At 48.7% G+C, this 57,671-nt stretch carries 53 protein-coding genes and 1 pseudogene (2 of these 54 cut by a window edge); 10 read left to right on the top strand and 44 right to left on the bottom strand.

The genetic code is table 11. The features are described 5' to 3' along the window. From DQG23_RS31145 to DQG23_RS31125, 5 genes are all read right to left on the bottom strand, one after another. A protein-coding gene (locus DQG23_RS31145) for an ABC transporter substrate-binding protein (protein WP_113034938.1) crosses the window boundary here: on the bottom strand, window positions 1-716 show its 5' portion. 673 nt of this gene lie to the left of the window's left edge; the window shows 716 of its 1,389 coding nt (coding positions 1-716); the start codon lies at window positions 714-716; the stop codon falls past the left edge of the window. A gap of 156 nt (window positions 717-872) precedes the next feature. Beyond that, the gene (locus DQG23_RS31140; RefSeq protein WP_113034937.1) at window positions 873-2,489 is read right to left on the bottom strand and encodes a response regulator; all 1,617 of its coding nucleotides are present in this window, start codon (window positions 2,487-2,489) and stop codon (window positions 873-875) included. Continuing rightward, complete coding sequence (locus DQG23_RS31135; RefSeq protein ID WP_113034936.1) at window positions 2,482-4,269, bottom strand: sensor histidine kinase; 1,788 nt, start codon at window positions 4,267-4,269, stop codon at window positions 2,482-2,484. The genes DQG23_RS31140 and DQG23_RS31135 overlap by 8 nt, the downstream gene beginning before the upstream one ends. Beyond that, on the bottom strand, window positions 4,259-4,585 hold the full coding sequence (locus DQG23_RS31130) for a hypothetical protein (protein ID WP_113034935.1): 327 nt from the start codon (window positions 4,583-4,585) through the stop codon (window positions 4,259-4,261). The genes DQG23_RS31135 and DQG23_RS31130 overlap by 11 nt, the downstream gene beginning before the upstream one ends. Window positions 4,586-5,177: 592 nt before the next feature. Beyond that, a complete protein-coding gene (locus tag DQG23_RS31125) occupies window positions 5,178-5,981 on the bottom strand; it encodes a sugar phosphate isomerase/epimerase family protein (RefSeq protein WP_113034934.1) in 804 nt (267 codons plus the stop codon). Between the two features lie 533 nt (window positions 5,982-6,514). Here DQG23_RS31125 and DQG23_RS31120 point away from each other — a divergent pair. Next, a complete protein-coding gene (locus DQG23_RS31120) occupies window positions 6,515-7,258 on the top strand; it encodes a phytanoyl-CoA dioxygenase family protein (RefSeq protein ID WP_113034933.1) in 744 nt (247 codons plus the stop codon). Window positions 7,259-7,286: 28 nt separating this feature from the next. Further along, window positions 7,287-8,150 (top strand): AraC family transcriptional regulator, encoded by an 864-nt coding sequence (locus tag DQG23_RS31115; protein WP_113034932.1) that lies wholly within the window; start codon window positions 7,287-7,289, stop codon window positions 8,148-8,150. 503 nt (window positions 8,151-8,653) lie between these two features. Here DQG23_RS31115 and DQG23_RS31110 read toward each other — a convergent pair. The 8 genes from DQG23_RS31110 to DQG23_RS31070 all read right to left on the bottom strand — a co-directional run bounded on the left by DQG23_RS31110 (window position 8,654) and on the right by DQG23_RS31070 (window position 17,222). Next, a complete protein-coding gene (locus DQG23_RS31110) occupies window positions 8,654-8,986 on the bottom strand; it encodes a DUF2834 domain-containing protein (RefSeq protein ID WP_113034931.1) in 333 nt (110 codons plus the stop codon). Between the two features lie 553 nt (window positions 8,987-9,539). After that, complete coding sequence (locus tag DQG23_RS31100) at window positions 9,540-10,163, bottom strand: hypothetical protein (protein WP_113034929.1); 624 nt, start codon at window positions 10,161-10,163, stop codon at window positions 9,540-9,542. A gap of 365 nt (window positions 10,164-10,528) precedes the next feature. Beyond that, a complete protein-coding gene (locus tag DQG23_RS31095) occupies window positions 10,529-10,909 on the bottom strand; it encodes a polysaccharide deacetylase family protein (protein WP_113034928.1) in 381 nt (126 codons plus the stop codon). A 53-nt stretch (window positions 10,910-10,962) separates the two neighbouring features. Further along, a complete protein-coding gene (locus DQG23_RS31090) occupies window positions 10,963-12,204 on the bottom strand; it encodes an MFS transporter (protein ID WP_113034927.1) in 1,242 nt (413 codons plus the stop codon). A 184-nt stretch (window positions 12,205-12,388) separates the two neighbouring features. Then, window positions 12,389-13,393, bottom strand: a complete 1,005-nt coding sequence (locus DQG23_RS31085; RefSeq protein WP_113034926.1) for an ROK family protein — start codon at window positions 13,391-13,393, stop codon at window positions 12,389-12,391. Window positions 13,394-13,697: 304 nt separating this feature from the next. After that, window positions 13,698-15,413: an RNA polymerase sigma factor gene (locus DQG23_RS31080; protein WP_113034925.1), complete on the bottom strand. Its 1,716-nt coding sequence runs from the start codon at window positions 15,411-15,413 to the stop codon at window positions 13,698-13,700. A gap of 310 nt (window positions 15,414-15,723) precedes the next feature. Continuing rightward, on the bottom strand, window positions 15,724-16,278 hold the full coding sequence (locus tag DQG23_RS31075) for a GyrI-like domain-containing protein (RefSeq protein ID WP_238178126.1): 555 nt from the start codon (window positions 16,276-16,278) through the stop codon (window positions 15,724-15,726). Window positions 16,279-16,403: 125 nt separating this feature from the next. After that, window positions 16,404-17,222 (bottom strand): aminoglycoside phosphotransferase family protein, encoded by an 819-nt coding sequence (locus DQG23_RS31070; RefSeq protein ID WP_113034924.1) that lies wholly within the window; start codon window positions 17,220-17,222, stop codon window positions 16,404-16,406. Between the two features lie 336 nt (window positions 17,223-17,558). Here DQG23_RS31070 and DQG23_RS31065 point away from each other — a divergent pair, with 336 nt between their 5' ends. The 3 genes from DQG23_RS31065 to DQG23_RS31055 all read left to right on the top strand — a co-directional run bounded on the left by DQG23_RS31065 (window position 17,559) and on the right by DQG23_RS31055 (window position 19,608). Continuing rightward, a complete protein-coding gene (locus tag DQG23_RS31065) occupies window positions 17,559-18,062 on the top strand; it encodes an RNA polymerase sigma factor (RefSeq protein ID WP_113034923.1) in 504 nt (167 codons plus the stop codon). After that, a complete protein-coding gene (locus DQG23_RS31060; RefSeq protein WP_113034922.1) occupies window positions 18,055-19,098 on the top strand; it encodes a DUF4179 domain-containing protein in 1,044 nt (347 codons plus the stop codon). The genes DQG23_RS31065 and DQG23_RS31060 overlap by 8 nt, the downstream gene beginning before the upstream one ends. A 177-nt stretch (window positions 19,099-19,275) precedes the next feature. Then, window positions 19,276-19,608, top strand: coding sequence for a DUF1904 family protein (locus DQG23_RS31055; protein ID WP_113034921.1), 333 nt, complete (start codon window positions 19,276-19,278; stop codon window positions 19,606-19,608). 162 nt (window positions 19,609-19,770) lie between these two features. Here the strand turns inward: DQG23_RS31055 and DQG23_RS31050 are convergent, their stop codons facing one another. From DQG23_RS31050 to DQG23_RS30990, 13 genes and pseudogenes are all read right to left on the bottom strand, one after another. Then, window positions 19,771-20,295 carry a hypothetical protein gene (locus DQG23_RS31050; protein WP_113034920.1) on the bottom strand — a complete coding sequence of 175 codons (525 nt, stop codon included), beginning with the start codon at window positions 20,293-20,295 and terminating at the stop codon, window positions 19,771-19,773. Window positions 20,296-20,506: 211 nt separating this feature from the next. Beyond that, window positions 20,507-20,639: pseudogene (locus DQG23_RS43195) on the bottom strand (YkvA family protein); the annotation flags it as partial. A gap of 112 nt (window positions 20,640-20,751) precedes the next feature. Further along, complete coding sequence (locus tag DQG23_RS31040; RefSeq protein WP_113034918.1) at window positions 20,752-21,696, bottom strand: NHL repeat-containing protein; 945 nt, start codon at window positions 21,694-21,696, stop codon at window positions 20,752-20,754. Between the two features lie 150 nt (window positions 21,697-21,846). After that, window positions 21,847-22,698 (bottom strand): AraC family transcriptional regulator, encoded by an 852-nt coding sequence (locus DQG23_RS31035; protein ID WP_113034917.1) that lies wholly within the window; start codon window positions 22,696-22,698, stop codon window positions 21,847-21,849. A 14-nt stretch (window positions 22,699-22,712) separates the two neighbouring features. Beyond that, a complete protein-coding gene (locus DQG23_RS31030) occupies window positions 22,713-22,952 on the bottom strand; it encodes a YuzB family protein (protein ID WP_113034916.1) in 240 nt (79 codons plus the stop codon). Between the two features lie 36 nt (window positions 22,953-22,988). Further along, window positions 22,989-23,756, bottom strand: a complete 768-nt coding sequence (locus DQG23_RS31025) for a phytanoyl-CoA dioxygenase family protein (RefSeq protein WP_113034915.1) — start codon at window positions 23,754-23,756, stop codon at window positions 22,989-22,991. A 574-nt stretch (window positions 23,757-24,330) separates the two neighbouring features. After that, window positions 24,331-25,101, bottom strand: coding sequence for an ABC transporter permease (locus DQG23_RS31020; RefSeq protein WP_113034914.1), 771 nt, complete (start codon window positions 25,099-25,101; stop codon window positions 24,331-24,333). Then, on the bottom strand, window positions 25,102-25,860 hold the full coding sequence (locus DQG23_RS31015) for an ABC transporter ATP-binding protein (protein WP_113034913.1): 759 nt from the start codon (window positions 25,858-25,860) through the stop codon (window positions 25,102-25,104). A 15-nt stretch (window positions 25,861-25,875) separates the two neighbouring features. Next, complete coding sequence (locus tag DQG23_RS31010; RefSeq protein WP_113034912.1) at window positions 25,876-26,226, bottom strand: DUF1048 domain-containing protein; 351 nt, start codon at window positions 26,224-26,226, stop codon at window positions 25,876-25,878. A gap of 12 nt (window positions 26,227-26,238) precedes the next feature. Beyond that, on the bottom strand, window positions 26,239-26,586 hold the full coding sequence (locus DQG23_RS31005; protein WP_113034911.1) for a DUF1048 domain-containing protein: 348 nt from the start codon (window positions 26,584-26,586) through the stop codon (window positions 26,239-26,241). Then, a complete protein-coding gene (locus tag DQG23_RS31000) occupies window positions 26,586-26,891 on the bottom strand; it encodes a PadR family transcriptional regulator (protein ID WP_269321934.1) in 306 nt (101 codons plus the stop codon). The genes DQG23_RS31005 and DQG23_RS31000 overlap by 1 nt, the downstream gene beginning before the upstream one ends. A 228-nt stretch (window positions 26,892-27,119) precedes the next feature. Beyond that, entirely contained in the window at window positions 27,120-27,833 is a 714-nt protein-coding gene (locus tag DQG23_RS30995; RefSeq protein ID WP_113034910.1) for a class I SAM-dependent methyltransferase, read from the bottom strand. A gap of 277 nt (window positions 27,834-28,110) precedes the next feature. Next, a complete protein-coding gene (locus tag DQG23_RS30990; RefSeq protein WP_113034909.1) occupies window positions 28,111-29,535 on the bottom strand; it encodes a PQQ-dependent sugar dehydrogenase in 1,425 nt (474 codons plus the stop codon). Window positions 29,536-30,061: 526 nt separating this feature from the next. Between DQG23_RS30990 and DQG23_RS30985 the strand changes: the two genes are divergently transcribed. Next, a complete protein-coding gene (locus DQG23_RS30985) occupies window positions 30,062-30,301 on the top strand; it encodes a hypothetical protein (RefSeq protein ID WP_113034908.1) in 240 nt (79 codons plus the stop codon). A 57-nt stretch (window positions 30,302-30,358) separates the two neighbouring features. Next, a complete protein-coding gene (locus tag DQG23_RS30980) occupies window positions 30,359-31,780 on the top strand; it encodes an MDR family MFS transporter (protein WP_113034907.1) in 1,422 nt (473 codons plus the stop codon). Between the two features lie 9 nt (window positions 31,781-31,789). On the opposite strand, the gene DQG23_RS30975 is transcribed toward DQG23_RS30980, so the two are convergent. The 6 genes from DQG23_RS30975 to DQG23_RS30950 form a co-directional block, all read right to left on the bottom strand. Continuing rightward, entirely contained in the window at window positions 31,790-33,649 is a 1,860-nt protein-coding gene (locus DQG23_RS30975; protein ID WP_113034906.1) for a right-handed parallel beta-helix repeat-containing protein, read from the bottom strand. Window positions 33,650-33,730: 81 nt separating this feature from the next. Then, complete coding sequence (locus DQG23_RS30970; protein WP_113034905.1) at window positions 33,731-35,233, bottom strand: ABC transporter substrate-binding protein; 1,503 nt, start codon at window positions 35,231-35,233, stop codon at window positions 33,731-33,733. A gap of 99 nt (window positions 35,234-35,332) precedes the next feature. Continuing rightward, the gene (locus DQG23_RS30965; RefSeq protein WP_113034904.1) at window positions 35,333-36,574 is read right to left on the bottom strand and encodes a sialidase family protein; all 1,242 of its coding nucleotides are present in this window, start codon (window positions 36,572-36,574) and stop codon (window positions 35,333-35,335) included. 1 nt (window position 36,575) lies between these two features. Then, a complete protein-coding gene (locus tag DQG23_RS30960; RefSeq protein ID WP_113034903.1) occupies window positions 36,576-38,273 on the bottom strand; it encodes a type 2 periplasmic-binding domain-containing protein in 1,698 nt (565 codons plus the stop codon). 165 nt (window positions 38,274-38,438) lie between these two features. After that, complete coding sequence (locus DQG23_RS30955; RefSeq protein WP_113034902.1) at window positions 38,439-40,814, bottom strand: helix-turn-helix domain-containing protein; 2,376 nt, start codon at window positions 40,812-40,814, stop codon at window positions 38,439-38,441. Between the two features lie 417 nt (window positions 40,815-41,231). Then, window positions 41,232-44,801 carry a glycoside hydrolase family 44 protein gene (locus tag DQG23_RS30950; protein WP_113034901.1) on the bottom strand — a complete coding sequence of 1,190 codons (3,570 nt, stop codon included), beginning with the start codon at window positions 44,799-44,801 and terminating at the stop codon, window positions 41,232-41,234. 149 nt (window positions 44,802-44,950) lie between these two features. On the opposite strand from DQG23_RS30950, the gene DQG23_RS42340 reads away from it, so the two are divergent. Next, on the top strand, window positions 44,951-45,103 hold the full coding sequence (locus DQG23_RS42340; protein ID WP_158560786.1) for a hypothetical protein: 153 nt from the start codon (window positions 44,951-44,953) through the stop codon (window positions 45,101-45,103). Here DQG23_RS42340 and DQG23_RS30945 read toward each other — a convergent pair. From DQG23_RS30945 to DQG23_RS30930, 4 genes are read right to left on the bottom strand one after another with little or no spacing between them, the layout of a single operon-like run. Continuing rightward, window positions 45,100-45,588 carry an NUDIX hydrolase gene (locus DQG23_RS30945; RefSeq protein ID WP_113034900.1) on the bottom strand — a complete coding sequence of 163 codons (489 nt, stop codon included), beginning with the start codon at window positions 45,586-45,588 and terminating at the stop codon, window positions 45,100-45,102. The two genes, DQG23_RS42340 and DQG23_RS30945, sit on opposite strands and share 4 nt — an antisense overlap. Window positions 45,589-45,628: 40 nt before the next feature. Continuing rightward, window positions 45,629-46,297 carry a DUF2625 family protein gene (locus DQG23_RS30940; protein ID WP_113034899.1) on the bottom strand — a complete coding sequence of 223 codons (669 nt, stop codon included), beginning with the start codon at window positions 46,295-46,297 and terminating at the stop codon, window positions 45,629-45,631. 39 nt (window positions 46,298-46,336) lie between these two features. Continuing rightward, window positions 46,337-46,849 carry a shikimate kinase gene (locus tag DQG23_RS30935; protein WP_238178125.1) on the bottom strand — a complete coding sequence of 171 codons (513 nt, stop codon included), beginning with the start codon at window positions 46,847-46,849 and terminating at the stop codon, window positions 46,337-46,339. A gap of 33 nt (window positions 46,850-46,882) precedes the next feature. Next, complete coding sequence (locus DQG23_RS30930) at window positions 46,883-47,506, bottom strand: zinc dependent phospholipase C family protein (protein WP_113034898.1); 624 nt, start codon at window positions 47,504-47,506, stop codon at window positions 46,883-46,885. A gap of 241 nt (window positions 47,507-47,747) precedes the next feature. Here DQG23_RS30930 and DQG23_RS30925 point away from each other — a divergent pair, with 241 nt between their 5' ends. Together DQG23_RS30925 and DQG23_RS30920 are read left to right on the top strand one after the other, a co-directional pair. Beyond that, window positions 47,748-48,239: a hypothetical protein gene (locus DQG23_RS30925; protein WP_113034897.1), complete on the top strand. Its 492-nt coding sequence runs from the start codon at window positions 47,748-47,750 to the stop codon at window positions 48,237-48,239. Window positions 48,240-48,315: 76 nt separating this feature from the next. After that, window positions 48,316-49,080 (top strand): glucose 1-dehydrogenase, encoded by a 765-nt coding sequence (locus DQG23_RS30920; RefSeq protein WP_113034896.1) that lies wholly within the window; start codon window positions 48,316-48,318, stop codon window positions 49,078-49,080. Window positions 49,081-49,185: 105 nt separating this feature from the next. On the opposite strand, the gene DQG23_RS30915 is transcribed toward DQG23_RS30920, so the two are convergent. From DQG23_RS30915 to DQG23_RS30880, 8 genes are all read right to left on the bottom strand, one after another. Continuing rightward, entirely contained in the window at window positions 49,186-50,541 is a 1,356-nt protein-coding gene (locus DQG23_RS30915; RefSeq protein WP_113034895.1) for an ABC transporter substrate-binding protein, read from the bottom strand. 37 nt (window positions 50,542-50,578) lie between these two features. Beyond that, window positions 50,579-51,724, bottom strand: a complete 1,146-nt coding sequence (locus tag DQG23_RS30910) for an efflux RND transporter periplasmic adaptor subunit (protein ID WP_113034894.1) — start codon at window positions 51,722-51,724, stop codon at window positions 50,579-50,581. Window positions 51,725-51,731: 7 nt separating this feature from the next. After that, window positions 51,732-52,598, bottom strand: coding sequence for a carbohydrate ABC transporter permease (locus DQG23_RS30905; RefSeq protein WP_113034893.1), 867 nt, complete (start codon window positions 52,596-52,598; stop codon window positions 51,732-51,734). 31 nt (window positions 52,599-52,629) lie between these two features. Continuing rightward, complete coding sequence (locus DQG23_RS30900) at window positions 52,630-53,505, bottom strand: carbohydrate ABC transporter permease (protein WP_238178124.1); 876 nt, start codon at window positions 53,503-53,505, stop codon at window positions 52,630-52,632. Between the two features lie 277 nt (window positions 53,506-53,782). Beyond that, entirely contained in the window at window positions 53,783-55,252 is a 1,470-nt protein-coding gene (locus tag DQG23_RS30895) for a sensor histidine kinase (protein WP_113034892.1), read from the bottom strand. Further along, window positions 55,245-55,907, bottom strand: coding sequence for a response regulator transcription factor (locus DQG23_RS30890; protein WP_113034891.1), 663 nt, complete (start codon window positions 55,905-55,907; stop codon window positions 55,245-55,247). Before DQG23_RS30890 ends, DQG23_RS30895 begins: the two co-directional genes overlap by 8 nt. Before the next feature lie 19 nt (window positions 55,908-55,926). Further along, on the bottom strand, window positions 55,927-57,219 hold the full coding sequence (locus DQG23_RS30885) for a molybdopterin-dependent oxidoreductase (protein ID WP_113034890.1): 1,293 nt from the start codon (window positions 57,217-57,219) through the stop codon (window positions 55,927-55,929). A gap of 43 nt (window positions 57,220-57,262) precedes the next feature. Then, on the bottom strand, window positions 57,263-57,671 hold the 3' portion of the coding sequence (locus tag DQG23_RS30880) for a histidine phosphatase family protein (RefSeq protein WP_113034889.1). The gene runs 179 nt beyond the window's last position; 409 of the gene's 588 nt are visible here — the last part of the coding sequence; the start codon falls outside the window, past its right edge; its stop codon occupies window positions 57,263-57,265.

The following is a 57,671-nucleotide window of genomic DNA, read 5'->3' as shown; positions in this document are numbered from 1 at the left end:
TCGAACCGACCTGTTTTAAAATCGAAGCCGAAGCCGCCATAGCCGTTCAGCTCGGCGATAGCGCGCGCCGAACGGTCGAAGGCGCTTGCCGGGCTCTTGAAGTTGAGGGCGAATCCGTAAGCTCCGTCCGCTTTGCCGACAGCCGTAAGCTTCTTCGCCGTTTCAACCATTTCCTGCAGCGTGCTCGGCGGATTTTTGATGCCGGCCTTCTCGAACAGATCAACGTTATATACAAGCCGCATCGTGTAGCCGTAGTTCGGAAAACTGTACATTTTGCCGTCAAACAGGTTCAGATCTTTCAGCGGCGTGAACTTGTTTTTAAACTCGGCGTTAAAATAATCGTCGAGTGGCTCCAGATAGCCTTTTTTGTAGAACGTTTGGATCGTGTTCTCCTTGACGCGAAAAATGTCCGGCGACTGCGAGGATGCAAAAGCGAGATCGATCGCCTGATTGTACTCTTCCGTCTTGACCACATAATTGATTTCAATCCCGGGGTTTTCGGCTTGAAACTTGGCGATTTTTTCTCGTGTGTAATCGGCGTCTGTACGATCAACCGACCAGAACTCCAGCTTCACCTTATCTTCCGAACCCTTTTTATTTGCGGACGCGTCCGGGCTTGCGCCGTCGGTGCCGCCTGTGCCACCACTGCTGTTGCAAGCGGCCAGCGCCAACGACATCAGAACGGCGAGTCCCGTATACCCGATCTTTTTCCTCATGCGAAAATCCTCCCTTTTGTTCGTTACCCGCGCTGCGGTAACATCATGCGGGCCCACTGAAGTATTTGCTACTTGCTCTTCCAGTATGAAGCCTGGGACACCGACAGTACATGCGGCACGACCAACATCCAGGGTAACAAAACGGTGAAGTTTCGCTTACGACCCGTCCTTGCCCAAGTACCCCTGCCTGAATTCCGACGGCGTCATGCCGGTCACCTTCTTGAACACTTCGCTAAAGTATCGCCGGTGCTCGTAGCTGAGCGCATCGGCGATTTCCTGCACCTGATAGTCTTCGATCAGCATCTGCTTGGCCCGTTTGATCCGCTCTTGCGTGATGAACTTTTGTACGGTCATGCCGACGATTTTCTTGAACACGTTGGAGAAGTAACCGGCGCTGAGGTTAGCCTGTTTGGCGCACTGTTCGACGGTAAGCGGCTGCTTGAGATTGTCCCGGATGTACTGCATCGACTGCCGGACGATTTGTTCCGACTCGCTCGTACGCTGCATTTCGATCCACTTGCAGCCCTTGCGGCAAATGTCGTCGAGCAACTGCCGCAGCTCTTGCATCGTCGGCTCCTCCGCCTTGTTCTCGCGAATGCGCCGCTCCAATCCCCGAACTTGCTCATAAGGCAGCTTCTCCAGCAGCACCCGCAGCATCATAAACGCCAGCTCGTAACAAACGCTGATCATATAATCGGGCTTTGGCGTCCCGGCGAACAAATCGTTTAGCAGTTGCGTAAGCAGCCCCGAGCTTCTTTCGAGGTTCCCCGCACGCAATGCGAACAGCAGCTCCTGAGCGGCTGCGGGCGCGAAACGCGGAGGCTCCTTATCGGCGCCGGCGATATGAGCGAAGCTGAACGCCCCGTTGCCTCCGGTGTAGAAATGGTAGGAAAAGGCGTGCAACGCTTGCTCGTACGAATCCGGAAGCTGGCTTATATCGTCCGCAATCAAGCCGATGCCGATCGAGATGGTGAAGCGGGTATACTGCGCGATATGAGCGCAGCAGCGGTCGGCGATGCGGCTGGCCAGCTCTGGATCGTCACAATTGAGGATACAGACGTGGCGATTGGCACTCTCCCGGAATACAACGCCTTTCGTAAATGTGCCAATCGTTTCCTTGAGAATGTTTTGCATGGCAAACCGGATCAGTTCCACTTCATGGGTCGGCAGCGCCGCGTAGTTACCATCGAAACGATCGATTTCCACAACCATCGCCACGAGCTGCACGGGTTCCAGCGGAATTTGAAAATACCGCCAACGATTCTCGGCCTGCTCGGCGTTTGTTCGGTGATGAACGAGCGTATTTAAATATTCCTGGCGCATGAGCGGCATGCTTTCCTTCAGCCGTTTCTCCATTTCGTGGACTTCGATCAGGCTGCGCCGATCCTCTTCCCACGCCTCCTTCGCTTTCAGCACCACTTTGACTATTTCCGCGCGCGAGAACGGCTTCTTCAAAAAATCGAACGCACCAAGCCGAATGGCTTGTTGTGCATAGGCAAAATCGGTAAAGCCGCTCAAAATAACGACTTTGCAGTGCGGAGCCAGCTTCATGATGTGAGCAGTCATCTCCAGACCGTCCATTCTCGGCATCCGAATGTCCGTCAATACGATATCCGGGCGCGTCTCCTCCACGAGCCGCAGGCCGTCAACACCGCTTCCGGCCGTACCTGCAATCTCGATCCCGTATGACGTCCAATCGATCCGGCTCGTAATCATCTCGACGACGCTGCTGATATCGTCGATCACGCATAGTCGAATTAGCCGCTCAGTCATCTGCGCCTCCTCCTTCCGTTACCGGCAGCCGCAGCACGACTTCCGCGCCGCAGCCCGGTTCGCTGTATAGATCCATCCGCGCTTGTTCGCCATAATACAATTGCAGCCGATGCGCAATGTTGCTTAGAGCATAGCCTTTATTACTTGTGGCGGCATGACGCATGTTGCGATAAACCTCCTCGATGTCCATGCCGCAGCCGTTGTCCTTGACCGAAAGGACGAGCTGCGCTACCTCCACATGGATGGCGATTTCGATGTGCCCGCCGTTTTCGATGTTTTGAAAGCCATGGATAATCGCGTTCTCGACAAGAGGCTGCAGCAAAATTTTCAGTACGATCGATGACAGGTTGACCCCGCTGCCGATATCGAGGCGGTAATCGAATAGCGTGTCGTAGCATTTATGCTGGATTGCCAAATACATCTTCATGTGGGTAATTTCATCTTCCAGCGTAACCCAATCGCGACCGTTGCTAAGTCCGAGTTGGAACATGTGGGCCAGCGAAAGAATCATGTCGTTCACATCGTCGTTCGCCCCAAGCTCCGATTTGCAATAAATCGTGTTCAACGTGTTATAGAGGAAGTGCGGATCCATCTGGGCGGTCAACGCTTTGATTTCCGCCTTCCGCTTTTCCATTTCCCCGTCCGTGACGTCCTGGATCAATCGTTTGATTTCGTCCAGCATGCGATTGAAGCGTAATCCGACCTGGGCAACCTCATCCCGGTAAGGGCTGGCATAGCGCGCGTTCAAGTCGTTACGCTCCACCCGCTTCATCAGCTCCTGCAGCTTGTATAGCGGCTTGAGCAACAGTCTCGTCAGCCCGTTCGACACGAAAAGGGAGAGCAGCAGGCAGCCGAACAGCGCGTACAGCGTCGATCGTTTGATGCCGTTGACTTGGGCGAGCAGACGCTCCTTGGACTGGACGCCAATTAAAATCCAGTTCCCTCCCACTTCTAGACGCGCATAGTTGATGAGCGATTCGTTGCCATTCAGCGGATAAAAAAAGTAGCCGGTTTGGTCACTGTAAAGCCTTTCAAGGAAGGAAGATCGCCACTTGGCGTCGGTAGCCGCATAAAGAGGCGAGCGAACGATTTCCTGCCCTTCCTCGTTGATGAACATATAGCTCAGTCCGGTCTCGGTTGTATCCTGGTTGTCCGCAATCAAGCGTAACAAATCGTTTTCCTTGACATTGACAATGATGTAGACGTTATAATCTTGATTCGGTATTTCCCCGATTGTGCTCAGCACGAGCGATATGACCTGCTCCCGATTTGAGAAGAAAGCGTCCTCATGGCGCGGCACCCAGAAAGGCCGTTTCTCGTTTTTGGCCTGCTGGTACAAGTCGCTTTCGTAGAACGACTGATTCGTGAGGCGAATCGAAGTCGTCGGATAAAAGTCGCCGATAGGGGTGGCGATCAGAATCGATTGGATGTAGCTGTCGTAGAAACTGAATTGCGAGAACACCTTCTGCAACAAGGTCAAATGCTGGTAATACCGGCTCGTATTCGCCGAAGCGACATCGTCCATCATTTCTTTGAACGGATCGCTCATTGTCAGCGACATCATCGAGACAGTAATGTTGCGCAGGCGCTGATCGACGACCTGGGCCGTCTTGTTGATCGTATCTTCACTGAGCCGGAAGGCGTTTTTTTGCACGACCTTGGCGGCGATTAAGTACGAGATCGTCCCATTCGCGCTTACTGCCAGTGTGATGAGCAGAACAATCGTAAGCCAGACCCGGCTCCGAAACGACAATCCGTAGAACCATGCTTTAATTCGCATCGCCAACGACCTGCTCCACCGCCGCACTCAGCAGCGCTTTGATATGATTTTGTTCGTCGCCGGCAAGATCAGGCACGTGGCCTTGATTGGCGCAGCCGTTGAAAGCGACCTTCTTCAGCTCGATCAAAAGTTGTATGTTATATTCCTCCCCAAGCGGCACCAGTCGTCGATAGGCAGAACGAAACTGTATCCAATACGCCTCGAGCTGTTCGTGCGTCGGTCTGTTCGGCTCCATGCGCAGCCGTTCGTCGCGTACGACGTTCGTTTCGTTTTTCTCGATGAACACGCGCGGCGCCGCAATCGCAATTCTCATCATCGTTTACCGCCCCTCACGATAGATATGCACGCAAATGCTTAAGGCACTACTATCGACCTGCGCAGCGATTCCGCACCATGCCTCACATGACATTGCCTTTGCAGCCAGACTGTGAACATGGCTAAGTGTGGTTCGGGCTTGCTCCGGCACTCGTCTAGAATTGCGCCCACATTCTCAACTCTAATAGTATAGCTTATATGGACAAGTTGTAGTAGCAAATAGAGGCGTCAAGATATGCGTCCTATCCGACACCCTGTCCGCCTAACGGTAGAAGGTTAGCGTAAAATAGTCCCCACCTGGTGATCAGATGGGGACTGGAATGCGTTATTTCGTTGTTGTAAACACGCGGCACGTTTAGGGAATTGAAGGCGGCCAGTGAAGCAGCGCATCAACCTCCGAATCTCGTGGATCGGACAATTACGGCAGCCTCGGCTTGATCGCGCGCGCGCTTCGTTTGTTGTCGATCTCCAATCGTCCGTTCAGCAGGTACGTCTGCAGCCTATCCCAGTCATATTTGGCGGATGATATGATCCCTGAGAGTTGCGCGACTTATGGTTTCGAAATTTTCAAAAACAGCATGTGAGGGAGTGCATCATTCGAACACGTCTTTATATTTTTCGAAAAAGAACTGGTTCATCCACTTATTTACATCCCAAACATCCGTAACGGGCTGGTTTGTAAACGGCAGTGTATGCATATAACCCGGTGGGCCAAATTCCGGTGTAAACGTCATGATTGAATAGCCATCCGACGCGCGTCGCTTGCATATTTCCAACCACCAATTGACGAACGATCTGACTTCTCTGGAATATTCCGGCGCCCGCGGATCAGCGACTTGAGGCCCTTCCGCGTATCCAACACGCCCGTGAATGTGAATAGCACGATCAAGCGCAATCGACATATGGTCTGATTGATCCTGGAGCAGCGATTCGCATACGCAGCACCAATGGCTAAAGTCTGCTGTAATTTTCAGCTCGGGAAATTGGTGCAGTAGCTTCGAGGTTGCCCATGGCGTAAACATCGCCCTTCCCCTATGCGTTTCATGAGCAACCGGAATAGAAATTGCCTCCTCGACGGCAAGTGCTTTCTCAAAAAAGCGCAGTTGATCCTCGTAGGACATGCTATCCTTTGCGCTGTGCGAAACAATCTTTACCGGATTAAATTCCGCTGCTTGTCTAGCAAGCGATTCGAATGATGAAATATGGTCATCCCGTGTGACGACCTGTGCAATAAATGCGAGATTGTATCGCTCAAGGAGTTCGCGGAAAAGTTTATATTTGTCTTGGGATGGGAGCGTGAATTCGACTCCACCGTACCCGGCCTCCGCAATTTTTTCTAATTTTTCTTCCAATGTTCCAGTCATGTCCCATAAAGATTTAAAGCTGAGCAATTGCATTTTACTAGCCTCCTTCCTTTATAAGTTGACGAACGTATTGCCGGCAATCTTCCGGGTGATTGCGTTCATCATGTATACGTCCGAATCATGATAGATGAAGTCTCCGTTAGTATAACTGCCCGTCAATGGGTATTCTCATCTTTTCTTTCGATTTTATTGGCTTATCTTCAGATGCGATGATCCTGCGCGCCAAAAAAAAGAAAATATGATCGCCGACTCCAGTGGTTCAGCGGAATGTTTATGGAATTCAATCAGTTCTCCCTGCCATATCTCACCGGGATGACGCCTACGGAATATACACGGTCGGTTCAAGCGAGATCCGAACAGCAGCGCTTGCATTTTGGAGCCCCAAATTTGTAGAAATATGACAGGGAGCTACTCCACCTCGTTCATCAATTGGCATCGGATTTTACACTTTCATCGACAACCATCTGAAGATACGCTTAGTATTCCGTATGGAAAGATGAGCGTCTGCCTCACCCGATTTGCTACAGTAGAGTTGTACCTACAATCGATTGGTGGAGGCGATGTTCATGCAAAACAAAGAAAGCTTGCTATCTCCGGAAGACACGGCCTATTATAATCATAACGGTTATTATCTGTACAAAAAGCCGCTTTTTTCTGAACAAAAGTTGAATATCTTGACCAACATTTTCGAGGAGCACCTGGAGCTGAAGGGTGCAAAACTGTCGGATGAGCTGGATACTCCTCACTTCCGCGACGAACGTCTGTTGGAATTTTTGCTCGCAGATGAAGTGCTGGATCTAGTAGAACCGATCATCGGTCCAAACATCGGCTTGTGGTCGAGCCATTTCATCAGCAAAGAACCGGTGGTGGGACGCGCAACTCCATGGCACGAAGACTCCGCCTACTGGAAAGGCCGCGTGAGCAGCTTCGATCGCATCGTGACGGTCTGGCTGGCCATTGACCGCAGCAATCAGGAGAACGGCTGCATGCGCGTCATCCCCGGCACTCATAACAATGGGTTTTCCGAGTACGAGGACGTGGACAAAAGCACGAACTTGTTCCGGTCGCAAGTGAAAAATATCGACGATTCGCAAGCCGTCTACTTTGAACTGGAGCGGGGCGAATGCTCGCTGCACGACAGCCGGATCATCCATGGCGCAAAGGCCAATACGAGCCCTCACCGCAGGTGCGGCTATACGATGCGTTATTTCTCTACGGAAACGCAAGTCATTCCGGAGCGTAATCAAAATCACAAGGTATGGCTTGCCAGAGGGCGGGATATAGCGGGAAGCCAGTTCGAGAACGTATAGACGCCTGTGAGCGGAAAGGAATGAACCGATGAAGCGAGAGAACGGAATTCAGCCTAGACGACTGTTGAATGAGCAGTATATGGAGCTTAACCGATCGTTCAACATATTTGTACAGCGGCTGACGAAGCCGTCTCCGCTTCATTGGCACGAGTTTTACGAAATGTGCGTCATCACGGGAGGAACAGGATCGAACGTCTTGAACGGAGTGGCCCATCCGCTGGAGAGAGGCAGTCTATTTCTGCTTACCCCGGCGGATTTCCACGAAGTATATCCGGATCCGGATTCCGTTCTGCACGTGTACAACGTGATCTTCTCGGAAGAGATGCTGGTTGGCGAGCTGCGCGAATTGCTGCTTTACGGTAATGCAAGCCGGATGATCCGTCTGGAGGAAGATGCGCTTCTACGGGTGGAGCAGGAATATAAGATTATCGACCGGGAAGTGAGGGAACCGAAAACCGCCCAACGGCTAATGGTAAAAGGTGCATTGGAACGCATACTGATCGAACTGCTGCGCCAGCGGGAGATCAGCTCGGCCGATCGGAACTTATTGGCGGTAGAGGCTTCGGCATCGGGTCACGTCGCTATTGCGAACGCCCTTCCCTTCATTCATCATCACTTTCGAGAACCGCTGCGTTTGCAGGATGCCGCCAGAGAGGCCAGTCTCGCTCCCGGATACTTTAGCACGTGCTTCCGGCAGACGACTGGGCTTACATTCCAGCATTACCTGCAAAACTTGCGGATTGAATTCGGGGCTGCACTGCTGCTTGCCTCTGATCGTCCGGTAACCGATATTTGCTACGCTTCCGGCTTCCGCACCTTGACCCACTTCGAGCGGGTGTTCAAAAGCAAATACGGCTGCTCCCCCCGACAGTACCAGCAGCAAGGTCGGTAGCTGCGAAAGTGCATGGCCCGCACCATCCCTAACAGCCGATTACTCGATTCATCTTATATACCCCAGTTAAAAATAATTTTTTCGAGGTATCTAATCTTACTTTATGAGAACCATATTCCGATCAACGCCTTCCGCTGGACGCCGATCAAAAAGCCGGAGCCGCTTCATTATCATTCTAGCCTGGAAATCGGCATAGCCTGCTTCAAGTTCACCAAACTTGTTGCATTAGTAGATAGCTCTTTCATACTTGCAATCTCATGAAGACGCCTTCTTGCCCTACTTTTTTGGCCCTTTCTTCGCCAAATGCCCCACTCCCTGCTTATAATCTCTTACTTAAAACCAAACCACCATTTTTCGCTATCTATCAACTTAATATTGCTATGCTGACCGTAACTTCAATAAGTTGTCCATCACCGGTGGTCCGCTGAATCACTCATGCGAAAAAGAGGCAGCCGATCGTCGTGGCCGGCTGCCTTTGTGTCTATATTGAACTAGCGTACCCGTTAGCTCAAGCGCTCTTGTAATTTCTTCTCGATGTGTATTTCACGAAGTAATAAAAATAAAGGAAGGCCTAATGAAACACCTACTACAAGAGTACCTATAATCGGCAACCATAACGACCTCATACCATTTCTTTTGCCTTCGAAGAGAATGAACCCAATAAGTACAATTGCTGATACCAAAACATCCATCCATGCAAATGATCCAATGCGCGTTTGGGTTATTTCTTCTACTAATTGAGACATATCCAGGCCATTTTGAATGATCCATGGAAGAAATTGCGAATACGGCAACACAACTCCCAAAATCGCTAATATTCCATAAAAGTATTTCAACGAAAAGCCCTCCCCAACTACTCCAAATATAGAATAATCCCTTTATGTACTTCTCATATCCAATCTATTTTCCTTTATTTGCAACTAAATTATACTGCCGGTTAGTTGAGAAACGGCAGCCGATCGTTCTGGCCGGCTGCCGTCATATATGTATTGAGCTCTTGTACCCGTTAGCGGAATAGCGCGAATAAGGTACTCGTTACTATTCATTTCACTAGTGAAAAAATGATTTCTGAACGCGTCCTTAACACTATTTTCCCAATAGTCGTCAAAGTGTAAAAGTGTATCATCTAGATCAAACAAAACCAATTTAATTGGATACATAATGCTCTCCCATCCATTATGTGATGATAAAGTAATTATACTCTACGGAACCCTGACTCAGGCATTATAGTTCTACTCCTTTCCCTTTTTCAAAGTACAACCGAACATCTTCCTGAATATTTTTTTCGGCATCTCAAAAGTACTGTCACTCACTATCCTGCCCGTTGAGAAACGGCAGCCAATCGTTCTGGCCGGCTGCCGTTATGTTTCTATTGCGCTTATGTTCTTGTTAGCTTAATTCTAAGAGAATTCGTTTTGCATAAGAATCCCAGTCTGCTTCATCTGTATTAATCTCTAAAGTTGGAATTAACGATTGTTTAGCACACATACGAAGCTTTTCCTGATCCTCTAAAAACTTCTGACATGCTTCTGTTACCGTGCGGTGGTTTTCCATCACATACGATTTCCAAGCTGCGCTTCGACTTTCAATATATCTAGCCTCTACAGCATCTGGGGATAGGGTTAAGAGTACACAATGTGCATTCAGCCTTGATAGACGTTTTTCCAGCATTTCAATTTCTACAGAATTTATAAAGGCCGCTCGATGATTTACATTGAACCTCTCCAAAAGATAAAATATACCGTTTGATGGTTTCGTATGACCGAGTAAATGAATCCATTCAAATTGTTGCTCAAGATAATCAACATGATGGTTTAAAAGCTGAATATGTTCATCCTTGTCCATGGATCTTAAGGCACCCTGGTATGAATGCAATACTTGCGAGTAGTGTTCACTTATTGCAATTATCGTCTTTTCACCATTGCGTGGTTGGCAATGTAATCTTTTTATTGCAGAAAATACTGACGTTTTTCCTGCGGTAGACAACCCTTCAATAATTACTCCTCGAATCATATTTCACCTCTTCATCTTGTGTCCGTATCCTCGCAACAAGAACGCCGGTAAATCACGCGGTAGCCTTTCTCGTTTTGGATCTTTTTGTATTCAAACTCCAAACTATTTTTTCCGCTATAATTGAAACATTCGGTAACTGGTTAAATTATCCTCCCCTTGATCGGAAAGCTAGTCATTCAGGATAGTTAGTTAGGAGCACGAGCCCGATCCAGAGACTATGATCAAGCCCGCATAACATGCGCACAAGGCGTCGAAATAATCGGCGGCTTTTCTAATGATTCAACTATCATTAATTTGCGTTAAATATGAACGAAAGAACCTAGCCGTTGGCTAGGTTCTTTTCAGATCCTCTTTCACTATTTTGATTATGATTCGGACATTTGTAAGAGTTCATTAACCGTTACAAGCTGATAACCTTCTTCTGTTAATTCCTTGGTCAAAATTCGAACGGCTTCGATGGTTTGGGAACGGTCCCCGAAGCCGTCATGAAAGAGAAGGATGCTAACTAATTGAGTCATATAAGGATGGGAGTAAGAATGGTTCCCAATTTCATGTTTCCTGACATGGACATCCAGAGCGGTCTCGGGATAAAGTTCGATTTGTTTACCCGTCATGAAAAACGTAGCGTGACCGGAAACCGCTTCGAAAATATCTAACAATTGCGGAGTATAGATCGGATTAGGACCATCGTCGAAAGTAAAAGCAATCGCTTTTTGTGATGTTGTAACGCGACGAATGATTTCCATACTTTCAGCCACCTGCTCTCAACCAATTTGATTCTCAAAATGATTTGAAAATCTCAACTATCCTCTCCCGTCTGATCGTCCGTTGCGTTTACTCGTTTATTCAAAGCGAAGTTTACTTTCTCAGCACTTATCAACATGAAAATAAGGAAAGCAAGCACAACAAAGGGGAACAATGCTACGTTCGTCTGTATTGCGACTACGCCGAATAACGGGGGAAGGAATGTGGTCCCCGTATATGCTACAGCCATCTGGTATCCCATGAGCCTCCCGGAATTTTCCCTTCCAAATCGGATCGGCGTTTCGTGAAGAAGCCCAGGGAAGATGGGGGCGAGTCCGAGTCCAACCAGAATGAACCCAATCAGTAACAGCGGGTTGGGCAGCGGGAGCAAAAGGACGATCCCGCCTGCAATGGCAACAAGTTGACCGAACCGGATTAATGCACGATTGTGGACTTTTAGCGTAATAAAGCCGGTAATCAGCCTTCCCATTGTAATTCCTCCATAATACAAAGATATCCATACGGCAGCCGTCTCTGCAGTAATATGTCTTGCGCCTACCAGATAGCTGGCCCCCCATAGCCCTACCGTTGCTTCGACCCCGCAATAAAACAAGAAGGTGATGAGTGTAGGTTTGACGCCTTTGATACGGAACACGCCCACTTTGTTGCTCTCGTCCTTCTGCGGCAGAACGGATTCGGCACGTTCTTGCTGCAGTCCATTTCGTGACTGCTCAAGCTCACGACTCGCAGCGATTCGCTTCCATAACGGGAGCGTAACAAACAAAATAATGACAAGCACGAACTGGATCATGGAGACTGCAGCATAACCGCCTCTCCATGAATTATGGTTGGCAATATAAAAGGACATGATAATTGGTCCGGCTGTTGCCCCTACACCCCAGAAACAGTGCAGCCAATTCATATGATGGGCCTTATAATTTTCAGCTACATAATGATTCAGCGCCGAGTCTATGGCACCTGCGCCAAGACCAAGAGGAATAGCTAGCAGGATAAGCCAGATCATCGAGGGGGCCGCAGCGAATCCAAGCAGCGCCGCTGCAGTCAGAAAGCAGCTAATTAAGGTAACTCCCCCGGTGCTCAAGCGTTGTATGATTCTACCGCTTGCCAGACTGGAGACGATGGTTCCTCCGGCCACGACCATGGACAAGATCCCTGCGGAGCCCAAAGAAGCGCCAATGTCGTCGTACATCACGGGCCAGGCCGATCCGAGCAAAGAATCTGGAATTCCAAGGCTAATAAATGCAAGATAAATAATGATCAAGAATACGTTTGCCATCGTAATTCTCCTTATAAAACGAATGAATGGATTACGCTGTTTCATTAAGCCTAATTTTTCCCGAACCATAATAAACTAACTTTATAAAGTATATTTATTTAGTATGCAGACTCAGCTTTTCTTTGTCAAGATACAAGTAACAACGAAAAGAGAATCCCCCTGAAACGAATCAAGGGTTCGCCGGTTATTTCAATTGGATCAGGGATGGTTCTAATTCTTTGAGTGTTAGCCATCTCATGCCTGCTTCAAAGTCCTGCTGAAATGTATCTTGTAAGATCACCTCAGGATACGAGGGCTGGGGATGACGAAGCTGATAAGATTCCCATGCGGGGTTCCAGGTGTCTGCTTCCAACAGATTCTGATAGATCACAATTTTATCTGGAGCCAGAACGGCAATGACGCTTTGCAGAATTAGGCATACCGATTCTACGAACGTCTCCTCGCCCATCTCATCATACCAATCGAGGTCCATAGGAAGAAACTTGATTTCTCCCGCCATGCCGTTTTTTCCTTTAACAATTTTGCCGTCTAGAACAATCCCCATGCCAGGCGGATATTTCGTTGGAAAATAAATGCCAAGTACACATAACTCGTCATTCAAATCCTGCATTGCACAATATCCGCTTATTGCGGCATTAATATCATTCTCCACCATAACCGGCAAGCCGAATCGCGATTCCATTTCTTCAATCATACGAACGCCCATCAGTTCCTTATGACTGCTGACCTTAATTTCCCCATTTACAGCTTGCCCGGGAATGCCTATCCCAATCACTTTTATGGAGGGATATAGTGTGAGGAAACGACTAATAATCTCAAAGAAGTGATGACGATCAAAAACAGGCCATAAGTATTCTTCTTGTAATAAAATATGGTTTTCCAAATTCACGACCGTTGCAGAAACAAAAACTTGTCCTTGTTTCTCTTTTATGTAAACGACGATTGCGAGGCTGAAATTATAATTATAGCGATAAACCAGCGCGGGTCTTCCGCCGTTGGATGGAACGGTCTCATCTTCAAAGATCTCCCCCAGGCTTTGGAGTTCCTTCACAAGGGAATTCACCGTGACGACACTCAGTTCGGTCAGTGCGGCCAGCTGTGGTTTGGTTGCCGTTTCAACGCGCTTCATCACTTGGCGCAAATTGTATAAATTGATTTCTTTCATTAAATTAGCGTTTGCTTTTTTCATAAGCCCTCCACTTTATACACACCAAATATTCAGCTCATGTAACAATTTTACACAGAAAGCTTCCAGTTTTCATCTTTCCTTTCTCAACCGAGGAATACAATAACGAATTTTCTCACATTTAAAATTATTTTAATGATACACCGACTCTCCACTATCCTGCCCAATCGCGTAATAAAGCTACCGATCCCTCGGCGGCTTCGAATTGAGCATAACTGCCTGTTAGGCGAACAAGGCAGCCGGTCATTCTGACCGGCCGCCTACTCACTGTTGCAGAGCGAAATTCCGTTCCAAAACAGCGGAAAGCTTACTGCAGCAACACGTGCATCTGATTTAGCAGCCCGACGGCTTGACGCTCCGTCTCAGCCACCTGCTGTAGCACCGAAATTGCATCCTCTCTGCTTTCAATTGAATTCGGGTCACCGCCAGACGGAAATGGGAATCGCGAGGTTAGCTTGCCAAGCCGGGCAGCGATAAGTTCGTAACACTGTGCCGCCTCACTGCTCAACTCTCTCATACGTGCATCAGTTGCATTACCGGTGCTCCAATCGCCGGCAAGCTCCCGGAGAAAATCGGCGGCCAATCTGCGAGCATCCTGCACGACCGCAAAGTTATACGCGTTACCAAACGGATCGATATGGCCTTCGCGAAAAGCTTCCACCCACGTTTCGTATGCGTGCAGACCGCAGACACCTCGATCATCCTCTAACTTTTCGCCCTCATAATGCGCCAAAATCATGACCAGAGCATCACGCAGCATCGTCCGCAAATCCTTTTGTTCCCGCTCTCTAATCGTCAAGACGAATAGTTCATCCAGCGTGCTCCGGCCCAAACGGTCGTACGGCAGTTTGTCATCTTGGACGCACTCCATCACATGCAACATACGTGACTCGTCATTGTAGCCATAAACGACCCCGAATTCAGGGATAAAGGAGTCCCAGACGAGCGCAGGAATCCCTTTGTCTACCGAGCGTTGAGCAAGGGCAAGCGCCCTCGGGATGGACGACTGCAGCGACGATTGTGTCTGACGCATACTTTCTACATAGTCGCACGACCAACCGAGATTCCGCAGTCCGAGGGGTAGTAGTTTTGAGAACGAATAGGCTGTCGCTCCCCCGATATTTACGCCGTCACGAATAACCGAGATCCGAAACGCGTGTCCTGTCAGTCCCATTACCATCGGCAGCGTCGGTCGCTGCTCCGTATACCCGAGCATGCGATACATTGCCCATCCCACTGAAGTCCAAGAACCTGCCTCTCCTTTTGCGTAAAACCAGTCCGAAGTTGGTAATATGTTCGTTTTCATTGTGCCTGCATCCTTCCGATCGTTCATATAGTGGTCGATGACGATACGGTGTCGCTCCTGCATCACTTTTTTGCGCGAGCGGGAAATGACTTGATATACGTTGGTTTGGGACATGCTGAACAGCTTGGCAATCTCCTGCGGCGACAACTGACCGAAAAAATGAGCCTCGAATATTTGTCGTTCACGCTTGTTCAAGCCGTTCATTGCACTTTGGATCATCTCATTCAGTTGCATGCGAACGAGCCGTTCTTCCGGATTGACATGATTATAGTTCTCGTCGCCAAATGAGCGGGATAAGAAGCACAACACGGCATCGATGTTCGACCAGTTGCCGTTAGGGTACCTCCCCTCCGGATGTGAGCGGCACAGGCCGGTGAACGGCACTTCTTTCGTGCCTCTGCTCCTTAGGCGGCTATACGCCTGGTTGCGGACAATCCGATGTAACCACGGCAAAAAGCGTTCAATGTCAACAAGCGAACCAAGATGTAAAAATGCACGAATGAGCGCTTCCTGCACGATGTCTTCCGCTGCGAACGGCTCTTGGGTGAATGATTGCGCGTAGCCATACATACTTCTGCGATGGCGGCGAACCAGTTCGCCGAAAGCTTCCCGATCCCCCAATTGCGCACGTGCCACAAGCACGCCGTCCTCCAGTTGTTCCAACGTTTCCGGCTGTTCCGACTCTTTTTGATCATTTTCGGATGTGATGAGCTTCATACAACACCTCGTGTAAAGTCGACCTTATAAACTGACGCAGCACTGAGTGATTTTCTGACAACGGAATCTAAATAATTAAACTGCCCTTTTGTTGAAAAGAGTTGAGCGGTTGCCGCGGCATCCTGCTCAACTCTTGTTCCTCGTTAGCTTAAGCTGTACTTGACTCAATAACAAAGACCGGACCATTCCATTTCTCATTTTGCAGGAATTTCTTGTAATAATCAAACAATCCTGCCCGATAGCGTAACGAGGCTGCCGATTTTACTCGGCAGCCTCGATGTCTTGGACGTTAAGCTCTAGTTCCCATAGTTCAGGAATTGATTTGTTTAAGCTCAATATACGAGTCAAACTCACTATCCTCATCTTCACCTTTAAAACGGTGATCGTATACTTCCACCGTTACAATGTTGCTCTCCTCAAAATTATTTGCTTTAATCCAGTTCATTAGCTTATCGAAGGTTTCACCAATCTTACTGAGTGGCCCTTTATGAGTAAGCAGGACGTACTTGCCTTTGGGAATTTCGAATGAAAACATTCCATCTGGAACGTCCTTTAACTCATCAACCTCTACACATGCTAGATAGCCAAAATCATTTAATTTCATTGCTCCTATTGTTTCCAATTCATTTTTCCTGCCACGTATCTCATGAATTCTTGAGAAAAAAGATGGCCAAACCTCAGCAATGTTCACATGTTCTTTACCGATATTCCCTAGTCCAACAACTCTACGTGCTTCAATCTCCAGGATTTTAGGTAGCAAGTTTTCGGTTTCCATATCTACAATCCCTCCTTTAATTACTCTTAGTGATTGGGGGAAAATCACGGGTTTATAGTTTTCCGAATTTTTAGGGAAAGCATCACCCAAAAATACCATCTCCTTTATTTCAGATTATAACTTCATTTTTTGATGTCATTATGTATATTTTTATCAAAATATTATCGTTCTGGCCGGCCGCCGTCATGTATTTATTGCTATCGTACTCAGTCAACTCAATATTGGATTTCTATCCAATCTTCGAAATGATCTTTTACAAATCGAATCTCATTCTCATAGCGGGCCAACTGCCCCTCATCAATCATTTTTTGAAAGGCTTGGTTTCCGTTGACAGCAAAATTTTTCATCGTCTCGCACAGTACAATCAACCGTTCAATAATCCATTCTATTAGATTGTTAGGGACGGGAACTCCATAAGATTCAAAAAATAGGTGAATTCTCCGTCTGCGCTCTACAGCATGTTTTTCACGCTGATAGGGTACTACTTCCATTTTTCCCGAAGAAAAGTCAGGCGCGAAATCGCCAAGCGGTATCGATGTGTAAAGGGTGTACGCAATGTCCCACATACGCGGACCTGGGCCTGCCATGTCAAAATCAATCAGCGCCACAGGTTCCCCCTTTTGAAAGACAACATTATACAACGCTGCGTCATTGTGACAGATCACTTCGTGTTCGGCATCGTCGGCATAGCTAAGTTGCCATTTGTACTCCGTATTGGGAGTGAACGCTATAGTATTATCATGGAAATGACGCAAAAGGCGTGCCAAACCCACAAGCGTTTCGTCCGACCACATGTACGGTTCAAGTTCCGGATAATCGTTTCCAGCAACTTCTCCAGAAATAAATGTCAATATTTCACGACCGGAGTCATCGATTCCGAGAAATCTCGGTGCTCCCTCAAAGCCTTGTTTTTCTAAATGTTTGAGTAGTTCATGAACACTCGGACTCCAATAACCTATTGGGCGGCGAACAGTGTTCGCCATACGGACTACGTGATTTACATTACCGCCTTTTAACACTTCTTCCTGAGTCATAAGATTTCATTCCTCCCTTTTCAGTTCGTTATCTATTGCCGATTTTGCCTGTTAATTATGGAGGATACTCACCTTATATTAACAAAATGTTATAAGTCATAGCTTACAGAGAACAATTATAACTAAACTGCCCGTTCGTATTAGCCTGATCAATGTCGTCCTGCCTTCCCAACCTTCAAAGCGGGAAATAGAACAACAATCCCTCTATATAGGGATAGCCTTTTGTAAATAAACAACCGTTTCCCGACTGTATTCCCGATACTATTTTATAAAAAGAAAAACGGATAATGGGATTTTTTCAAGTCACCAATCGTGTTATATGCAGGAGGCGAAAAAATGGAGAACAATTCTTTATTGCGTACGGATAAAGAATTGGCAGAACTATATCAACGGCATGCAGATCTAGTTTACAGACTATGCTATATATATTTGAAAAATCCCGTTGATGCAGAAGACGCTGTTCAATCTGTATTTCTAAAACTGATCAAAACTCAAATGGTTTTCAATGACCGCGAGCATGAAAAAGCGTGGTTGACGGTAACAACCAGAAACTACTGTAAAGACGTTCTTAAAAATTGGTGGAAAACCCGCCGCGTGGCTTTAGATGCTTTACCGGAAGTTCCCTCTTGGAATGGTGATGAGCCCCCAGGGAAAGTGCTTGCAAGACTGCTTTCACTTCCCGAAAAATACAAAACCGTTTTATATCTTTACTATTTCGAGGAGTACTCGGTAAAAGAAATTTCAGAGATGTTAGGAAACAAAGAAAGTACGATCCAAACGCAACTAGCCAGAGGCCGTAAACGCCTTAAAATTGACTTGGGAGGGCATTGTTTTGAGTGATAAACATATCAATCAGCTATTTGAAGCTTTTACGCCAAAAAATAAGCAAAAGGAAAAAATATTCCGTAAAATTCTAGAGAAAAACAAGAATGAAACTACGGGGCTCAAAAAATTCACCCCACTGAAACGCTTAAGACCTGCAGTACTCGCTGCCGTCCTGATGGTTTGTTTAACTACAACAGCTGTTGCTGCCGCATTTCTAGAATTAGATGAAGTTTTTTTGAAATTTCTTAAACCGGTAAGTTATGAGCAGGCACAATATTTGTCAAATGGCGCTTATGTGGTTGACAAGCAAGTGGTAAATGAGAGTGGATCGCTTACCATTAAACAAGTGATCGGCGACAGCAATCTAATCTATATTTTAATGGACTTTACTGCTCCGGAAGGCACTGTTTTAAATGCAGCGCGATATCGTTTTATGGATCCCAATATTAGTACAGAAGATCATGGGGTTCGTAGTACCGGATTCAAGGTGCTGGATGATGGAAATCCTAACGACAATAAAATTAGTCTAGTCATGAATATCATGACAGAAAATTCAGTGGCAGGCCAAACAGCACATTTCAAATTCAAAGATTTACAAGCAGCTGATCCGTTGCCGGGAATTTTTCAAACGGTCATACCGGGTTCTTGGGAAACAACTTTTAAGCTGGATTTCAAGGAATACTCTAAAATATATAATGTTAATCAAAGCATTGCCATGTTTGATTATAAGGCAGTTATAAAATCGATCTCCGTTTCGCCAATTTCAATTACATTAAAGATTGAAAGCAGTTCATCAAAAGAGATTAGCGAAGCCTCTGAAGCCGCCAGTAAACTAAAGCAAACCAGTGAAAATGAATATTTGGATAGATACCCTATCACGATAAAATATAAAGATGGCACCTCAGAAACGACCAGCACTTTTAACGGAATGAGTGTTGCGGATCGTATAGCTAATCAAATACTTACGATCAAAACGTTTGAAAATGTGATAAATGATAAGGAAATCGCATCTATCGTATTTCTCGGCGCGGAAATTCCAATTGAAAACTGAATCCCCATGGGATCCTGCTCGTTACTTCAACAAAAGAAGGAGGAACCGCCTCAAGGCAAGCTCCTCCGCAATCGTTAACCGCTTTTGTTTAGTGCTCATCAATTGCCACAGACAGACTTGTACATATACAATAAGATAATAACAAAGGCTAAAGTCATATCGACAGGAGGATGTTGGATGCCGCAATTAATTTTTAGAGGAATTCCAGCCGAGGGGATACGTGCGATTAGCGTGCCGCTCGTAGAAGAGATGGCCGCAATATGCCAATGCGGAACGGATAATTTTACCTTAGAGTGCCTGCACGTCACCGCAATATTCGACGGGAAGTATACCGATTCGTACCCTTTCATCGACGTATGGTGGTTTGAGCGGGGGGACGAAGTGCGGGATAAGATGGCCGAAGCAATCGATAGACATGTCCGGTCGCTCGGTATACCCGATCTGGAAATTTCCTTCCGGGTTGGCCGCGAGGACAATTTTTATATGAACGGCCGCCGTTACGATTCCTAGAAATTTCAAAATCAGAATCAAGCTTCCATACTATGTACATAAGGCTGCCGAGTAATCGGCGGCCTTTCTGGTGATTCAACTTTCGTATCCGATAGTTCAGTTAGATCTTCTGATATGAATACTTCTCGAACATCTTCCGTTGATCCTCGAATTGTTTTGCAGCTACACAAAATCAAAAGGGTAATTTTCGGGCAAATTGGGGTGTATCATACTTAATTGTTCGATTAATTCCATGTATTCCGCACTTTCCTCAAAATGATCCACCCCATCCGCAATTTGCTCATATTGGCGAATCAAGTCAGCCAATTGCAGAAACCGCCAAAAATCAATGAATAGCGGTGAAACCACAGGGTCGATACGATCGTGATCAAAAAAGGAGATTAGTCCGTCGGCCAGATTCATCAACCAGGCATCACCTTGTCCGTTCCTAGCAATTTGCACATAGCGTTTTTCGAGGCTCTCATATTCACTGTACTGATTGTCACCTCTGTCATCACAAAACACCATTTCAGCGGCAATTTCTTTGCCTGTCAAATGCTGCATTATATTTATTACTTGTACGACATCAAGAGGTAGCGCACATAGTTTACTACGCATATAACCAGATATTTCCCGCGATTTACTTGTAAATGGTTCTGTAATCTCGGCTACCGTTCGGACTTTAAATGTTGATCGTTTGAATGTCATTATCCAGATCCTCCGTTCAAGATCCTAAAGTTCAACTAGTTGAACCAATGCCGATATGCGGCTATAGAAATCCATAGAATAATCACTATCCACACTAAGATAATTAAACTTCCTACAAGCCAATTTTTCGGCTTTCCATTTTTTATTCGGTCCTCGGCTTTTACTGTACACTCTTGAACAACTGCATTAGGTATCATTTTCAATGCAAGCGCAACGCCAAGTGGAATTAGTATCACATCATCCAGATATCCTAATATCGGGATAAAGTCTGGAATTAAATCAATCGGGCTAAAGGCATAGGCAACAACACATATGGCAAAAACTTTTGCATACCAAGGAGTGCGATGCGGGTTTAAATCGGACTATGTTCTTGTCGTCCGACAGTCCCATAATAATATAAGTACATCCTATTATGCTGCTTTGTCACGATATTTAATATGATTGTACCACTGGCCTCTATTTTGTTATGGTTACATTAGGATTGAAGACACGCTCTAGTTTAGTGACACGGCCATTAACCGTCCATTCGGCAACATATACGTCGCCATGTGAATCGACACATACCCCGTGAGGTGAACTAAACCGATCGGTTCGATAATATTCATCCGGCAAATTCGGCCAACCTTTCTGCTTGTAAGCTTGTTGATCTTCTCCCAAGTGACAAATCAGTTGATCATGTTTGTCGAATATGGTTACACGGCTGTTGAGATCTGGAAAATATAACTCGTCGTCGAAAAAGTAAAAATTGTCCGGCTTATCCATATCGTTATCGATGAATCTTTTATGCTTCCCATCCAAGGTAAAAACCTGAATCCGATGGTTTCCACGGTCGGCAATATAAAGCTCCGGTTCACCGCTTCTAATATTAACTGAAATACCATGTGGAGACAGGAACTCGCCGACGCCATTGCCTAACCCGCCCCACGAACGGATGTATGCCGCATCTGCAGTATACTGATGAATATAATGTTGTCCGTATCCGTCAGCAATATAAATATCGCCGTTCGGCGCCACGCAAACATCCGTCGGTATAAACTTTCGTTCACTGTCGTATATGTTCGGGAGATCAGGTGTACCGATTTCCAGAAGCACTTCACCGGTAAGCGTAGTTTTCACCATTCGTCCTTTGTTCACATCGGTTGTGTATAACACTTCACGCCCATTTTCGCTGTGCAAATAAAAACCATGCGCTCCCCCGTCAAATAGCTCTTCTCCCCAAGAAGAAAGAAAGTTCCCTTCTCTATCAAATACAACGACCGGATGTTTCTCTGTATGAAATACGTAAACATTGTCCTTGCTATCTACTACAATGCCGTGCGTGTAACCAAATTTAATGTGCGGCGGCAGCTTTCCCCAACCTTCCGCGATTTCATATACTCGCATACTATTACCCATTTTCATCCATGGTTCCTCCTAGTGGTAAATATTAGGTCCTCCTTAATTTATTGATCAGTTCAACTGTTGGGTTAAGGCGCAAGCTCTTCATCAATGCTATTATAGGTTCTAAATGGACATGGGATGAAGCTCTTGCACCAAAACTTCCGCATTTCCTCAGCCGTACAAATTGTAGTTCCGCTTTTGCCGGAACGATTCGCGGTATTCGCCCGGCAGCATGCCGTATTGTTTCTTATACTGCTTGCACAAGTAGGAGGCATCCGCCATCCCGCAATTGTCAGCAATCGCTTCAAGTGTCGCCTCCGACTGCTCTAGAAGCTGCTTGGCGCGCTTGAGCCGCATTTCTCGCAGCATCTGCATCGGCGTTAGCCCGAACTCCCGCTCGAAGGCGCGGTCCAAATAATTCGGACTCAAACTGACGAGCGCCGCCAAGTCTCCACGGGACAGCTTCTCGTGCAGCCGGACCGACATGTGCCCGATCAGCCGGGCGAATCTGTCGCGTGCGGAATCGTAGGCTTCGGAACGTTCCGGGCTGCCCGCCTTTTCCCAGCCGGAAAGGACGTGCTCCATCAGCTGCAGCATGCCCGATGTCAGCCTCAAATCCCGGAACGGAACCCCCGGATTGTCCCAAACGGTCAGCAGCCGCATAAATGCCGCCTCATAGCGCGCAGGCTCCGGTATTGTCACGACGGGTGGCACCCGGTACAACTGCAGCAGCTCCAGATGTTGCGCGCATTGGATGCTTACATGCATCCACAAATGGACGCCTTTCGTAACCGAATACTCCGAGAACGGCAGATGCGGCGGATGCAGCATCATATCACCCGATCGCACCGTATGCGACTCGCCTCCGCTGGTCGTTGTGACATTCCCTTCCTTGACGTAGCTTATAATCCAGTGCGGAAATTCTCTGTTTTCCAGGCAGAGCGCGTTATAAGCGGCTATACTCACGCTATGAAACTGAACTAACCAGGGCCCCTGCACCCAATCCATCGGCACTGTCGACATCTAATTTCACCCCGTTATGAACGCTCAGCCGGTTTCCTTCCATACGTATAGGCCGCCTCCACGATCTCTTCGCACGAGTCTACCCAGAACCACTTGCCGTGAGCCATGAAGGAAGGTTGTCTTCTGCATCCAACGCATTGCGATAAGCATCGCTCAACCTGGATTTTCGCGCCTTCCGCAGCCAGTCGGTTCAGCTGTTCGCCGTATTGGTGCTGCGACAAATTATTGATGCAGCAAGTGATTTGTACTCCCAACCCGATCTCCTCCCCCGAAGCCCGTCTGTCGTTCGATCAGCAGTTCTCCCTCGGCACGAAGTCCTTATAAACGGCTTTCCCATCTTTGGCAATGAGTGGACCGTTCCGGAAGACTTCGCCGGTTTCCGGATTGTACGCACCGTCCACGGAGTACTGGATGACATAGCCTTTGCGCGTCTGCGTTTTGCTGCGGTTTGGCGTGCTGCGGTGGAACAATAGGGAATTGAACGCGACCATAGATCCTTTTTTGAGCTCGACCGGGATTCCCTCGATATCACCGTAGTAACAAATGTAGCCGATATCGGTTCTGATATGCGGCACAAATCCTTTCTTGTGTGTGCCGGGTTGTACCCAAACGCAACCGTTCTCGATCGTGGCGTCCTCCAGCGCGAGCCAGCAGGTTATATAGTGAACGGGTTCGGTCGGCCCGTAGCCGTTGTCCTGATGCCAAGGAAAATCGCGGCTTGCTTCAGGGCGCTTGTAGACCGATTGGTCCCAGTACAGCTTCGTGTCCGGCCCCAAAATCGCCGTAGTAATGTCCACGAGCCGCTGATCGGCAATGAAACGCTGCAGCTCAGGGCTGCGGAAGTTGAGGTTGACGGTAAAATTAGCTACCTCTTTTTTGAAATCTTGGTTATCGGGCATGCAGTTCTTGCTCTGATCGATCTCATCGATGATCGAACGGATCGCGTCCATTTCCTCGCCGGAGAAAAGATTTTCTAGAACGATATAGCCTTCTTCCTGGTAATGCGTTAACTGCTCCTCAGTAAGCTTGATTTTCGGTTCTGCGCCAGATGTCGTCATGTCTGACCACTCCTCGATAATTAGGATGTTTTTGTTGACATCCACATTATAGGTCTCATGCCGGCCGCACTCAATGAAGCACTTCCGCTTCCTGTGGTAGTTTTTACGCCTTTGTCCGCAGCCGGGACAGCACCTTCGTTATTCCGAATAGGCAGACGTCACTCCACTTTCGATAGCTTCATAACGGTTAACTGGACAAGCGATCAGACGAGCACCTGCTTGAAATAATCAACTGGATTTAATGAACACCACTTTACTTATATAAGCATAAGCGGCATTAAGTATGTCCACAAAGAGGATTTCAATTCAGTTAAAGGTCATCAATACTGGTAAGACAGACAAAATAGCGGCAAGCTAGGACTTTAAAAAAAGTCTTAGACGCCGCTGTTTTTTACTACACTATCGTACCCGTAGCGTAACGGCATCCGCGTTTGATGCCTTCTTCAACAAAAAAGAGAACAATGCGACGGTCCTGATCTCAACGAGTAAATCCGTTGAAGCTAGCGCTTCGACATTGTGGAGAGCCGTTACTTGATGTTTTTGTTGACCGTTATCACTATCATGCATCCAAACATTAAGCTGCATTCCGTTTGTATGTGCGCACCGCAAATAGATATGAGACGATCATTATCCCTAAGCACCAAGCTAAAGCTACCCAAATATCATTGCCTACCGGTTGACTTGACAATAGTGCACGGATGGTTTCTACGATAGAGGTCACCGGCTGGTTTTCGGCAAAGGCACGAACTACTTTCGGCATCGAGTCGGTCGGCACGAACGCCGAGCTGATAAACGGGAGGAAGATCAATGGGTAGGAAAAGGCGCTTGCACCTTCCACTGTTTTGGCAGACAGTCCGGCAATGGCCGCGATCCAAGTCAAAGCCAGCGTAAAAAGCACGAGAATACCTGCTACGGCAAGCCAAGACAGTATCCCTGCCGACGAGCGAAAGCCCATAATAAGCGCTACGAGAATGATGACGATAACAGAAATGACGTTGGATACCACCGAGGTCAGCACGTGTCCCCAGAGCACAGAGGAACGCGCAATCGGCATGGTGTGGAATCGTTCGATAATGCCCCTTTGCTTATCCAAAAACAAGCGGTAAGCCACGTAAGCCACCCCGCTGGCAATAGCCATAAGCAATATGCCAGGCAGCAGGTAATTCACATAGTTATCCGTACCGGTTTGGATTGCGCCGCCAAACACATAGACGAACAGCAGCATCATTGCAATCGGAGTGATGCAAACCGTGAAGATGGTGTCCATACTGCGGAAAATATGACGCATGGAACGTCCAAGCATAACGCTCATGTCGCTGAAAAAATGATTTTTTGCCGACTCCATTTACATGGCCTCCTTTTTACCGATGATTGCGAGGAATACTTCCTCCAATGTCGGCTGTTTTTCAACATACTCTACCTTCGCTTTCGGGAACAGCTTTTTCAGCTCCGCGAGCGTACCGCCGGCGATAATCCTGCCCTCGTGCAGAATGGCAATTCGGTCGGCAAGCTGCTCGGCTTCCTCTAAATACTGCGTAGTCAGGAATACCGTCGTGCCGCCATCGGCAAGCTCCTTTACAATCTTCCAAACCTCGATACGCGCCTCGGGGTCAAGCCCGGTGGTTGGCTCGTCGAGGAAGATGATCTGCGGTTTTCCCACAAGGCTCAAGGCGATGTCGAGCCTGCGGCGCATACCGCCCGAATAAGTAGATGGCTTACGGTCGGCCGCGTCAGTTAAGCCGAAACGTTTCAGCAAATCGTCCGCAACTTGACGCGGATGATCCAGATGCCGCAGCTTGGCAATCATGATCAGATTTTCCCGCCCGGTCAAAACCTCATCCACCGCCGCAAATTGCCCGGTCAGACTGATCGCACGCCGCACATTCTCGGGTTTTGACGCGACGTCAAATCCGTTTACGACGGCGGTGCCTCCGTCCTGTTTGAGCAGCGTGGTGAGAATTCTGACAATCGTCGTCTTGCCCGCGCCGTTGGAGCCAAGCAGGGCGTAAATCTCACCTTGCTTCACTTCAAAATCGACGCCCTTTAGGACTTCTTTGTCCTTGAAAGACTTTCGCAGACCTCTGACTTCAATTGCTTTTTTCATCCCGACATCCCCCTTTTACTTTTCTTTATCCGCAACCTTTTTCATGGCCTTATGACCTTCTTGGCCAACAGATTCTTGATAGATATCCGCGTAAGTTTTTGAATCTTTGATTAGATCGTCGCAAAAAGCCGCTACGTCACTGCCCGTCACTTCGAGCACCCCTTTCCCCAAGGCCGCTCCCTCTTCAAAAAGATCGATAATCCCCGAGAGCAAACCCGTCCCCTCGGTTAGCTCAAGAGGGCCGACCTTAAAGAGATATTTTTGAATCTCTTTATAAACGATCTGATAATCTTGCGGAAGCGCTTTGACACGCGCCACGTGCGCTCGCCACTCTTTTTTGCCTTCGATGATATCTCGTATTTTCATTTTATTCTCCTCCTATTTACCAAATTTTTTAGCGATATTATTGTTGAGTTGCTCGCGCCACTTGTCGCGAAGCGATTTTGCCCCTTCTTCGCCGGCCAGCGCTGAACAGAAGCCTTTGATATCGTTACCCAAAACCTCTTGGATACTCTGACCGTCCGCCGCCGATTCTTCAAGCAGGCCAAGCACACCGTCAAGAATTGGCATGAGGTTACGACCGGTGAAATCGGAGTGCGGCCAAAGATTTACATTAATTTGTTCCCATGCCGCTTGATAATCAGCGGGCAGCTTTTTGATACGCGATTCAAAAGTCTTAAATTCTTTAGTCATGTCGCTGCCGGTGATTTTTTCCCAAAAGTTCATTATTCCTTCTCCTTTAACTCGTTAATTTTTGATGAAACGAACTCCCATTTTTCCCAGAACCTCCGCAGCTCCTCGCGCCCCGCATCGTTGATCGCGAAAAACTTTCGCGGCGGTCCCATGTCTGAGGGCTTCTTGGTGATTTCCACCAACTTGTTTTTTTCAAGCCGAATCAGGATGGTGTACACCGTTCCCTCCACAACATCTGTAAAGCCGAGGGCGTTCAGCCGGCGCGTGATTTCGTATCCGTAGGTTTCTTTGCGGCTAATAATTTCAAGGACACAGCCCTCAAGCGCGCCTTTGAGCATTTCCGTTAAGTTTTCCAGCACAATCACCCTTCGCTATTCTGTATGACTGGTATGAAGTATTACTTACTACCACTATAAAGTAACACGCAGTAGTTGGAATGTCAATAGCGTTGAAACGGATTTATATTTGCAAATATCCTGCCCGTTCGTTTAGCTGAAAAGGCTGCCGATTACGCCAGCAGCCTTTGTCATGGTTATTAGAATTAAGCAGATGAATAACCCGTTTATTTATGAGCGTTTTTGTGCAACCCAGGTGACCACATCACTTTCTAACCATACACGTTTTTCGTCCCTCATGATTTCGAGGGTGTACCGGCTCACGTTTTCCCGTAATACAGACCAATTTGCATATGTATTTTGCAGTAAAGAAAGCAGCGTTTCTGTACGAAAAAGGATCTCAAACATAGGGTTTAGTTGCGACCCTGTTTCCACTTCCGTCTCGCGAATGTTTGAGTTCATCAAGAAACAATGGATCCCTTGCTCCTTGGTTCCATTAATGATATTTTCTAATACTTGATGGAATGTTGCGATGGAATCCAAATGTTCTAAGGTAGAAACGCTAATTACATAATCATAATAATTGGGGCAGACATGAAAATTACTGATCTCCGATGTAATCAGTTCAAGCACCTCAGAAACGCCATATGCCTTTCCATGTCGTTGAAGGTTAGTCATAGCTGATTCAAGAAAATCAATACAAACAACTTTACCTTCAGTACCTTTAAGTCTTTGGGCGAGCGGTACGCTGTTCCTTCCAACCCCGCATCCCAAATCTAACAGTCGCAAATTGTTCTTTTGAGGTAATAATTCAAAGGTATCCATCACGGTTTTTACCGGTTTCTCTAACCATGAACCTTCCTGAAAGAGTTCAACGTTCTCATAGAAGTTATCGTGATATAACTTCTCCTTCAGTCGAATTTCTTCTAGCCGACCTGGCGACATTATGATTCCCCTTTTATTGAAACTTTTGATATCCAACTTAAACGGCAATGCCAACAATCAACCTTACTCGTTTTCCTTCAAGCGCAATGTCGCCATTTATCACCGCAATCACATCCATTCCTCACATTAGTATATCCACATATTACCACAGAAGTTGTTGAGATAACTGCCCGTTTACGCAGCGAGACTGCCAATCAAAATGACGGCAGCCTCATGTCTATTTATTTTCTTGAGCAAACGTTTTCCGTTCTACTAAGTCAGATTTTAAAATGATGAATTATGGAACAATTTCAAAAACGGTCCCTTGGTTACGATCAGCCACTTTCATTGAGCCATAGACCCCTAAAAATAGTTTGGTTTGATCCAGATTCGTTCCCAAACTAACATAATAAGCTGATTGAGCTCCAAAATCATAATCCGTTTCTATAACACCGAAATCATTTGGTTTATGATCTGCTTTGATCCCCGTATAAGCTAAAACCCCTTTAACTGGAGGGGGAGAGCCTTCATTCCTGGCAAGATCGGTAAACACAACGCTTCCCGTTAGGTCGGGGATTTCATTCCCCATATACGGCTGGACTCCCGTAAGTGCAGTTCCTCCAAATTTATCGGGTCGGGGATCTTTATGAAAATAACTCGTTAAAGGCTCAAGCCGCCTCACTGAAGTTTTTACCGCTTCATTGTAATAGGCAATTGTTTTCTCATCCAAAGCCGGATTTGCAGAACAGCCTCTAATAATCGAAGTAGGAAATGCACCTTCCCACCCTCTCCAGCCAAAGTTAATAAATCCTTCTTGGTCAGGCTCAGCATTCATTAAAGAAGCTTGAATTAGCTGGGGCACCGGTATCGGTTTATAATGAACGAATGAAAAAATCGACTCTACCAAGTCCTGTCCGACATTTCCCGCATATTTGATGTACTGATTATATAACCTTTGATAGGAAATGCCCGGTATGTTGCGAACCCCTTTGGCAATTACCGTAAGCGTTTCCTGAATAGGTGCGGGAAGTTCGTTGAACCGCGTGACTACGGGCGGATCATAAATAAATACATGCTTATTTACATCAATTTCAATAATTTTTCCGGCTATCTCCATATCGTCTTGACTTAAGTTAAAAGGATCATAGCCGGATCCGCCATCACCGGTCGTTAAAACAAGGTTTCCTGTTTCAGGCGAAAAGTTTAAGCTATTGACCCCATTATGATTTAAAAAGGGTCTTCTTACGTTAAGTAATGTCCGTCGTTTTTGAGGTTGACCTTTCGATTGTAACATCCATTCCTCAACCGTATCGATATGATCATACTGAGTTTCTCTATTTATCCACTTTAGGTTTAAGGTTCCGGGATCACACGGGTTAGGTTTAAAAGATTCAAATGTACCTGGAAGAGCGCCTGGCCCTTGTGTTCCGGCTGATGAAAAATGAAGGTAGAAAAGACCGTTATAATAAAATTCGGGATGAAACGCCAGCCCCAGCAATCCCCGTTCATCGTATCCTCCACTAGAAACACCTAGTTTCATGATTCGCGGGCTAATATTCAAAAATGTCCTTATAGCTCCGTTTCGTATGTAAAAGATCTCTCCTACCTGGGTTGCAATAAATAAACTTTCATTTGAATCACCCGGCAGTATAGTCGTTTTCAGAACGGTGGGCAAATTTAACTTACTTACAATGGGCCGTAAACGAACCTTAACTTTTATCAACTAAAATTTCACTCCTTTCTATTGTTTTCTTCAATAAGGATATGATTAACACTGTTCTATTATTAGTACGAATTAAGGCCAATCGGTGTGGAAGAAGGTAACTTAAGCAAAAAGATCGCCCTCCCCTGGCCAAGTAGACCAAGTAGAGGGCGATTGCTGTTTGGGATGGCTTCGATCTACATTTTGTTCCGATCATCCGTCCCCTGCCCGCATACTGCGTACAAGAGCCGCGGATCTCCGCTGCGATCTGTTCCGGGCTGACGATTCGGTGCCGAAGCACTACGAAAAGTCGGCCTTTTTTGCTTTATTTGCCTTGTAGAGTTAACCGGCACGTTATCATAATCTCCAAAGCTCATCCTGTCAAGAGATAATGTGCGAAAAAGCGATGCGGCGGGGGATCCCCCCTTATGCTTTTGTAATATGAATGAATTTCCGGGTATAAGGAGCAATTTCGCTTTTTCCAATTCGGCCGGTTTCACGTAATATTTTCTTCAGGCAGATGGGGAGACGGAAAAGGAGGAGCTGCATGAACCGCGTGGATAAAATCAGATTTTTGCTCCTATACGGTGAAGCGCCTGAAGCAAACTGTTACGGGTACATGGAGTTGAATCGGGATGGCAATATGATCGCGCTCTACAACAGGTATGGCGAGGAATTAGACATGTATGGCGGACATGAATTTGTCAAAATACGGACGCTTGGCAAATTCGATGACGAAGACCGCGATCATTTTTATTCCTTGCTGGAAAGTGATGGTGTAGGATAATCCGCACGACAGGCTGGCGATTCGATGTCAAGGCACTTAACATTAGGGAGGCAGAAAATGAACAAGCGGGTTCAAGATGCAAGCGGAATGAAGAGAGGGGCGATGTTAACCGCCCTGCTACTAGGTGCATTTGTTGCGTTTCTTAACGAGAATTTACTTACAAATGCGCTGCCTGGATTAATGCGGGAATTCAACGTTACGGCTGCCACCATACAATGGTTATCGACGGGTTATATGCTCGTGATCGGCGTACTGGTGCCGGTGACCGCATTACTGCAGCAATGGTTCACTACTCGCCAGATGTTTATGTCTGCGATGGCGTTGTTTTTGGCCGGTACGTGCTTGTGTGCAAGTTCCCCGGGATTCGGAATCTTGCTGATGGGCAGAATTGTTCAGGCTTGCGGGACAGGATTCTTGCTCCCGTTGATGATGAATACGATTCTCGCCCTCTATCCTCCGGAACGCCGGGGTGCCGCCATGGGTCTTATGGGGCTGGTCATTATGGTCGCCCCTGTTTTCGGGCCGGCCTTGTCGGGATTGATCATCGATACCCTTAGCTGGCGATGGCTGTTCTACATCGTGATTCCTGTCGCGCTATTTTCGATTATTTATGCAATCATCTACGTGAGGAATGTGACGGAATTGACCAAGCCAAAAGTCGATCTTTTATCCATTGTAATGTCAACCGTCGGTTTCGGTTGCGTCACCTACGGCTTCAGCCAAACAAATGTATGGGTTGAGCCCGAGGGTTACGGATCGATTGCCTTAGGCAGCCTCTTCTTGCTCTTGCTCGTATGGCGGCAGCTCAAGATCAAAGAGCCGTTGATCGATCTCTCGGTATTCCGGCATCCCGCTTTTTCTCTGGTTGCAGTTTTGATTGTAATCCTGATGATGGTTTTATTCGCCACAACGACATTGCTGCCGATCTATATCCAGGACGTGATGCAGTTGACAGCATTCTCGACAGGTTTACTTCTGATGCCGGGTTGCATTTTGAACGGGGTGTTGATGCCGGTGTCGGGGAAACTATTCGATACATTCGGGCCGAGATTCGTCATTGTGCCCGGACTGTTCTTGATCGCCGTATCGCTGTGGCTATTTGCCGGCATCGACAGCGATACGACGCGAGGTTCCATTCTGTTCAATCATATCCTCTTATTCTTAGGCATGTCGTTCGTCGTCATGCCGGCTCAGACGACCGGATTAAATCAACTTCCGCGTCATCTAGTCCCCCATGGCACAGCCATATACAATACGCTCCAACAGATTGCAGGAGGAATTGGCATCGCATTGTTCGTCGGCATCATGTCGTCTGGAGCCAATCGTTATCTTCATCATTCACTCGATCCCGCTGCGATGCACGAGAAGACACAAAGCATGGTCGCCGGTCTACAAACGGTTTTTGGGATTGCATTTATTCTCGCCGTACTTGTTTTCCTGCTGGGTTGGTTTATAAAAAAAGTACCTGAACAGATTTGAAGGTATAAATCATCCGATAAATATTCGAACCTGATCAGTATTGCTTCCAGTGGTATGAGCAAAAGTTATATTTCCATTTCCAATAGCAGTTAAAACAATATTTCGAGTTAACGAAGAAGCGGAAATCGGTTGAAAGGTAACGCGCGTATCGGCCCGAATATTGTTATTCTCATATACGGTGCTGCCTGAAGCCGTCAATGTCAGGATGGCGGATGAATCTTCCGTAGCGGACAATTTATTATCCCTGATCGTATTTCCCGCCGCTGCCACATAAGGATAATCTTTATTCCCTGATAACATATTATCCGTCAAACTATTCATGCTTCCTTCAATATATACTCCTCTTTGTTGAGTCTTGGTCATTTGATCGTCATAGCATCTATTTTCGGAAACCGTGTTGTACTTTGTGTTTGATTCATACAACCATACTCCGAATCTTCCATTATTTTTGATTACGTTACTGCTAATCAGGCAACTGTGAGCGTCTATTAAAAAAATACCGTCATAACGATTTTCTTTGGACAGGTTTCCTTGGATGATGCATTGGACATCCGGCTGGCCAGGGCTTCCGCCCACGTATATTCCGAACTCGTTATTTTTATAAATCGTATTATTCGAAACGGTCACTTCTTTAGACAGGTCCGAAACCCGTATTCCGGAACCTCCGTTATTATAGCAGCGATTGTTCGTGCAAATAACCTCTATGGTATTTCCAAGAACGGCTATCCCTTGTCCCGTATTATTTCTGCATATATTGCCTGAGCAAATCGAATAATCCGCAGGGTATCCATGGTGGCCGAATGTAATCCCGTTTTCCGTGTCATTGGTATCGCAAATGCAATTGATCACTCTTGTGTGCTTTGCATTGATCGACAAATTGCTAGAGGCGGCATGATGGGCATATACGCGTTCGACAAGGTTAAACTCGCCGCCGTTTATCGCGACACCGGAACCTAAATTATGATGGTACTCCCCGCCGACGATCTCATTATGATTGGATTCTCTTAACCAAAGCCCTTCTCCATCCGACTCATACAGCTCGCAATCATAGATTTTGTTATTATCGCAATAAAGCATATCCCATCCGGCGGAACCAAAATAATAGTCGATGAATTTACTGCCTTTGACGATCAAATTCTGGAATAACGAACGGCTTACCTTGGTCAACTGAATCGTGGCAAAATCCGCCCCTCCGCTTTGATTCTGTTTATTTGCATCCAGTTTTCCGCCGATAATCGCAATATTGTTGTTTCCGTTCGTTATATCGGAATTTTGAATCATGATTTTATTCACGTTGTTTTTAAGCTTCAAAGTAACGCCGTTTGCAAAAATAATTTGTCTATTGGAAGGTATTTTGATCGTGTCGGAGATCAGGTAAACACTCGTGTCCGTATTCGGAATATATACCGTTTCCTCAATATCTATAGCAGCCTGTATGGCCGATGTGTCGTCGGCAACCCCGTTGCCTTCCGCACCAAACCATCTAACGTTAACCGCCTCGTCGTAAATTCTTTTGAATCTGGCTCCTGCCGCCGAAACAATGACAGTGCCTGTGTTATCAACCGATATGGTATCGTTCAAATCGTAATAAAAATGCCCTTCCATGCCGCTATCGGTAACATAATAAATGAATTGCGAATCGGGATCGGACAAATTTCGAAGCTCGGATACGGTTGTCGCTATGCAATAATTCAAACTCGTCAGTACTTTCGGTTTGGTTTTATCCTGTTGGCCGTTCGCGCTTGCGATATTGCTAAACATTCCCCCGGTCGCTAGCGCAACACCGGCCAAACCGGCGGAGGCGAGCAGCGTTCTGCGATCGAACTTCCTATCTCTCTGGACTGAATTCGGATCGTTCGGTACGGACATCTTTAGTTCCTCCTCGTACTATTAAAAGTTTAGTAACATAACGTAACTCTTCCGATGCTAGATCGTCGACTTACCGACTGTTTATTTCTTCAGAGCCTGCTCATACTGCGCGATCGTTTCGTCGGCGCCTTTGGCATAAGCTTTTTTCACCTCGGCTATCAGGTCGTCCAAGCTCATTGATCCGCTCAAATATTGGATGATGCCATTCTCCCATGCATCGGAGAACGATTTGCCCATATAAACGTCGTAGCCGTTCGTCACGATAAGCGGGATGTCTTCCAGGAACACCTCATGCCCTTCCGGCGCCTTCGCTCCGATAATATTCGGCTCGGACTCCGTTTCCATATCGAGCTTCGAAATATTCTCCGGCTTGCTGAGAAACATCAAGTAATCCATAATAACCGGCAGCTTGCCCGGATCGTCCTTCTCCATGTAGCCCGGAATAACCCACTGCCCCGGCCCCCAAGGGCCAAGTATTTTCGCCCCTTTCTCCGTAGAGAGCGATGCGGACTCCTTGGTCACTAACGGGAAATTGAACGCTCCCCATTCAAAAGGCAGCTTCATGGCGTTTAATGACGCGATCGTCCAGCTCCCGCCGAACATCATTGCCGCTTTACCCGATGCGAACATTTGGTTTTGATCGTATTTGCTCATATACCCTTTGGGCCAGTATTGCGACCATTCCTTGAGCAGGGTAAACTCTTGTCTTAATATGTCCTCGTTCGGCATCACCCCTTTTTTGGTCGCGCGGGCGATTTCGATCGGGTCGAGCCGGTTGTTTTTGTCCTCATCCAGATGAGCCATGTTTCCGATCAGGAACTGGTTGTGCAGCAGCGTGTCCGACCAGGAAACATCGCAGCAGCCTTTGTTGACATGCATAAAGGCGAACGGCGTCGTGCCGCTTTCTTTGATTTTGGCCTGGACGTCCATAAACTCTTTCCACGTCTTCGGAATGTTCAGATTGAGATCCTTGAAAATTTTCTTGTTGTAATAGATCGCTACGCCTACGCCGTCAGCCGGAATATCATAGAGCTTGCCGTCCGGGGCTCGCACAGAATCGAGCATGCCGGGAACGAACGTATCGCCCCAAATTTTATTGCCGTTATACGGATTCGGTTTCTTCATCCATTCGTCAACCGCGTAAAACCAGCCTTTATGATAGTTCTCCCATGTCGTTTCGAAATTGGTCCAAAAAATATCCGGCGCATCCTTGGCCATCATCCGCGCTTGCAGCCAGGCATTGCGGTCCTGCGTGGTAGGAACCTTCACAAGCTCGATCTTGACGTTCGGATGAAGCGCCTCGTATTCTTTGTTCAGCTCGTCAAGCGCCTTCTTTTCCGTCGGGTCCTGCGCATCCGGTTTTTTCGGCAAATGCATTTGCGGGTCGAATCGGATCACCCATTTTTTATCGGCCGCCCCCTTGTCATCCGCCTTCTTAGTCGGCGAAGGATCTCCTGTGGCACTGTCACTGTCCGCCGGCCCTGCCGATGGCGCAGGATTGCCCTTGGAGCAGGCTGCCAGCACCAGCATGGCCATAACAATTATTAGTGCGGAAAGGAACAAACTGTATTTCTGTTTCTTCATCAAACGTAACCACCTATTCTCTCTTATTAGGTAATCGAGCCTCAATCTATTTTGGAGGTTTATCTTCGTCCTTGCTCGTACGGATTATCGTCGCTGCCGCTACATGCGAAAGCTCAGCCCGATCCGGCGTCCTACGACCCGCTGCAATTCCGGCTTGTTCCAAGCCCCGTTATCGTACGCGACATAAAGCACGTTCGGCGCAAGCTCGCGGATGCTCATGTAATGAGCGGTGAGGACACCTGACGTCACCTGCACGACATGGCTCCAGCTCTCCCCCTGATCCAGGCTGAACGCGACGTAGTTGCCGTTCCACGGGTGCGTCGGATCTTTCCAGCACGCCTTTTCGGGAATACGTACGCCGAACGCACAGACGAGAACGCCATTGTGCAGCTCTATCAAGTCCGGGTCCGCGTACATGCCGCGCAGCTCGTTCATGCCTTCGTTCGGCTCCGGGACATTGAGCTCTCGGAACTGCTCGGCCCACAACTCCGTTCTGTTGACATCGATCCCGCCGATCAGCTCTACTTTCGGTTCGCTCCACGTTACGCCTTCATCATCGGAATAAACAGCATGCATCTCGCGGCCGGTACGCATCAGACAGAGGAGTCTGCCTTCATGTAAGCCTTGGGACAGGCGGACGAGCACCGGTTCGACGAAGCCTTCGGTACCGGCATCCGTGCTTTTCACAACGGAACCGATTTGCCGCCAGGTGCGCCCCTTATCCGAAGAGCGGTACAAAATCGTACGCGCCTTGTGCATGCTCGGCATATAGGGACAAGGCACGTTATCGCCGTAAAACCAGGTATACATCGTTGTCAGAAGATCGCCGTCCGGCAGCTCGATCATGGACCGATGCAGACGTGCGGCCCGATGATCGTGGCCTCCGTCATCTTTTTTCGATTCGATATCGATATTCGTCAGTTCGAAAGAAACCGCGGCCGGCTCCTCGAGCGTATGCCAGTCGTCGTGCGACAATGCCAACTCGCCGATACCGTATCCGGGCTTATCCGAGGCCACAACATAGGTATCGAGCGCCAAAATCGTTCCGTCCTTCAGCTCCGCAGCCCCGCCTTCGATATTGACTTCGTCGACTCCTTCCTTGCGGACGAAGCGCTGCCACGTATTTCCCCCGTCACGGGAAACGACAGTGGCCATCCTATGCGGGAATACCATTTTCCTTGTGCCGTAAGGCTTTTGCTGCGGGAGCTGCGCCTGCACGACAAGCGTCCCTGCCGAAGTCGCCAGCATAAACGGCTGCAGCCCGCCCTGCAAAATCAAACGCTCCTCTCCGAACTCGACCTGTACCCTCGGATCCTCTGCAATCAATTTGCAAGATTTCATCCTACCGATCTCCTTTTATATGATTTTCCGCTTCATCATGAAGCTTCTGGTATTCTTCAATGATTTTTTTGCCGCCCGCATCGAGAAACCGTTTTTTGAACGACTCCCACTCTTTGTCCACATCGAGACGCCCTCCTACCGCGTTGGTCTCGAATTCAGCCACGATCGTATTAACGGCCGCGCCGTAGCGCGAGTGCGCTTCGTTCCGGTTGTTCGTCGGAAAGTTGACATCATTGTATTTGGGCGGGGTTGCCATTGAAATTTCGTAAACGGGCTGATCGGCTTTCGGAATGGTATGTTTTTTAGCAAAATCCCAAGTCATCGGAATCAAGGCAAAGTAAGCGTTGATTCCTTCCTTCGTTATTTTTTCTACTGACAAGTAATCCGGTTTCACCTGAATAATACCGTTAGCATCGAACGTATAACCCGTCCCTTCTTCGCCAAAATAGGCGCGTATGAAGAAATCCGAATTAGCCGCGATATATTCCTTGATCGCCATAATGCGCTCCATCTTCTCGTCGCTGGTATCCCGTCCGAAGTAAAATCCGGGGGTCATTCCCGGGAAGCCGGCTCCGCCCGCTCCGCGATCGCCGTCAGGCCCTGCAAACGGTTCGAAAAAGGCGATTCGGGCATTCGGATTTTTATCCGTCACCATATTCGTCACATTAGCTGCAGTCGTCGAGGCGAACCACCAAGGGTGATCGGCGAGCACGCCGAATTTGCCGTCCGTCCACTTTGCCCGCTGCTGCGGCCGCTGATCGGTAATTGATTCCGGATCGATCAGCCCTTCCTGATACCAGCCTTGCAGCGTTTTTACATATTCCTTGTATTTGTCGGTCAGCACAGTTGCGTATACCTTTCCCTGCTTATCGGCATAATAGCTCGCCGTTATTTCACTGCCTCCCAGCCCTAGGGCGCCGCGCAAGTAAAGCTGAACGCCATGGCTGCCATACGTATCCTTTTTGCCGTTTCCGTCCGGATCGTTATGGGCAAAACGTTTGAGCAGCTCGTGATACTCCTCGATCGTTTCCGGCATTTTGGCGATCCCGACCTTCTCCATCCAGTCTTGCCGGATGCCCATGACCCAAGGCTGCAGATAAGTATAGTTGGTATGTGGAACCGCATACAATTTTCCTTTGACCCTCATCGTGGCGTTAACGACCGCCGGGTCTACCATGCTCTCGATCGAGGACATCCAGGTTGGCATCAGCTTACGCAGCGCGTCTTCGGGAATCTCGCGCACCAACCCTTGCTCGATCAGGAAATTGGAACCGACATTGACGCGGATATGATCGGCTGATTTGCCGTCGGCGAAAAATAGATTTACTTGCTCCTGGTTATGCACATCCAGCGGCACCATCGTGATTGTGACATTGAACTTGTCTTCGATCAGCTTCTTCACCGGGTTATCGAAGGCGTCATTGATTTTGCCCACCTGATTGTGGCCGATCCAGGAAATCTCCAGATGTTTGGCGAAGGGGCCGGCGCTGTTATCGCTTGCTGCCGGCGAAGACGCGAAATCGCCGCTCTCCGTGTTTGCGCCGCCTCCGGTACAACCGACCAGCAGCAATGCCAGCAATACGGTCGCTGCCGCCCGTTTTCTTGCATCCAGCCGGCCGAGCTTGCGCTTGCGCTTGCACGGATCGCCTGTTGTATGCGGAACCTGCTTTACCAGGCCCCTTTCTTCTGCTGTCCGCATTTCAGACACTCCCTTATCCGGATTTCGGTTGTTGTATACCCGCTTCATGCAGAAGCCGTCGTCCTAACGACATCATAGGGGATAAAAGTTGTATGCGGCTATGCTGATGTCATGACTTGTCATGATCGCGGCATTCCCGTCATCATAGCGGTATCCCTCCGGCACTTAACGATGCTTCTCGCGAAAATCGCCCGGCGTTTGGCCGGTCATATCCTTGAACAGCTTAATAAAATGATTCGACTTGGCGTAGCCCAGCCGCTCGCTGATCTCCTTCACCCGCAAGTCGCTTTCCAGCAGCAGATGCTTGCTTTTGTCGATACGAAGTCTGGCCAAGTAATCGGTAAACGTAAATCCGGTGTATTCTTTGAATATCCGGCTTAAATAGGAAGGATTCAATCCGAGCCGTTCCGCGACATAGGTGAGTGAAATCGCTTTGGCGTCCCCATATTTGAGAATGTCTTTGGCTTGCTCGACATGCATGTTTTTCTTAATATGGAAGGCATTGAATATACATAGGGACGCTTCGCCGATCCACTGCTCGATTCGGCCTGTAGTCTCCTGCCAATCTCCTCTCTGAATCGCGGATACCAGCAAATCGAGACGCATTTCCGGCATCGCCGTTCTGATGTCCGGCTTCATTTCGTGTGCGGCTTCAAACAGTTTAACGACCAGGAGATAAAAGGTTTGCTGAATATGCGGCAGCCCTCCTGTGCCTACCGCAGCTCGCATATCGTTTACGAGCTCGGCAAATACAAGCAGCGCCTGTTCGCGATCCCCATTTTTGATGCTCAGAAGCAGCGCATCTTCCTTTTTCTTCGGATACGGCAGCTGTGCTCGCGGATGCAACCGGACATCGCCGATATAGATGACATCGGTATCGGATGCCATGCCCCGGTACTGCAAAGCTTCCGACGCCTCTTGATATCCCCGCGCCAATTCCCCGATTGAGCGGCAATACATAGCAAGCCCGACCGCACAATCAGCCGATCGCCTGCTCTCAACGGCTCTCTTGATCCGCTCGGCTAGACCGAATATCGTGGCCGTTTCCTGCTCTTCGCAGTTGATCAGCACCAAATACAGTTCTTCCTCGAGCTCCTGTACCCAATAATCATTCCTGTCGGCGAGAGCCTCGACCAAATCTTCGGTTACAAGCAAATGCTCGATCGCCTCTTTCTCTGCGCTCTGCGCTTTGCGGCGATCCGGCCGCACGGAAACGAGGAGCAGCGCTATGCCTTCGGGCCGCAAGGGGATTCCGAGAAAATCCAACCGTTCCCGGATCTCGTCGTCCGTGAAATGATGAGCTTGCAGCAGCGATCGGACAAACTTCTCCTGATAGGCAGGCATACTCTCGCGCAGCTTGCTCTGCAGCCGTATTCCGGCCGCATGAACGTCGGCCAGGCTGTCGCGAATGACTCGAAACTCGCCTTTTTGTTTGCGAGACCCTCTTTCGGCACTCGAATCGTCACGGTAGCCTTCCTTAATAAACTGCAAAATATGCTGAACCGGCCTGTACATCCTGCGGCTAGTTATGATCGTAAGTACCACGGTTGCGATGGCGAGCATAACGGATACGGTCAAAAATAAAGTGCGAATCCGGGAAACGCTAACATAAAGGTCCTGCAAATTGGTTACCTCGACGATCGTCCAGCCCAAAACCTCGGAATGCTGCCATGTGATTAATTGTTGTTCCGCCAACACTTTGCTGCTTTTTTGCACGGCTGCGGCCTGCCCATCCGACTCGGGGTTGGCCACCTCTTTCTGAATTCGTTCCACATCTTCCGTTCGATAAACAGCTCGATCGTAAAACAGCGGCTCCTTGGAATCGGAGAAGACGATCAGCGAAGTATGACCCTTCGTATCCAAACTGGAAATAATATTCCGATAAAAGATATCCGCATCCAAATTGATGACTACCGTATAGTTGACCTGCATGGGACGAAAAAAAACAGGTACGACGCTCTTCAGGCTGCCATCCGCTTGTACGGCCTGTCGAACATTCATAATTAAGGGGTAACCCAGCGTGCCGGGAGCGAGTCCATCTTGCCAGCCTTTGTCATAAAACCGCTCGATCTCATATTGGAGAGGACCGTTCGTCAGGACGATGCCTCTTTCGGGGTGGATGTAGTAGATCGAATAAATAAAATCGCTGTGCTGCATGAGCGTTTCAATATTTTGCTGTACTTTGGCCTTGAGCTGGATATACTCAGTCAGCTCCTTCTGATGATCGGACAAATACCAATGATCGATCTCATCGAAATAGTTGCCGTACGGCAGCCTGTCGAATTCCAACAGCGTGCTGTTCGTGACAAATTGGCGATATCCGCTTCCTACTTGTTTGATGACCAGCTCCATCGCATTTACCGTCTGGTCGAGATAACGATTGTTCGCTTGCTCGATATCGCTATGCATCGAGGCTTGCACGCTGTGATAAAAGAAGAAGCCGAGTACGCCGATCGGCACCAGGCAAATGAGCAACGAATACGCGATCAACCGGATCAAAAAATATTTGTGTCTCGTAAACAGACGTAAACGATTCAGCATCGAAGCTTCCCCTTTTCTTTTTTTCTGTCAAAACGCCACCCTTTGTATGCGCTATCATTTCTTTAAATCCCTTCTATTGTACTAGACCGCCATGCGATTGATCATGCCTGAATCATAACCTCGATATCCCAATTTTGACATTGGACCGCGTAATTCCTTTTCTTCATGGGAATTAACGACTCCATCCCAAAAGCTGAGAACGATAAAGCGCAGCTATGACAGAAAACAGCAAAGCCCTGCTTTCAGCGCTTTGCTGTTTCGGATCAAAGAACAGCATGACTCGATAATAGTTCTATATTCTTCACTTCGATCCTGCCTTCGGGGCCAACGTGCCAGGAACAAGCTTTAATGAATCGCAAAATCGAAAAAGCGCCCGCTCGCCGCCTTTTCGGGCTGCTAACGGACGCTTTCGTATAGTTATTCCGCGCTTAGCACGATGTGGCATGCCGTCAGCTTCGGCACTTCGTAAGTAAACGTATTGCCTGTAATTTCGGCAACCTGCTCTCTCTCGGTAATCGCGGAGCTTTCGCCGTCGAACGCCCATACTCTTGCCGATTTGTAACCCGTCTCCCCGGCAATATTGAAAATGGCGTTCATCGCGTGATCATTGTTTTTGTTCAGCACGATCAGGTGCAGATTGTCGTCGCTGTCCTTGTAGACGGAGCCGTATACGGAGCTGTTCTCGATATCCGACGTCTCCGCCTTCACCTTCGTATCGCCGAAGCCGGCATTGTTTCCGTCGTAGTTCCGGAACAGTTTCGCGGCTGCGCTAATATACGGCGCTTCTTTAAGTTCGTTAACCATTTTCCAGAAGCTCGCGAAATGCACGCCGTATTTTCCGAAGATGCCCAGCACGTCCGCTTGCGCGATGCCGCCGTACACATTGTTTTCGCCGCCGTAGTTGTATTCGGTAATGGCGATTTTCGTACCCGGATTGTACGTGTCGATCGACTGCTGCAGCCTCGGAATGACCGGCAGGAAGCCGCTGAACCATTGTCCGATCCACGTATTCTCGGTGTAGCTCGAATCCCATAGCGATCTTGGCGCCTGCATGCGCTCCTTATTGGCCTCAAGATTGCCGTTCGAGCCGCTGTCCGTTATCCGGTAACCGCCCGCCGTATTTTCCGGATACCAGTGAATGTCCAGCGCATCGAGCAGCCTTTTGCCTTCCTGTTGGGAAGCGACGCGGAACCGGTCCAAATAGTAGTCCATGTACCAGTCGTACGTGCCCTTCACCGCCTTCCAGTCGGCGGCTTCATGCATGTTGTACATCTCGTCGAAGCCGTAAGAAACCGGACCGTAGAGCTCGGCGTCGGGATCGACGTTTTTGACCGCTTTGGCGAGCTCGATACCTTTGTCCGCCACTTCCGCGCTGCCCGGAGCCTGCGGATGCATGTGCATATGGGTTTTGGCCCACAAACCCGGCTCGTTGTCGATCTGGTACGCCTTAATGCCCGTAGCCGACTTGGCCCCGCCGAACTTGTTCACCAAATAATGAACGAACTCATCCATATAAACGGCATTGTCCGTCAGGTTCGGAACGAGACTGAACGGTGCGCCCTTCGACGGCTTCACTTCGACCCAGCGGGATGAAGGCGCCGTCTCGGCTGCCGTTACTTCGCCATTCGTATCGTTTGCGGCGAAGCCTGCCGCTTGCAGCGTAACGAGCGAGAACATCCCTTTGTCGAGCGATTTCTGATGGAAGCCCGCAACGCCGACGCCCGGCTCCGCCATATTGCCGCCCCACGGCACGCCGCCGTAATACCAAGGCACATAGTTGTCGCTCATGAAAAAGTAATCGTCTCCCGCATTCGATGCGTTCGTTTCCCAATTGTAGGTGGACATCCAGTTGCCGCCCATACGCCGCGCGCTCCAGTTTTCGGTGCCCGTCAAATCTTCATTCGTACCGTAAATATACGGGCTGATCGGCGCCCGTTCTGCGGATGGGTCGACCTGGAATGTGACATCGAACTTGCCCGCAGGCACGAACTTGGTATTCGCCTTAAGCGTCGTGCTCCACGCGCCCCGCGTGGCGCCATCCTTCGCTCGCACTTTGTACGTATGCTGGGAACCGGAAACAAGCCCTCCATGCACGTACGATGTTTGCATTCCCGCGTCTATGATTGCGCCGTCGACTTCGATTTCATAGCCGGTGATCGCCTCCGCCAGCTTGCTCCACGAAACCGTAACCGACGTTTCCGCGAGGTTCGCCCTTACATTCGCCGGAGCCGGAAGCGCCTGCTCGCCCGTCGTTTTGAGCGACAGTGTAGAACTCCAAATACTCGTCTTGCTCCCGGCTCTCGCCCTCACTTTATACGTGTGACGGGTACCCGGTCTTAACCAGTCGTGCTTAAATGACGTGCCCGAAATGTTTTCGGTCAGCCGTCCGTCCGCCTCGACATCATAGCCGGTTGCCCCTTCGACAGGCTGCCACGATACGGTGATCGCTTCATCTGCGGGGGCGGCCGCTACGTTCATCGGGTAAGGCGGAATGTCGAACAGCATGGGTTCGATGCCCCAAACGAGCGTCCCCGAACGATAGCCGGTCACGTTGCCGTTATCGGTATAATCGGAAGTCGGCGTGAACGAGTAGTCGTTCGTATGGTCGAAGATCGACCAGTTCTCTTTGTTGATCCAAGTATAAACGCCGACCTTCGAGCCCGGCTGAAGCGGCCCGGCATCGGCTGCAAACCCGATTTCCAAGTAATGGTCGGCCTTTTCCGACGGGATCGGCATTTTGACGAACTTCGTGGTCACGTTCCTGTTCGAAGCGGTCGACCAGAAGCCGATCGACAGCGGACTTTCCTCTTCGATCGTAAAATAGTACCTCAGCGAAAGCTCGCCAAGCGGGATCGGCGTTTTGCCCGCGTTCTCGATTTCGAAGCCTGGGCTCGGCATTTGCGACCAGTCGCTTGTGCCCGTTTTTGAAAAGATCTTAAGAGCGGCCGTTCCGGACGCTGCGGAGGTCTTGGCGGTTACCGACTCGCTCCAAGCGCCCGCCGCGCCATATTGCTTCGCTCTTACGCGGTAAGCGTGCTCCGTGCCCGGCTGCAAGCCTTGATGGATATAGGATGTTCCTTGAATATCCGGTACGATCGCCCCGTCAGCTTCAAGCTCGTAGCCTGTCGCCCCTGAGACCCCGCTCCACGTAACCGTAACTGCGAGCTGCTTGGGCGCCGCCTTCAAATCCGCCGGCGCCGGTATCGTTTGCGATCCGGCAGCCAGCACCGTGAACTGTCCGGCAGAGGTATTCCGATGCTTCATCTGGCTCCGGTCAGGGCTATAAACGCCGATCTCGATGCGGTAATCGCCAGACTGCGCCTTCTGCGGCACGACCCACTCCACGCCGAAAGTCCGTTCCTGACCGGCTTCGAACCGGCCGTTGACGACCTCCTCGGTCGATTTAGACCCGTCCGGTCCGACGATGCCGATTTCCACGATCGCATCGCCATAAACGCGGGACGTCACCGTCACATCGACGTCCACCGTATCGCCTGGCTTGGCGGTCTCTGCGGCAACCGCAGCGCTGCTCTCGAACGCCGATTCCTCTTGGGAGATCGTCAACGAAGCGGCACCTGCGTGCCAAGTGTACATGCCGTCCCATCCCGCTCCAAAAATACCCAGGCTGACGATATACGTTCCTCCGGGCAGACCTGCAGGCACAGCCCATTCAAATGGAACCGTCCTCGTTTCCCCGGCCTTTACGTCGATATGATCGACAAATACTTGATGCACCTTCTTCAAGGAAGCGTCGAATATTTCAAGGTCGAAAAGCAAGGAGGCGTCCTCCGAAGCCTTTACTCTCGCATTCAGCGCGGCAACGGAGCCCGGCGCCACAGGCGAAACGGGCGCTTCAACCGCGGTTTCCACATTCGCCGCTGCAATGATCTTGGCTGCTCCGAATAACGAAAAGCCGTTAAGCATTAGAACGACGGCTAGCGCCAAGGCGAGTGCGCGTGCCGTTCTCCTTTGTATAGTAATAAACATCGATGATTCTCCTCTCGATTTATGTATAGCATCGTTCCAGTCACCCGAATGGAATCCGCTGGAATCAAACTTACTTAAGCGATTATAGAATCGTGCCTTGTCCTTGAACAGGATGATTTTTATTCACCCCCCTCAAAAAAGAAGGAACCTTGCTCATCGAACGAGTCGACGGACAAGGCTCCTTTTTTCACTATATGCGGATAAACTTCTACACCTGGAACAAGCCGCTTCCTTCCAACGGCTCGATCGGATGCTTGTCGGCCGTCAGCTCCGAATTTGAACGAGAAATACCGGACAGCTAAACACGCCTTTGAAGCTTGACACTACATTCTGACGTTGTCGCAGTGACGTACTCCAAATAATTTACAGAGCCGTCAAAGTTCAAATAAGCTTCATAACGCATGCGGATTGCGGGTAAAGTAATGAATTCCAGAACATTTTCCTTTGGAACCCACCTGCACTCGCTAGTTTCATCAGAAGCAGCTAACTTCCCGCCCGCAGCCTTGCACACGAAATCAAACATGACCTTCGTAGGAACATCAGTCACACCGTCATACCACTTATGGATCGCTGTATTGGAAACAATACTGATTAAATGGCTGACAGTGGCGTCTATTCCGCTTTCCTCTTTGATTTCACGGATCACGCCGTCAATCAGATTTTCTCCAACTTCAGTTATCCCGCCAGGATACACCCAACCATCGTCACGGGTTTTTACTAATAAGATATTTCCATTCCCATCTTCTACAATTCCGCCTGCCGATACGATATGTGTAGGAAACGCCATTTCACGACCTCCTAATAGGATAAGGTTGTATATTCAGCATTTACTCCTTGTTTAATTGCTCTCGCATATGGTTATGCAGCCCCCAAAGCTCCTCTAACGGCACTGTTTTTTTAGAGCAGTTCTCTATGCCCTGTTGATTCGACTCCTTTGTCCAAAGAGGCGGGTATATGGAAATACCCTGATTTCCGTTTATATCTGCAACATACGTTTCCCATCCATTCCACCTGAACGTTTCGTAAAATGTATGTAAATCTCCAGTACAAGCCCAATGCACAAAGTCGGAATACCCCATCTCCAAAGGCTCCCAATCCAAAATGTCAGGGGCAAAATAAAAAATTTCGCCTACTCCTTCATCAAGAAAACCGCAATTTAGAGCAAAAAATCCTCCAACAACATCATCAGCTACCAACAAGGCATGTTTCATGTCACACTGTTCACTCCATGATGTAATGGTTCTCGGTAACTTATCATGACCCGAACCCAAAATACGAAGCCAACCGTTCTGAAATAAGATTCCGCCGGTTGAGTATGCAATCGCACCCAGTATAGATTTGGTTGTTACTTGCAGGTCTGTTATAACCTTTATACTCATTTCTATCTCAGAGGGAAGAATTATGGCTTGATTACTATTTTTCGATTCAAAAATCCAATTCTCAACAGTGGTTAACGCAGATTCACCTTCGTAAACAAGTTCTTCGATTCCCTTCATGTTTTTTATCCCCCTTTTGTCTTGGTACTCTTGTTCCCCTCAGTCGAATTCTCGGATGTTCTCTATAATTTCACTGACGCAATGTTCTATATCCTTATTTGAACAATCAATCGTTTGATCTCCATACTTCTTGTATAGCGGAACTCTTTCCTCGTACACGTCCTTAAGACTGTTTCCTTTCTTGATGACAATGCCTCTGGTTGTAATATTGGTTAGTCTCCTTTGAATTTCTTCATAGGGGACATGCAAATAAATAATGAGCCCGTTCTGTTTGAGGGCGTGCATAGCTTTTTCCGAATATATAACGCTTCCGCCTGTAGATATGATGCAATTTTCGAGCTGCAATTCAGACACAACTTTTTCTTCGACTTCCATAAATTTTTCGAGACCGTCATGATCAATGATCTCTTGTAACAACCTGCCTTCATCTTGTTGAATAACGATATCTGTATCCACATAGTCCATTCCTAAAGCTTTAGCAAGCAGCACGCCTAAAGTGCTTTTACCGGCTCCTGACATACCTACAAGAACTATATTCCTAGTCTTCTGCACGTTTACAATGCCTCCGTTTTCCCTAATTATATCTCAGATCAAAGACTTGCCTAGTTTCGTTTTGATCCAACCGGAAATCTCAACAGCGGCTTCGTCTACAAATCCCCCTACGTCAGCATCATTTAAATATTGATTTTCGATTAACGGTTCATTTTCGGGAGTGTCTAACCAGATGAACAATTTGCGTCTCCATATGTCCAGCTCTTCCGAGGTATACAGGCCAGCCGTTTCATAAAGTGCAGCACCGGCTACTTGTCGTTCGATAACGTCTCGCCATGGAACGGTTCGTTTGAGATGGAAATCATACTTGTTTTCTTCATTCCAGATTGCTTGTAAGACGCTTTTATCCTCATTGCTTATCCTGCGTTTATACGCAGCCCAAAGGTCATCTGCCATAATATGACTGAGGTATCCCAATAAAAACATTTCGTATTTATCATCTTTGTAATCATGAACTCTTCGGTTATAAAAATCGATTAATCCAGGCCAATCCGGATAGCTCCCCATACTTTCGCGTAAATGTGACCTCGCTTTAGAAAATTTATCTTCCCTAAACTGTACGGCATCCGGAGCGATACTCCCGAGTAAAAATTCATGTTGAGGATGACCGTCAAACATTCGATACGCAATCGAGAAATGGAGCATGGGCCATGGCATAGGTAAATCCTCCCTTTCCTCTTATAAACACAACTCCATGCTACCAAAAGTTAGAAGTAATGAAAAATATACGGTTTAGAACAAATCGTTCTATTTCTTGGATTAACGCCTCGCTCGATTATTCAACGATCGTTCCTGACAGCGCAATAACTCACGCGATACACTGGGCATCTGCACATATAGTTATTCACCCACATACTATAAAAGAGCAAACGTGTTAGGAAAGCAATGGAGGTATCGTATGACAAATTTTTATTCTTTTCACGGGACAGTCACTATGATTAATGATTTTTTCACGGGTCAAAACGGTAAGGGAGAAGGCTGTTCTCAATTCATATCTGTAGAAAACGGATCGGGAGCAATCGTAAATTTCGTGGTGTCGCCCACAACTTACTTTGTAGACCATGTAATGGTGTCGGTAGGAGATCGCGTAACTGGATATTATGACGGAGATGCACCTGCTCTTCTAATTTACCCACCACAATACCAAGCGCTTGTCATGGTAAAAGATAGCCCGTATCAAAATGTAAAAGTGGATTATTTTAACAGCGAGCTGGTTAGTAGCGACGGTCGATTACGATTAAATATTTCTCCCTATACGAAAATCGTCTTAACAAACGGGCAGCTCTTTTCAAAAAGCCCTGCGAACCGGGATCTGGTCGTTATTTACGGACCTACCACCAAAAGCATCCCCGCCCAGACCACCCCCTATAGAATTATCGTTTTGTGTTAGGCGGAATGAGAGAGCAATATTTCAAACATCCCCTTGTGATATAAGTAACATGAAACGCAAACAAGGAGATGAAGATATGAATAGGTTGAAAGGCAAAATCGCTCTTGTAACCGGCGCAAGCAGGGGAATTGGCCGCGGCATTGCGCTGCGTCTGGCACAAGAAGGTGCATGGGTCGCCGTACACTATGGAAAAAGACAACCTGAAGCGGAAGAAGTCGTTCATAAGATTGAGCAAAACGGAGGATCCGCATTCGCGATCGGCGCCGACTTAAGTACCCTTAGCGGCATTCGTGATTTATATGCGGCATTGGATGATACCGTTTGGAATCGTACAGGCGATAATCGGTTCGATATTCTCGTCAATAACGCTGGAATCGGTCAAATAATGACCCTGGAAGAAACGACGGAACAATCCTTCGACGAAGTCATGAACATCAATGTCAAAGCGCCGCTTTTTGTGACTCAGCAAGCTTTGCCGCGACTGAAAGACGGAGGCAGCATTATCAATCTCTCATCGTTTGTTACACGCGTGGCCTCTCCCGGTGTTTTCGCCTACAGCATGTCGAAGGGGGCCGTCGATACGTTTACGCGCGCCTTGGCCCAGCAGCTTGGGAGCCGCAATATTACGGTGAACGCCATCCAGCCGGGCATTATTAATACAGAAATGAATGCCGGGACGCTGCAAAACCCCGACGGGCAAAAATATGCCGCCGGTCTTTCAACCTTCAAAAGGTGGGGAGAGCCTGAAGACGTTGCGAATATCGCGGCCTTCCTTGCCTCGTCGGACAGCCGTTGGGTAACCGGTCAATGCCTTGACGCAAGCGGCGGATCTCATCTGTAAACGGAAGGGGCGGAAATCTAGCTGAAGAGCCGGGCTTCCGCCCCCTTTGTTTTACGCCAAATGTTGACCGTCCCGCTCTTTTCTTTCCAAATCATCACTCACCGATTATTCATTCAAATACGTCGTGACCCGGTTCTGGATGAGCTTGCTCACCTCTTCGCCCGATTTTTGTCCGGCAAAATACGATGTCAGTTCCTTAAAAAGGATCGAGTTGATTTTGGAATCCGTCTTTGCAAACATGACCGCTTCGCCGATCAGCCGCTTGATCTTCTGCATCTCTTCGTCCGTCATCGGCCCGGGAACGGTTCCGCTAAAGGATTTGACAGCCCCTTTCTTCAGCCTTTCCTGAATCTCGTTTAATTGTTTGTCGGATAAGGATTTATTCATTGCTATTCCTTTAAGCTCGGGCGAGGCCTGCATCTCCTCGGACAACAGAAATTTCAGAAAATCCCACGCCTCCTGCTTTACGTCCGACTTTGCATTGATGCCGAGCATCCTGGACGAGCTGAACGAACCGCCTTGATCTTGACCTGAAACCGGTTTTCGGTAAACGGCGCCCTCGTTATACACGATTTTGGCATATAGCGCAAGATCCTGGACGGAGTTCGCCGTCCACGTACTAAAAAACTGTTCTCCCCAGCTTGCGCCTACTCCAGACAACAAATGATCATCGTACATCTCCTTGACTTGCTCCATTAAAGACAAAAACTCTTTCGAATCGAAATGCGCTTGCCGCTTCGCCTGATCCACGTAGGCAACGTAATTGTCCCTCATTAAGTTGATCAGCATGCTTTCCGGTTCCGTGTTGGTCATGACATATTTGTCGGGTTTGCCGTCTCCGTTCGCGTCTTTGACAAGCTTCTTGGCTAGTTCGGAGAACGACTCCCAGGTCCAGCTTTCGTCGTCCACTTCCAGTCCGGCAGCCTTTATGGCTCCTGCGTCTCCCAGAATTAGATGAAGCGTAAAATTAAGCGGCATGGCATAAAGACCATTGTTTATTTTGGAGGCATTCCAAATGTTTGCGTAATAATCGTCCGGTTTGAAGGAACTGTCCTTTGCCATTAGCTCGCCTAAGTCGGCCAGCACTTTCTTTTCCGCATATTTGGCATACGGCAAATCCTGCAGCGAAATCAAGTCCGCTCCTTTCCCCGACATCACTTCCGTATTGACGGTATTGAGGTATTTCTCGAAGGCCGTTTCGTCCATCGCCAGCTGCATTTGTCCGCTGTCCGGCGCAGCGGCATACTCTTTGATTCGGATATCGATATCGGGATGCGTCTGCTCGTATTTTTGTTCAGCCAGCTTCAGAAATGCATCCGTTTGTCTGACGGAAACGGTAATAACGGTTTTTCCTTCCTTCTTCGCAACGTTCCCGCCCTCCTTCTTTGCGGTCCCGCCGCTGCATGCCGTTAAAGCGACGGCAACTAGGCCGCTCAACACGGTTAATCCTGCACGTTTCATTTTTTCATATCTCCCTTTGTCTGCTCTATATATCTATTTATTGCAGCCGAATCCGGTTGCCTTCCTGAAGCGGCTCGCTGCTCTCGGTAATGAATGAATCGGTTGGGGTTAGGCCTCGAACGACGGCCGTTTCATTTTCGCTGGAGCTTCCTTTCGTCACATAAGCTTTGCGTACGGTAAGAACATTGCCGAGCGGCCCTTTCTTCTCCGTAATCGTAAAAACGTAGCTTCCGCCGGCGTCTTCTTTAATAGCCCCTTTAGGAACAAGAAGCTCCTCCTTGCCAATCTGCTTCGTCATGACAAGCTTTGCGCTTTCGCCGCCTCGAAGGCCGGGATCCTGCAAGGAGAAGACGAGTCGTTTGTTCGGACCTGCCTCCTTCATCTCCCGATCTTTCGGTGCTCCGGCAGCCCCTATCTGGAGTCCTCCGCCTCCGCCGCTTTGTTCAACCGCCTCGATCCCGATTAATTGCCCTTCCAGCTGTTTGCCGGCTCCGCCTTCCGTTTCAACCTGAACGGGAGCTTTATCCCCTTTCTTGAATAATGCCGCCCCTTCCTCCGGAATTTGAATGTCCAGCTTAAAGCCTTTAGCCGTATTCATCATTTTGATCAGCGTCTGCCCTTGCGAAGCGGCTTGCCCCTCGCCGGCGGCAACCTGCGTCACAATACCGTCGAACGGTGCAGCAAGCTGCCGCTGTTCGGCCATTTTCTCGTTCAGGCTTTGAATCTTGCGTTCTTGGACCGCCATATCGATGTCATGGCTCTCCAAGCTGCGTTTGGCCTCCCGAATAGCGTTCTCCTCTCCGCTTTGCTGCGCTTTAATAAAGCTTTCTTTGAGCTTCTCCTGCGAAAGCTTCTGCTGCTGCAATCTCGACTGCTCGTCCTGCAGCTGCCGCTGCGTTTCCTTGTTATCGAACGTAATCAGCTTCTGCCCTCTCTTGACCGCATCTCCTTCTTTGACGTGAATGCCTGCGGCTTTTTGGCCGGACGGACTTTTCAGCTCGATCTCCTCTTGCGGAACGATCGTCCCTGCGCCCTCTATCTTCTGTTGAAGCGCCGCTTTCCGCGGCTTCTCCGTGACGACCTTCGGCAGCGTCAAGGCGAGCATCGTATTGCTGAAAAAAGTCAGCAGCAGCAAAGCGCTCAAGAACAAGCCGGCAATAACGCCGATCGTCTTTTTTCGCACTTCTTACTCACCCTTTCACGCCCGATAATTGAATGCCTTCGATAAAATACGGCTCCGCGTACAGAAACAGCAGGACCATTGGCATCATATAAACGACTGAAGCCGCAAACGCAACTCCCCGCGCTTCCCCATTGATCCGCGATAAATAGACAGACAACGGCTGTTTGAATGCATCCTGCAAAAAGATCAGCGGCTGCTCGACCATATTCCAGTTGTCGACGAACAGCAGGATGATCAGCGCCGCAACCGCCGGCTTCACCATCGGCATGATGATGGACAGAAATATCCGCAGTTGGCCGGCGCCGTCGATTTTTGCCGCCTCGACATAGGCGTAAGGGATGTTCAGCATAAACTGCCGGAGCAGAAAAACTCCGAACGCCGCAAAAATCCCCGGCAAAATAATCGCGCTGCCGCTGTTCATCAATCCGAGCTTATCCGCCACGATGAAGTTCGGCACCAGCGTTACCTGAAACGGCATCAGCATCGTTATCAGGTAGAGGAAGAACAGCTTGTCCCTTCCCCTGAACCGCAGCTTCGCAAATCCGTAAGCCGCGAGCGATGCGACGATAACCTGTCCGATCATGATCGGCACGACTAGCCGGACCGAGTTCCAGAACATAAACAAATAAGCGGGCGTGTCTACAAGCACTTTGACGTATTGCTCGAACGACACCCAGTCCGGAATGAGCTTCGCATTGACGAACAGGTTCGCATCGGATCCGACTTTGCCGATTGCTCCGTAATTCATGGCAATTTCCTGCTCCGTCATGAAGGAATTGGTGACGGTAAGCGCAATAGGCGCAAGCAGCAAAACCGCGAGACAGCCGAGGAAAACCGTCTTCAAGCTTTTTATTGCGGCATGCGATGTTTTCATCCTTTTCCCTCCATTTCAGCTCGTCTTCCCCTTAACCGTCCATAAACTGCCGAAACCGGCGTTCCAAGGCGAACAGCGCGATGACGATCAGGACGATCCCGGCGGCCATAATCGAGGCGGCGGCCGTAAGCTTTTGAATATCCAACGACAGAAACATATTGTTCATATAATGCTGCAGCATATAAATGCTGTCCTGCGGGTAATCCCCTGCAATCAGATACGTCTCGCGAAATACTTTAAAGGAGTTGATGATCGACATAAGCACCACGAAAAATATCGCCGGGATCAAATAAACAAGCGTAATATTCGTGAACTTGCGTATCGGTCCGGCACCTTCCACATCGGCGGTTTCGTAATAGTCGCCCGGGATATTTTGCAAGCCTGCCATGAACAAAATGATGTTATATCCGATGTTCTTCCACAAATAAACGAATATGACGACATACCGGGCCCAGTCCGATTTCATCCAGTCGATGCGGTCGATCCCCAGGCTGTTCATTACGGCATTAAGCGTTCCGTTCCAGTCGAACAACACTTGCCAAATGAGAATAATCGAGGCAACCGGAACGACAAGCGGCATGACGTACGCCGTCCGCAGCCAATTCCGCAAATAAACGTTCTGATTCAGCAGCATGGCGATATAAAGCGAAAACGCCGCCATAAGCGGAACGCTGAGGGCGGTAAACCAGAACGTGTTTGCCGCCGCTTTGCGGAATGACGAGCTGTCGAGCAGCTCCCGATAGTTATCCAAGCCGACGAAGGAACCGTCCATCGACGAGCTCTGAAAGGAGTACACGATCCCCATCCCGAAAGGGATCAAATAAAAAATCAAAAACCCGATCAGGCTCGGTGCCAGAAACAGCGACGCAGCCGCCGCATCCTTGCGCATCCAGCGCCGAAAACGCATGGCGTTTCCTCCCTTCCTGCAATATTCCTGTTGCTTACTTGGCTAATCTTAAAGGAACGATATGGAGTTCATGTGGAGTTGATGTGTGGATGATGTGGAATAAAGTCCCCCAAGGGCGAAGCATGCCTCTGGAACATATGCCGATTCCTTCCGGGGGAGCCCCGTTATCCACAGGAATTGCTTTGTCTAGGCAAAAAAAAACAGCGTGCGAACCGTTTCCGGTACACACGCTGTTTTTAGGGCTTAACGTTTATCTAAGATTCAGCGAAAGCAATTATTAGTTCGGATAATTCGGAGGCGCTTCTCCCGGGAAAACGATCGTGAACAGCACCCCTTGCTCCGTATTCCGAATGGAATAATCAAAATTGTGGATGTCCATGATTTCCCTCACGATATACAAGCCGAGGCCGCTTCCGCCCGTGCTGCGGCTTCGCGATTTCTCCAGCCGATGGAAAGGCTGAAACAGCTCCTCCAACTGGTTTTCCTCGATATGCGCCCCCGTATTCAGCACCTCGAGTAGATGTGCGCCGTCCCGGCCGAACAGCCTTACGCCGACCCCTTCGCCCAGCTTCGAATATTGAATGGCGTTCAGGATCACGTTCATGACCGCTTTCCGGAGCAAACTGCGATCCGCGCGGATCGTTATCGGCTCCGCTATATCCGAACTCATCGCGATGTGTTTGACCGTGCTGGCGTATTCAAGCTGCTGTAAGCATTCCTTGACTAAGCATGACAGATCAACCTGCTTCCATTGCGGCTCGAAGCCCGAATTTTCCAGCTTGGAAATGTCCAGCAGCTCTTTGACAAGCTTCTCCATATCCTGCATAACGGCATACGATCGGCGCAAATATTTGTCCCGGTCCTTGTAGGCCCCGATCTGATGAATCATCCCTTCGATCTGGCCCATTACAGCTGTAATCGGCGTTTTGAGCTCATGGGAAACGGTCGCGATAAATTGCTTGCGTTTCTCTTCAAGCTCCCGCTCCTTCTGAATTTCGCCGGTCAGCTGTTCATTGGCCTGCTTCAGCTCCGCCATTGTTCGCTCCAGATTATGCGAGAGCCGGTTCAAGCTGCGCGACAGCTCGCCGATCTCGTCCTGCGAATGCACGCTGCAATCGGCATCGAACTCGAGATTCGCCATTTTTTTGGCAACCCGATTGATGCGGAGCAGCGGCTTCGTAATCATTTTGGAATAAAGAATCGCTCCGGTAACGGAAATCAATAGAACCAGCACGATGACGTAAGGCGCAAACAATAATATCGCTTCCGACGCTTCGTTTATCGGCTGCAGCGTAGCCATCAGCACCAGCGTGTAGCGCCCGTCAAGGAACGAAATCGTTTTTTCGGCCTGGTACATATTATCAATCGGCTTAATATTAATTTTTTTGAGCGGCATGCTTTGCTCTTGCTTGGATTCGGACAGGTCCAGCTCTCCCTCAACCTCGCCTTCGTTATAGGGAGATGGAACGAAAACAAGCCGTTCCCCGGCATCCTTGATCCCCATCCAAACATTATAATCCCGGGTAAATGCATTCAACGCATGTTGGGATTGTTGTAACGTTCGGGGGGCAGATTCGCGAATCAGCTGCTCCAGCGCGGTATTCAACGTATTAACCTTGTACTGGCGATAGAAAGAAGGCAGCAAATAATAAAAAACGGTAAATATGATCACCGTACACACGACGAGCAGGCCGCTTGTAATCAGGAATATTTTGCGCGTTATTCCTTTGGGGCGAAAATTACTCATCGAATTTGTATCCTATTCCGGTAGCCGTTTTGATATAGGGAATGCCGAGCTTTTTCCGCAGGTTTTTGATGTGGGTATCCACGATTCGCGCATCCCCGTAATAGTCGTAGCCCCAAGCTTGATTAAGCAAAGCTTCCCGGGTAACGGCCCGGCCTTTGTTGGCGAGCAAATAATGAAGGATTTCGAATTCCTTGGCCGTCAGCTCGATTTTCCGCTCGTTGACGGATACCGTAAAACCGGCTTTATCCACTGTCACTTCCTTAAACCGGATGATTTCGGAAGGAACGCTCGGCTGCGTCCGTCTCAGCACGGCCTCCACTCGTTTGATCAAAATGTTGAAGGAAAACGGCTTCGTAATATAATCGTCGATCCCCAGCTCAAAGCCTTTAAGCTGATCCTTCTCGTCGTCGAGAGCCGTCAGCATAAGAATCGGCACATCGGGAGCTTGCTTTCGGATCATTTGGCAAACGTGGTAACCGTCCATGTTCGGCAGCATCACGTCGAGCAGCACCAAATCGTATTTTTCCTTCCGAAAACGTTGGATTCCTTCCAACCCGTCGCCGGCGGTGTCAATTTCGTATGCTTGCGCGCTTAAAAATTCTTTAATGAGCTCCTGGATATCGGAATCGTCTTCGATTACTAGTATTCTCGTCACATCTTCACCTCATAGCGCATTATACCCACGCATCCTGATCGTAGCCGCGCACTTCCCAGTAGCCGAAATGTTCCTTCTCGATCAGCTCGATGCGGTTCAGCCATTTGACCGATTTGTAGGCGTACATTTTCGGAACGACGAGCCGGACAGGTCCCCCGAGCTTTTGCGGAATCAGCTGGCCATCCAGCAGCACGGCGACCATGACGTCCTCCATACGGGCTTGCTCGAGCGACAAGCAATCAGTATAGACCCCGTCGCCCGAATAAAGCTTGACGAATTTGGCTTTTGCCTGCAGCCCCGCCGCGTCCAAAAACTGCGATAAGGGAATGCCTTCCCACGTGCAGCTTCGTACGGACCAACCGGTTACGCAGTGAAAATCGCTCACCTGAACCTTGCGCGGGATGGCCTGAAATGCTTCCCAGTCCCAAGTTTGCGGTTTATCGACGAGTCCGTTTATCGAGAAGCTCCAATTCTCCGTTGTATAAACGGGAAACTCCGTCACCGTATAAATACGGAACTGCCCTTTGGCCCCGCCCCCTGCAGGAACGGCCGACTCGGCTAACGGCTCGGGCGGAGGCAGCATTTTATTGCCGTCTCCACTCGAGTAATCGGCTATCGAGCCTCCGCCGGTATTAAAAGCGCCCTTCATCCAGCGGTAAAACGACGGCCCGATTACGACAAGCAGCGCAGCGGCGGCGCCTAGACGGATGAACATCCTGCGCGACAAAAACGGCCGATCGAGCTTCGAGTAATCGACAGGATAACGCTCCCCGCTATCGGCGGCCGAAATCGGCCCCGGCAAGCGCCGCTCCTCCGAACGCCGTTTGGCAGCCTCTGCGCGCTTCTCCTCCCGCTCGATCCGTTTTAAATAGCGGCTTCGCGAAATCGAATGATACGCAGCGTACGGAATGCCGATCCACGTAAACAAGTCGTGAATAACAAGCGCCGTATTGCTCCAAGCCGGAGGCAGCGATCGGAATTGCCACAAAATAATGCCGCTGACGCTCCACCCGGCCAGCAGCAGCAGAACGACCCAAAGGTTTCCGATTTGCGCCGTTTTGCCCTTGAGCTGGCGCAGATGTTTGGCGATGAGCGGCAGATACATGGCAACGACTGCGATAGAGCCGATGCCCAGCACGATATGAAGCTGCTTCAGCAGAACTCGGAGCGCGCCAAGCTCGCCCCGTATGGACGGAATATAAATCATGATCCCCGTAACCGCGAGCACCAATACCAACCAGCCGTTCCATGCATGCAGGGCTTTCAGCTTTTGGCCGTAAGGCTGCTTCAGCCATTCCCGAAACCGCTCCATCCCGCTCACCTTCCTTTTACCTATATAGAAAGTCAGTTGCGAATCAGGCTCCCAAATGCTCCGTACAATTATAGACAAGACATTCCCACTCGACGTCGGCTTCCGCCTCGCTTTTGCGGACGATGCTGATCGACGTGTTATGCAGCGGCTTGATTTCTACGTCTTTGACAAGGCCGGACATTATCGTGCGTATCCAAGCGCCGTGACTCACAATTAAGATACGGCTTCCTTCATGTCTCCGAGCGATTTCGTCAACGGCCTGCATGCCGCGCTCCAGCACCGCTTCCACCGGCTCCTCGTCGTGATCCATATCGCGCCAGCCGGAGCCCCATTTCTCCACACGCTCCTGCTCGGTCGTCCCGTCCAGCCTGCCGTGCGTTTTCTCGCGCAGCCGGATATCATGCCCCGTTACCGGAAGGCCCTTGGCATCGGCGATAATGGCCGCCGTTCGG

Source organism: Paenibacillus contaminans (assembly GCF_003285015.1).
GTDB lineage: Bacteria > Bacillota > Bacilli > Paenibacillales > NBRC-103111 > Paenibacillus_V > Paenibacillus_V contaminans.
The sequence above is the reverse complement of the archived record's forward strand: the minus strand, read 5'-3'. Positions and strand labels throughout refer to the sequence as shown.

Coding starts and splice junctions, on each gene's coding strand:
- DQG23_RS30950 (WP_113034901.1), bottom strand. CDS start 44,801: ATGTTTATTACTATACAAAGGAGAACGGCACGCGCACTCGCCTTGGCG.
- DQG23_RS31140 (WP_113034937.1), bottom strand. CDS start 2,489: ATGACTGAGCGGCTAATTCGACTATGCGTGATCGACGATATCAGCAGC.
- DQG23_RS30970 (WP_113034905.1), bottom strand. CDS start 35,233: ATGAAGAAACAGAAATACAGTTTGTTCCTTTCCGCACTAATAATTGTT.
- DQG23_RS31115 (WP_113034932.1), top strand. CDS start 7,287: ATGAAGCGAGAGAACGGAATTCAGCCTAGACGACTGTTGAATGAGCAG.
- DQG23_RS31085 (WP_113034926.1), bottom strand. CDS start 13,393: ATGAAAAAAGCAAACGCTAATTTAATGAAAGAAATCAATTTATACAAT.
- DQG23_RS30985 (WP_113034908.1), top strand. CDS start 30,062: ATGAACCGCGTGGATAAAATCAGATTTTTGCTCCTATACGGTGAAGCG.
- DQG23_RS31095 (WP_113034928.1), bottom strand. CDS start 10,909: ATGGAAATCATTCGTCGCGTTACAACATCACAAAAAGCGATTGCTTTT.
- DQG23_RS31130 (WP_113034935.1), bottom strand. CDS start 4,585: ATGATGAGAATTGCGATTGCGGCGCCGCGCGTGTTCATCGAGAAAAAC.
- DQG23_RS31065 (WP_113034923.1), top strand. CDS start 17,559: ATGGAGAACAATTCTTTATTGCGTACGGATAAAGAATTGGCAGAACTA.
- DQG23_RS31135 (WP_113034936.1), bottom strand. CDS start 4,269: ATGCGAATTAAAGCATGGTTCTACGGATTGTCGTTTCGGAGCCGGGTC.
- DQG23_RS31010 (WP_113034912.1), bottom strand. CDS start 26,226: ATGAAAATACGAGATATCATCGAAGGCAAAAAAGAGTGGCGAGCGCAC.
- DQG23_RS30965 (WP_113034904.1), bottom strand. CDS start 36,574: ATGAAATCTTGCAAATTGATTGCAGAGGATCCGAGGGTACAGGTCGAG.
- DQG23_RS30960 (WP_113034903.1), bottom strand. CDS start 38,273: ATGCGGACAGCAGAAGAAAGGGGCCTGGTAAAGCAGGTTCCGCATACA.
- DQG23_RS31025 (WP_113034915.1), bottom strand. CDS start 23,756: ATGACGACATCTGGCGCAGAACCGAAAATCAAGCTTACTGAGGAGCAG.
- DQG23_RS31100 (WP_113034929.1), bottom strand. CDS start 10,163: ATGATTCGAGGAGTAATTATTGAAGGGTTGTCTACCGCAGGAAAAACG.
- DQG23_RS30980 (WP_113034907.1), top strand. CDS start 30,359: ATGAACAAGCGGGTTCAAGATGCAAGCGGAATGAAGAGAGGGGCGATG.
- DQG23_RS30995 (WP_113034910.1), bottom strand. CDS start 27,833: ATGTCGCCAGGTCGGCTAGAAGAAATTCGACTGAAGGAGAAGTTATAT.
- DQG23_RS31035 (WP_113034917.1), bottom strand. CDS start 22,698: ATGTCGACAGTGCCGATGGATTGGGTGCAGGGGCCCTGGTTAGTTCAG.
- DQG23_RS30945 (WP_113034900.1), bottom strand. CDS start 45,588: ATGGCGTTTCCTACACATATCGTATCGGCAGGCGGAATTGTAGAAGAT.
- DQG23_RS30900 (WP_238178124.1), bottom strand. CDS start 53,505: ATGCGTTTTCGGCGCTGGATGCGCAAGGATGCGGCGGCTGCGTCGCTG.
- DQG23_RS31120 (WP_113034933.1), top strand. CDS start 6,515: ATGCAAAACAAAGAAAGCTTGCTATCTCCGGAAGACACGGCCTATTAT.
- DQG23_RS30915 (WP_113034895.1), bottom strand. CDS start 50,541: ATGAAACGTGCAGGATTAACCGTGTTGAGCGGCCTAGTTGCCGTCGCT.
- DQG23_RS30885 (WP_113034890.1), bottom strand. CDS start 57,219: ATGGAGCGGTTTCGGGAATGGCTGAAGCAGCCTTACGGCCAAAAGCTG.
- DQG23_RS31125 (WP_113034934.1), bottom strand. CDS start 5,981: ATGCAATTGCTCAGCTTTAAATCTTTATGGGACATGACTGGAACATTG.
- DQG23_RS31015 (WP_113034913.1), bottom strand. CDS start 25,860: ATGAAAAAAGCAATTGAAGTCAGAGGTCTGCGAAAGTCTTTCAAGGAC.
- DQG23_RS31020 (WP_113034914.1), bottom strand. CDS start 25,101: ATGGAGTCGGCAAAAAATCATTTTTTCAGCGACATGAGCGTTATGCTT.
- DQG23_RS30895 (WP_113034892.1), bottom strand. CDS start 55,252: ATGAGTAATTTTCGCCCCAAAGGAATAACGCGCAAAATATTCCTGATT.
- DQG23_RS30930 (WP_113034898.1), bottom strand. CDS start 47,506: ATGCCATGGCCCATGCTCCATTTCTCGATTGCGTATCGAATGTTTGAC.
- DQG23_RS30925 (WP_113034897.1), top strand. CDS start 47,748: ATGACAAATTTTTATTCTTTTCACGGGACAGTCACTATGATTAATGAT.
- DQG23_RS30920 (WP_113034896.1), top strand. CDS start 48,316: ATGAATAGGTTGAAAGGCAAAATCGCTCTTGTAACCGGCGCAAGCAGG.
- DQG23_RS31050 (WP_113034920.1), bottom strand. CDS start 20,295: ATGACATTCAAACGATCAACATTTAAAGTCCGAACGGTAGCCGAGATT.
- DQG23_RS31090 (WP_113034927.1), bottom strand. CDS start 12,204: ATGGCAAACGTATTCTTGATCATTATTTATCTTGCATTTATTAGCCTT.
- DQG23_RS30955 (WP_113034902.1), bottom strand. CDS start 40,814: ATGCTGAATCGTTTACGTCTGTTTACGAGACACAAATATTTTTTGATC.
- DQG23_RS30975 (WP_113034906.1), bottom strand. CDS start 33,649: ATGTCCGTACCGAACGATCCGAATTCAGTCCAGAGAGATAGGAAGTTC.
- DQG23_RS30940 (WP_113034899.1), bottom strand. CDS start 46,297: ATGAAGGGAATCGAAGAACTTGTTTACGAAGGTGAATCTGCGTTAACC.
- DQG23_RS31055 (WP_113034921.1), top strand. CDS start 19,276: ATGCCGCAATTAATTTTTAGAGGAATTCCAGCCGAGGGGATACGTGCG.
- DQG23_RS31005 (WP_113034911.1), bottom strand. CDS start 26,586: ATGAACTTTTGGGAAAAAATCACCGGCAGCGACATGACTAAAGAATTT.
- DQG23_RS30905 (WP_113034893.1), bottom strand. CDS start 52,598: ATGAAAACATCGCATGCCGCAATAAAAAGCTTGAAGACGGTTTTCCTC.
- DQG23_RS31040 (WP_113034918.1), bottom strand. CDS start 21,696: ATGAAAATGGGTAATAGTATGCGAGTATATGAAATCGCGGAAGGTTGG.
- DQG23_RS31000 (WP_269321934.1), bottom strand. CDS start 26,891: ATGCTCAAAGGCGCGCTTGAGGGCTGTGTCCTTGAAATTATTAGCCGC.
- DQG23_RS31070 (WP_113034924.1), bottom strand. CDS start 17,222: ATGACTCAGGAAGAAGTGTTAAAAGGCGGTAATGTAAATCACGTAGTC.
- DQG23_RS31080 (WP_113034925.1), bottom strand. CDS start 15,413: ATGAAGCTCATCACATCCGAAAATGATCAAAAAGAGTCGGAACAGCCG.